The sequence below is a fragment of the Niveispirillum fermenti genome (genome assembly GCF_048066175.1).
GTDB lineage: Bacteria > Pseudomonadota > Alphaproteobacteria > Azospirillales > Azospirillaceae > Niveispirillum > Niveispirillum fermenti.
In genome coordinates this window covers 166337-224007 of record NZ_JBLTXA010000008.1, presented here as the reverse complement: position 1 = coordinate 224007, position 57671 = coordinate 166337, and the positions used below count along the sequence as shown (strand labels likewise).

Sequence of the window (57671 nt, the reverse complement as noted above, 5' to 3'; positions counted from 1 at the left end):
GGGTAATGAACCGATACATCTGGAGTTGGTGACAATGCGTTTTGCGCGTCGTTTCGCGCCGGCCGCCCTGGCGGCTTTCGCCACCTTTTCACTGGCCTTCACCGCCACCGTCGCCCCGGCGGCCGCGGAGATGGTCCTGAACCGCGGCAATCAGGCGGAGCCAACCTCGCTCGACCCGCACAAGGGCACCGATGTCCAGTCGGCCCGCATCGGCTATGACCTTTACGAAGGATTGCTGACCTTCGGCCCCGATGGCGAGGTCGTGCCGGGTGCTGCGGAGAAATGGGCGATCAGCGACGACGGGCTGACCTATACCTTCACACTGCGTGCCGATGGCAGATGGTCCGACGGCACGCCCGTGACGGCGGACGATTTCGTCTTTTCCTGGCGGCGTCTGGTCGACCCCCGGACCGCATCCGACTACGCCTATTTCCTGTGGCCCGTGAAGAATGGCGAGGCCATCAGCAACGGGCAGAAGGAGCCCGGCACGCTGGGGGTCGAGGCGGTGGACGCCCGCACCCTGAAGGTGACGCTGGAACGGCCCACCGGCTATTTCCTGGGCTCGCTGGTCCACCGCATGACCTACCCCATCTCCAAGGCCAATGCGGAGAAGTTCGGCAGCAATTTCCTGCGGCCGGGCAATCTGGTCTCCAACGGGGCGTACCAGTTGGTGGAGTACCGGCCGCAGGCCTATGTCAAGGCCGTCAAGAACCCGCATTTCCGCGAGGCGGCCTCCGTCAAGATCGACACGGTGATCTTCCATCACACCGACAGCCCGGAAACCGAGCTGCGCCGGTTCCGCGCCGGTGAACTGGACATCGTGCAGATGGCGCCCGTGACGCAGATCGACTGGCTGCGCCAGAACATGCCCGACGCGATGCGCTTCTATCCGGTGCTGGGCACGCAATATGCCGCCGTCAACATGACCAAGGAGCCGCTGGCCTCCAACCCCGCGCTGCGCCGCGCCCTGTCACTGGCCGTGGACCGGGACATCATCGTGGAGCGCATCACGAAGTCGGGTGACATCCCGGCCTTCACGCTGACCGCCCCGGGCGTGAAGGGCTATACGCTGCCGGTCGCCAACATGTCGGACACCACGCAGGCCGCCCGCGACGCGGAGGCCAGGCGGCTGCTGGCCGAGGCCGGGTATGGCCCCGGTGGCAAGCCGCTGGTGGTGGAGATCCTTCACAACACCAGTGAGAGCACGCGCAAGATCGCCGTGGCGGTCGCCTCGATGTGGCAGCAGAAGCTGGGAGCCCGCGTCACGCTGAACAACCAGGAATGGAAGGTGCTGCTGCAGAATGCCGGCGAGAAATCCTATGCCAATACGGTCATGCTGGGCTGGATCGCCGACTTCGCCGACCCTTACACCTTCCTGAAGCTGTTCCTGTCGGACGTGGGCAAGATGAACCGGGCCGGCTATGCCAGCGCGGAATATGATGCCAAGCTGGCGGAAGCCAACCTGTCCACCGACCCCGCCCGGCGCATGGCCCTTCTGGCCGAGGCGGAAGCCATCATGCTGGCCGATGCGCCCATGATCCCGATTTTCCACCAGGCCTATCGCAACCTGGTCAGCCCGCGGGTGAAGGGCTGGCTGGAAAGCCCGATGGGCGTACAGCCCACGCGCTATCTGGAAGTAACGGGCAAATAACGGACAAAAGGCGCGGCCCCCAGTCAAGAAGGGGCCGGAACCCGGCAACGGGCCGGAAACAGGCCCGGACCAGGGTGGAAGAGCAACCCATACACGAGAACGAAAACAGGAGAAAATCGGGCATGTCATCATTCTGGAAATCCGTTCGCGGCCTGACCGCCGCCGCGGCGCTTGTGGTCGCCGGGCTGGGCGTGGCGGCCGCCCCGGCGCAGGCACAGAAGGTCCTGCATCGCGGCAACGGCGCCGAGCCGGAAACGCTGGACCCCGCCAAATCCAGCGGCGTGCCTGAAAGCTGGATCCAGTATGATCTGTTCGACGGCCTGCTGGTCCCCGACGGCAAGGGCAATTTCATTCCCGGTGCCGCGGAGCGCTGGGACGTCAGCGCCGATGCCCGCGTCTATACCTTCCATCTGCGCCGCGATGCCAAATGGTCGGACGGCACGCCCGTGACGGCGCATGACTGGGTTTTCTCATGGCGCCGCGTCGTGGACCCCAAGACGGCCGCCGACTACGCCTATTTCCTGTGGCCCGTGAAAGGCGCGCAGGACGTCACCTTCGGGCGCAAGCCGCCGGAAGCGCTGGCCGTGCGCGCCGTGGACGACCACACGTTCGAGGTGACGCTGGAAACGCCCACGCCCTATTTCCTGTCCATGCTGCACCACCATGCCACCTACGCCATTTCCAGGGCGAATGTGGAGAAGTTCGGGAACGATTTCATCAAGGCGGGAAACCTGGTCACCAACGGCGCCTACATGCTGGACCAGGCTGTGCCGCAAAGCCATATCCGGCTGGTGAAGAACCCCCACCATTACGCCGCGGCCACCACCCCGATCGATACGGTCATCTTCTATCCCACGGAAAACCAGGAAGCCGAGCTGAAGCGCTATCGCGCCGGCGAGCTGCACGTGACCTATGAACTGCCGGTGACACAGATGCAGTGGCTGCGGCAGAACCTGCCCAGCGAACTGCGCATGGCGCCCTATTTCGGCACCTACTTCTACGCCCCGAACCTGACCCGGGAACCGTGGAAGTCGGACAAGGACCTGCGGCTGGCCCTGAACCTGGCGATCGACCGTGACATCATCGTGGAAAGGATCAACCAGCGCGGTGAAATTCCGGCCTACAGTTTCGTGCCGCCGAACACCACGAACTATACCCAGCAAATCCCCGACTATGCCAACTGGACGCAGGCACAGCGCGATGCCAAGGCCAAGGAGCTGATCGCCGCGGCCGGCTATGGCCCCGGCGGCAAGCCGCTGGCCATCGAAATCCTGTACAACACCCAGGAAAACCATCGCAAGGTGGCCATCGCCGTCGCCTCCATGTGGCAGCAGAAGCTGGGCGTGCGTGTGACGCTGAACAACCAGGAATGGAAGGTGTTCCTGAGCACCCGCGACGAAAAGCAGTTCAAGGACGTGACCCGTCACGGCTGGATCGGCGATTACAATGACGCCAACAATTTCCTGGAACTGGTTCGCGGCGACATCGGCAAACAGAACCCGTCGGCCTTCGCCGACCCGCAATATGACCTGCTGATGTCCGAGGCGAACACAACGACGGATGTGGCCCGGCGCGCCGACCTTCTCCAGCAGGCCGAACGGCTGATGCTGGAGGAAGTGGCCGTGTTCCCCATCCATTTCTACAGCTCCCGGCATATGGTCAGCCCCAAGGTCGTGGGCTGGACCGACAACCTGATGGACCTGCATCCGTCCCGCTTCCTGGACCTGAAGTAACAACCGCCCTTATACTATTTTGCAGTGATCAGAACCTATTGGTTCTGATCACTGCCCTCAATCGCCGGCGGACCAACTTGCGATGAGTTCTACTCATCGCAAGTTGGTATTAGTTCCCCACCCTGGCCGGGATGGGTCATCGGGCGCATTCCAACCCCAGTCCCCTGGCCAACCCCAGTCCCCTGGCCAACCCCCGGTCCCCTGGGCCGGGGGTTTTTCATTGCCCGGCACGGACTGGCCATTATCCTTGGGGGCAGGATCACATGAATCTGAAAGGTTGGGCGCGTGCGGCACCTGCTGGTCAAATTCCTGTCCGTTCTGCTGGCCCTGTCCTGGCTTGGCGTCGCGGCGACCCCCGCGGAAACGGCACTTCACCGGGGCAACGGGTCGGAGCCGGAAACGCTGGACCCGCACAAATCGACGGGTGAGGCCGAAAGCTGGATCGAGATGGACCTGTTCGAGGGGCTGGTGACGGCCGATGCGCAGGGCCAGGTCATCCCCGGCGCGGCCCTGGCCTGGACCATCAGCCCCGACCGGCTGACCTGCACGTTCACGCTGCGGCCCGACGGCAAATGGTCCGACGGCACGCCCGTGACGGCGGGGGATTTCGTTTTCTCCTGGCGCCGGCTGGTGTCGCCGGACACGCGATCACGCTATGCCTTCTTCCTGTGGCCCGTGAAGAATGCGGAAGCCATCTCCAAGGGCCGGATGCCCGCCACCGCCCTGGGCGCGGAAGCGGTCGACGACCTGACCCTGCGCGTGACGCTGGAGGCGCCGACCTCCTATTTCATCGCGTCGCTGCAGCATCACGCCACCTATGCCGTGTCACAGGCCAACGTGAAGCGGTTCGGCGATGATTTCATCAGGCCGGGCAATCTCGTCTCCAACGGCGCCTTCATGCTGGCCGAAGCCGTGCCCCAGGGCCATGTGAAGCTGGTGCGCAACCCGCATTTCCACGCGGCCGGTGACGTGGCACTCGACGCCGTCTATTTCTACCCGACCGAAAACCGGGATGCCGAACTGAAACGGTTCCGGGCCGGCGAACTGGACATCACCTATGACATACCGGACGGGCAGATCGCCTGGACACGGCAGAACATGCCCGGACAGATGCGGCTGGCCCCGTTCTTCTCCACCTACTGGTTCGTCTATAACCTGCGCAACGAGCCGTGGAAATCCTCCCCCCAGTTGCGCGCCGCCCTGTCCATGGCCATCGACCGGCAATTGATCGTGGACAAGATCACCCAGGCGGGCGAGATCGCGGCCTATACCGTGACGCCGCCCGGAACGGACAATTACAAGGCCCCCCTGCCCGACTGGGCCAGCCTGACCCAGGCCGAACGCGACGACCGCGCCCGCGCCCTGCTGGCGGAGGCCGGGTACGGCCCTGGTGGCCGCCCGCTGGAGGTGGAGCTTCTGTACAACACGTCGGAGAACCACCGGAAGATCGCCATCGCCATCGACAGCATGTGGCGGCAGAAGCTGGGCGTGCGCGCCCGGCTGGTGAACCAGGAATGGAAGGTGCTGCTTCAGAACCGGGCGGAGGGGCGGTTCCGTGACGTGGTGCGCGGCGGCTGGATCGGGGATTACAACGACGCCTACAGCTTCCTGTCCCTGTTCCTGTCCGACGTGAAGGGCCAGAACCATGCCGGCTACGCCAGTCCCGACTTTGACCGGCTGGTCAAGGCCGCCGCATCGGAGATCGACCCCCGCGCCCGCCGTTCCCTGATGGAACGGGCCGAGGCACAGTTGCTGGCCGACCATGTCGTCATCCCGGTCTATGTGCATGTCACCACGCACATGGTGTCCGACCGGGTGCGGGGCTGGCATGACAATGTCCGCAACCTGCACCTGTCACGCTATCTGTCGGTGGAACGATAGCGGCCGCGTCCGGTCACCGGCTTCAAGCGGCGCCGGCATCCGATGGCCGGGCCAGGGGCGCGTCAGCGTCCGTCAGGCCCAGTTCGGCCATTATCTCCGCCCGGTCACCGTCCAGCACGGGCGGCGGTCGGTCGGGCAGCACCTGTGCGGTATCGCTGGCAAAGGGCGGTGCGGCATACATCAGCCCGCCTTCGACCGGATGGGTCATGGTGCGGAAATGGCCCGTGCCGGCCAGATGCGGTTCCGCCGGCAAATCCTCCAGCCGGTTGACGGGCGCGCAGGGAATATCCGCCGCGCGCAGCAGATCCAGCCATTCCGCCGCCGTTCGCGACGGTGCAGCCTGGGCGATCACTTCATAAAGCCGGTCGATCTGCCGCGACCGCTCCTCGTCATTGGTGATGGCAGACGAGGCCGCCAGGTCCGCCTGCCCGATCAGCCGCAGGAAGCGCTGCCACTGCGCCGCCGTGTAGGGCATGATGGCGACATGGCCGTCGCGCGTGCGATAGGGACGCCGTCCCGGCGCGTTCAGCCGGGCATAGCCCCGGTCGGGCAGCGGCGGCACGAAGCTCTGCCCGGAAAGCTGTTCGATCATCAGGAAGGAGGCCATGGCCTCGTACATCGGCGTTTCGATGTGGCAGCCCTGGCCCGTCCGCGCGCGCGACGCCACGCCGGCAGCGATGGCGAAGGCCAGGTGCAGCCCCGCCACCTTGTCGCACATCACGGTGCGCACGAAGCGCGGCTCCCCCTGTGCATCGGCATTCAGCCAGGCCAGTCCGGAGGCGGCCTGGATGCAATCATCATAGGCCGGCTCGTCACCATAAAGCCCCCGGCCGAAGCCGCGGGCCGAGCAATAGACGATATCCGGCTTCAGCGCGCGGATGGCGGCATGGTCCAGGCCCAGCTTGCGGGCGCCATTCTCCCGCATATTGTGGACGAAGACATCCGCCGTGGCGACCAGCCTGTCCAGGATGCGCTTGTCATCGGCCCGCGTCAGGTCCAGCGCGATGGACCGCTTGTTGCGGTTCAGGTTCAGGAACCCCGCGCCATCACCGCCGGGGCGCCCCGGCCGCGCGGCACGGAACACGTCGCCGGCCCTGGTCTCCACCTTGATGACATCGGCCCCCATGTCGGCGACCAGTTGCGTGGCATAGGGGCCGAGCACGACCGTGCTCAGGTCGATGACGCGCAGCCCCTTCAACAGATCGAACATCGCCTGCTTCCCGTTTCCCGTCTGCTCACCGCGGCTGGGACAATTCCCGCGACCGCCGGGCCGCCGCGCGCACCACCTGTCCCGCCAGGGCGTCGATGGCCCCGTCGGCCTCCATCACGGCCAGCCCGGCGGCCGTTGTCCCGCCGGGGCTGGTGACCTGCCGGCGCAGCTCAACCAGCGGCACGCCGTCCACCTCGGCCAGCCGGGCGGCCCCGATGAAGGTCTGCCGCGCCAGCCGCGTGGCGGTCTCCGCGTCAAGCCCCCGCTCCATGCCCGCCTGGATCAGCGCCTCGGCAAAGCGGTAGAAATAGGCAGGACCACTGCCGGACAGGGCCGTGACGGCATCCAGGTCCCCCTCATCCTCCAGCCACAGCACCTGTCCCGTGGCTTCCAGCGTCCGCGTGACGGCGGCACGCTGCCGCGCTGTCACGGCGGGGGATGCCACGGCGGCCGTGATGCCGCAGCCGATGGCGGCCGGCGTGTTGGGCATGGCGCGCACCAGGGCGGCCCCCGTCCCCGCCGCCGCCGACAGCCGTTCCAGCGTGATGCCGGCCATGATGGACAGGATCACGCTGCCCGGCCCGGCCAGCGAAGCCAGCGCCGGGGCGATCGCATCGAAACCCTGAGGCTTCACGGCCAGGACCACGACCGCGCATGCGCCGGCGCCCGACAGGCTTTCCAGCCTTTCCACCCCAGCCGGCAGGTGGTCGGCATGGGGGTCGAAGGCCAGCACCCGGCAGGCCGGTGCCAAGGCCTGCGCGATGGCCCCGCCCATGCGGCCGCAGCCGATCATCAGGATGGTGTCACTCATCGTTCCCATCCCCCAGCCGGTCCGGATTGAAACGGCGCATCCAATCCGCCAGGCCACCATCGGGCAGGCCACCATCGGGCAGGGTGGAAAGGATGTTGCGCAACGTGTCCGGGCGCTCATCCTGGCCCAGCTTGAATTTTGCCTTCTGCCGCGTGACGCGCGCCCGGAACCCCACGATATGCGGGATCAGCAGGTCATAGCGCGGCCCCAGTTCAGCGGCACGCCAGGGCTGCGGCCGGTCACGCTCCACCTGATCGATCAGCATGTCCAGGGCGGCGGGCGTCAGGGCGGGATCGACCGTGATATCGGCCCAGACGCGCAGTTGCACATAGTTCCAGGTCGGCCCCCAGTCACGCCGCCCCGCCTGCGAGGGGGAGATATAATCGTCCGGCCCCTTGAACAGGATGACGGCCCGTGGATCGGTGGCAAAGACCGCGGCCAGCGGGTTGGACCGGGCGAAATGGCCGATCAGTTCGATCAGACCCCCCCCGGCATCATAAACACCCACCAGCGGCAGCAGGCTTGCCTCCTCCCCGTCCGGGCTGGACACCCAGGCCAGGGGATATTGCTCGATCAACCGGCGGACATCGTCCGCCCCATAGGTTTCAAAAACGCTGCCCATCGTGCCGTTTACCCGATCAGACCCTGTGGTTTACCCGTCGCCATCCCTTGATGCTGTGCCGGCACTGGACCATAAGAAACCGCCAAGATCATGAATTCGAGGGGTCCAATGGTACGCACCTGGCAGGTCGGCCTCAGCGAACGGATCGATGCCTCGCGCCCGGCCCCGCTCTACATGCAGATCATCCAGGCCGTGATCCATGATGTGGAAAGCGGCCGCCTGACCTCCGGCACCTACCTGCCCAGCAGCCGGGAACTGGCCCGGATGCTGGGCGTCAACCGCAAGACCGTCGTCCTGGCCTATGAGGATCTGATTGCGCAGGGGTGGCTGTCCACCACGGCCACGCGCGGCACCATGGTGTCCGCCACCCTGCCGGAACAGGGCGCCGGCCGGCGGGGTGGTGCGGGTGGTGCGGGTGGTGCCATCAGGCCGGCGGCCCCGGGCTATCGGTTCAACCGGCCGCCCGACCGGCCATTGGCCCTGCCTGCCGGGCGGGGATTGAAGCTGGATGAGGGCGCGCCCGATGGACGGCTGTTCCCGCCGGAACTGCTGGCCCGCGCCTATCGCACCGCCACGCACCGGGTTTCCCGCAGCAACGGCCTGCAGTATCGCGATCCGCGCGGCACGCCGGAACTGCGCGATGCCATCGCCGGCATGCTGAAGGCCCAGCGTGGCCTGCCCGTGGGCAGGGAGAATATCTGCATCACGCGCGGCAGCCAGAACGGCATCTTCCTGGCGGCCATGGCGCTGCTGCGGCCCGGCGACGCCGTGATCATGGAGGCCTTGACCTACGAACCCGCCATGGCGGCGTTCCAGGCCCTGGGTGCGCGCATCGTGCCCGTCGGCCTGGACGAGGGGGGAATGGATGTGGATGCCGTGGAGGAGGCGTGCCGCCGTCATCCCGTGCGCGCCGTTTTCGTAACACCGCACCACCAGTTCCCGACCACCGTCGCGCTGCGGCCGGACCGGCGCCTGCGGCTGGTGGAAATGGCGCGCCAGTACGGTTTTGCCCTGATCGAGGATGATTATGACCACGAATTCCATTTCCAGTCGCAACCCCTGTTGCCCATCGCAGCCTATGCGCCGGAACAGGTCATCCATGTCGGTTCGCTGTCCAAGCTGCTGCTGCCGGCGCTGCGCATCGGCTATGTCGCGGCACCGGCGCCCATGATCGACGCACTGGCCCACATGATCTCGCTCAGTGACGGCATGGGAAACGGGGTGACGGAGAATGCCGTCGCCACCCTGATCGCCGACGGGGAACTGCGACGCCATGCCCGCAAGGCGCGGCAGGTCTATGCCGGCCGGCGGGAAGGCTTCGCCCGGGAACTGCGCAGGGTGCTGGGCGACCGCGTCGATTTCCGCATTCCCGACGGCGGGCTGGCCTTCTGGCTGCGATTCCCGGGGGACATGGACAGGATGGAGGAGCGGGCCGCCGCCGCCGGCCTGCGCTTCGCCCCGTCGCGCTCCTTCATGGCGTCCGCCGATGCGCCGCGCGGCCTGCGCGTCGGCTTCGCCTCCCTGGATGATGAGGAAGCCCGGATCGCCATCGCGGGGCTGGGCCAGGCCGCGGGTTGAGGTTTGGCTCCCTCCATTTGGCACAAACTGGAGGTTCCAGGGACCGGGCGGACACGGGACGTTCGTAACGGCAGGGGAAGCAGGCCCCGGGGGAAAAGATCATGACCAAATCGACGGGCCGGCGCGGCCTGCTCATCCGGCTGCATCGCTGGCTGGGGCTGGGGGCGGCACTGTTCTGGCTGGTGCAGGCCGTCACGGGTACCCTTCTCAGCTTCCATTTCGAACTCGACGATGCGCTGGTCTCCACGCAAACCCGACCGACCGACCTGGATGCGATCGGGCATCGCCTGGATCAGTTGGGAACGGCGGGGCCGGGGGCCGGCGTGACCTGGATCTGGACCACGGCGGGTCTGCCCGACCGCTATGTCGTCGCCTACCGCGACGAAGCCGGCGCGGCACGGCGGGCGCGGATCGATGGCGCCGGTGCCGTGCTGCGCGACCGCGCGGCGGGTGAGCACAGCTTCCTGGAACTGATGCGCGCCGTCCATATCGACCTGCTGGCGGGTCGCGTCGGGCACTGGATACTGGCCGGCTCGGGCATGCTGCTGGTCACCAACCTGGTCTTCGGCCTGGTGGTCGCCTGGCCGCGCCGCGGGGGCTGGCGGCAGGCGCTGCTGCCGCGCGGGGCCGGCGGACGCACGGCCCGCCTCTATGGGCTGCATCGTGCGGTGGGGCTTTGGGTGGCGGTGCCGGCCCTGTTCCTGGCCGTGACCGGCACCCTGCTGCTGTTCGAGCATGAAATGCGCCACCTGCTGGATGTGGAGGATGTGGCCCTGCCCCCCAACCCGCCGGCGGGGACCCGCCCCGTGGGATTGGCCACCGCGGTCCGGGCCGGCACATCGGCCATTCCCGGCAGCCGCTTCGTGGGCACCACGCTGCCCAGCACCACCGATGCCAGCTATTACATGTGGGTCCGCGCCCCCGGCGAACTGTATCGCGGCGGGTACGGCCGCAGCCTGGTCGTGATCGACGCCAACGATGCCGGCATCCGCGGCACCTACCCCATCCACGACGCCCCACCGGCCGACATCCTGGTTTCCGCCCTGTATCCCCTGCACACGGGCGAGGCCGGCGGCACCCCCGGCCGCGCTCTGGGCCTGCTGACAGGCATCGGACTGCTCGTCGCAACGATCTACGGCCTGCAACTCTGGCTCCGCCGCCGGTCACGACGCTGAGGCGGGAAGAGGCGCCGTACCGGACAGGTTGGCGTCGCCAGTGTGGCGACGCCAACCCCTTGATAAAATTGGTGGGCCCAGAGAGTCGCCCCCCAGCCAGACCGTTGTGAGCGGCATTTGTTGAAATTTTGGACGAACGGCAGCGAACGCGCAAGAACGCCAGAAACCTTAATAACTTCAGATATATATGTGACTTGTCAGCCAACCACGATCTTCGACGGACATCAGCACAGAACGCCGTTCAAAATCAGCATTGCACTTACGGCAGGCTCGGGCCGTTGCCCTTGGGGGAGTGTTTCCACCCGCGTCAGGGTGCCGGCTGGGTGATGAAACGGAAATCCACCCCCTGACGCCAGTCCAGCCCGGCCGGATAAACGCCCAGATCGATCATCTGCCGCGCGAAACGGTCCCAGCGATCGGCCGACATCGTGCCGATGCCATGGGTCAGCGCGTCACCGCTTTCCACCAGCCCATAATCACGCATGCGCGCCCGTGCATAGGCCAGCGTCTCGTCATCCATTTCCGGATTGTCGCGCTTGATCAGGGCGTCGGCAGCAGCGGGGTCGCCATGCAGATATTGCTTCCAGCCCTCAACCGACGCCTCCACAAAGGCGCGGACCGCATCGGGTTTGCGCTCCATCAGGTCCCGGCGGACCATGATGGTGGCGGCATAGGACAGATAGCCGTCATCGGCCAGCAGGAACACCTTGGGCCGGATGCCCGCCTTTTCGGCGGTATGGGGCTCGGACGTGGCATAGCCCTGTTGGATCGCCTGCCGGTTGACCAGGAAGGGGGCGATGTTGAAGGTGTATTTGCGGATCTGCGCATCCTCGAACCCGTAGCGGGACTTCAGGTAGCGCCAGATGGTATGCACCGTCGGATCGCCGATGGCGATGGGCTTGCCCTTCATGTCGGCCAGGCTGTTCACGTCATCCCGGTCGTGGCTCATCAGGATCACGGGATCCTTCTGGAAGAGGGCGGCCACCGTCACGACGGGCGCCCCCGCCTCCACCAGATTGAGCGTGAAGAAACCGCTGGAGCCCATGGCGGCATCGATGGCGCCGGCCGCCAGCAATTGCTGCGGGTCCATGCCGACACCGCCCTGGCGCAGCACGACATCCAGCCCGCGCGCCTTGTAAAGGCCGGCCGCCATGGCCTGATAGAAGCCGCCATGTTCCGCCTGGGCCCGCCAGTCCGTGGCGAAGACGATGCGTTCCTGCGCCGCAGCCGGCAGGGCCAGAAACAACAGGGCCAGGCAGAGCAGGCCGAAACGGCGATGGGACATCTTGCCTCCGGTCAGCGGAATACCTGTCCCTTTGTAAGGGAGGGGGCGCGCCCTGCCAAGCCGCCTGCCGTGTCATCCGGGGCGGCCCCTTCAGGAGGTGGCCGCCCCGTCCCCCACCACGCGCATCCGCCAATGCATCGGGGCGGCGGGAAGCTCGGGCATGGGTGTGGGGCGCGGCGCCATGCGGCGGAAACGGGTTTCCTGCTGGTCGGCCGGCCGGTCCACGATGCGCAGCACCGACGACCCCACCTCCCCACAACCCTGGCAGACGAAACGGCGGCTGAATTCGGCCACGGGCCAGCCATGGCCATGGCGGCGGACCAGCAGGTCCGATCGCCAGCGGCTTTCCTCCCCGCAGCACACACAATGCATGTCGAAATCATGGCCCTTGAAATTGGCGCAGCCCACGCTGCCCACCAGGGCGCTATGCCGGATCGCCGGTCGCATATGCCTGCCTCCTTGGCCGATGGCGGCACGCCGGCCGCCCTTTCTCCATCCTCTGTTCCTTTTCTATAATGTTCTTGTTTTGTTCTCAAGCAGAAAATGGACGGGACATGCCGGGGCATCGGCCCCGGCCGTCGAGCAACAGGGCCCGTCATATCAGATATCGGCAATCGCAACGGACCATCGACCCCGTTGCCGGCGCCGCCACCCGGCAGCTTGGCGACGCGGCATGTGCCGCGCGGCGGCAATCGCCGCCGAACCAGCACCCGCCAGGTCCAACTCACCGGGTGCCGGTATCAATCCTTCTGGCAGGTGGCCTTGTCATCGTTCAGGGCACGGCAGACCAGGCCCTTGCTGGTCTTGAACGACCCGTCCGGATTGCGGCGGATGGAGATCTTGTTGGAAAACTGCACCCAGCCGGCGCTGCCCCAATGGGAGCGGATGCCATTGGTGAAGGTCAATGTGCCGTCGGGGAATTTCACCACACCGATATCGTTCTTGAAGGTGATGCGGTCATGGTCCAGATGGGCCACCTGCCCATTGGTACACAAGACCATCTCCTCCGTCCCGTCCTGCCGCGTGCAGACCAGCGGGTCGCCATTGGCCAGCACCATGGCAAAGATGGTCACTTCCAGCACATTCAACGCCATTCCCGCACCCGGATCGAAGGTGAGCCCCGCGCCATTATCCTAAATCCGCGCGACGATGAAAAGCCGCCGGAAGGGGAAGAGCGTCCGGCCATCCCCTTCGGCCGGATAGGCCAGGCGTAGACGGTTGGCATAGGCCTCGCGGAAGGCGGCGGCCTGATCGGCGGGCAGCCGGGCCATGACCGGCAGCAGGGCCGTGCCGGCGGTCCATTCCAGCACGGGATCGGCGCCTTCCAGCACATGCAGATAGTCGCTGGACCAGATATCCACACTGCCGCAATGGGGCCGCAGCAAGCGCCAGTAATCGGCGGGCGACAGCAGCGCATGATGATGATCCATCGCCGTGCGCAGGGCCGGCGCCCAGGGGCCATCGGCCGCCGTTTCCCGCAACAGAAGGTGGGAGGGGGCGTCGAAATTATCCGGCATCTGCACGGCCAGCACCCCACCGTCGGTCAGACATCCGGCCAGGCAGGGGAACAGCACATCATGGCCGGGCAGCCATTGCAGGGCGGCGTTGGAGAAGATCAGGTCCTGCGGCGCGTCCGGCACCCACGTCGCGATATCCCCCTGCCGCCACCGCACGCGCGAGGCGATGGCGGCCGCCCGGGCCAGCATGGCGGGATCGCTGTCCAGCCCCGTGACGGCCGCGTCGGGGAACCGGTCGGCGAGTTGCCGTGTCAGATAACCCGTGCCGCAACCCAGATCCGTGACCATCCCGGGCCGCAGGGGCGGCAGTGCCGCCAGCAGGTCCCGCCCCGGCCGCTCACGCGGGGCACGGAAACGCTCATACTGGCTCGGGTTCCATTGCATGGGCATTTCCCTCCACGCCGGACGGGACGACGGCGCAAGCCAGTCTGGCACGAGGATGCCCCTGCCGGAAACGACAACGCCGCCCTTTTGGGGCGGCGTTGCAGGAAAAGCGGTGATCAATCCTCGAACGGGTCCTTCATCAGGATCGTGTCGTCACGCTCCGGACTGGTGGAAAGCAATGTCACGGGCGCCTCGATCAGTTCCTCGATACGGCGCACATACTTGATGGCGGCGGCCGGAAGCTGGCCCCAGGACCGCGCGCCCTGGGTGCTTTCGCTCCAGCCCTCGAACGTCTCATAGACCGGTTCCACCTGCGCCTGGGCCGTCTGGCCGGCGGGCAGGTGCTGGATCACCTCGCCGTTCAGCTTGTAGCCCGTGCAGACCTTCAGTTCATCGAACCCGTCCAGCACATCCAGCTTGGTCAGCGCGATGCCGGTGATGCCACCCGTGCGGATGGCCTGGCGCACCATGACGGCGTCGAACCAGCCGCAGCGGCGCTTGCGGCCCGTGACGGTACCGAACTCATGCCCGCGCTCGCCGATCCGGTCGCCGGTCGCGTCATGCAGTTCCGTGGGGAACGGGCCGGAGCCAACGCGGGTCGTATAGGCCTTGGTGATGCCCAGCACATAGCCGACCGAACCCGGCCCCATGCCCGACCCGGCGGCAGCATTGCCCGCCACCGTGTTGGAGGAGGTGACGAACGGATAGGTGCCGTGATCCACGTCCAGCATGGCCCCCTGCGCGCCCTCGAACAGGATGCGCTTGCCCTGGCGGCGCGCCTCGTCCAGGCGCTTCCACACGACGGCGGCATAGGGCAGCAGGCGCGGCGCGATCTCGCGCAACTGGGCCAGCACCTCGTCCTGGTGCAGTTCGGGCGCACCCAGGCCGCGCAGCAGGGCGTTGTGGTGGAACAGCAACTGTTCCACCTTGCTTTCCAGCACGGCCTCGTCCGCCAGGTCGCAGACGCGGATGGCGCGGCGGGCCACCTTGTCCTCATAGGCGGGGCCGATGCCACGGCCCGTCGTGCCGATCTTGTTGACGCCGCGCGCTTCCTCGCGCGCCTTGTCGACGGCGCTGTGCAGCGGCAGGATCAGGGCGCAGTTCTCGGCCACCAGCAGGGTGTCGGGCGTGATCTCCACCCCCTTGCCGCGGATGCTGTCGATCTCCTTCAGCAGGGCCCAGGGATCGACGACGACGCCATTGCCGATGACCGACAGCTTGCCCGGACGCACCACGCCCGACGGCAGCAGCGACAGCTTGTAGACCACGCCGTTGATCACCAGCGTGTGGCCGGCATTGTGGCCACCCTGGAAGCGCACCACGACATCGGCGCGGCTGGACAGCCAGTCGACGATCTTGCCCTTGCCCTCGTCGCCCCACTGGGAACCGACGACCGCCACATTGGCCATGATATTCCTCGCTTCTAGCAGAATTAAGGGGGGCGGCCCGCAAAGGCGCCACCCCGACAGGTTTCAATCCGGATGTCAGACGGGCACGGGCCCGTCCGGGGTCAGCAGATGCGAACAGCCCAGGCGCCGCGCCTCGCCGACGGGGTCGTCGGTGGCATCCATGGCGGCCACCGTGTACCAGCCCTGGGCGCGCAAGGCCTGCGCCTCGGCATAATCGGTGCCCGGCGGCAGCAGAACGCGCCGGGCGGGACGCGGACCCGGCAGGGCGCGCAGCACCGTGTCGGTGTAAAGGGTGAAGCCCGTCGCGGGCTCCCCCACCGGATCGGCGCCGCCCGTGCGGTAACGGCCGCCGCGCCCCAGTTCGCCCCGCACCCCGCGGGCGAAGATCGTGAAGCTGACGCCGGTCTGATACTCAAAACCCCGCATTTCCACGGGATCGATGGTGACGGACAGGCCGGGCGCCGCCTTTTCGATCAGGCGGACGACATCGGTCAGTTCGGCGCGCGCCTTGCGCGCCACGGCCGGCAGATCGATGGCGGCCAGCCGCTGCACGGCCGCCGGGGCGGGGCCGCTGGCCTCCAGGATCGCCAGGAACAGCGGTGCGTGGGGTCCCATGGCGTCGGCCACGGCCTTGGCATCGCGGTGGTCGAGTGCGGCGCGCAGGCGGGCGTAATCCTCTTCCGTCAGGGAGAGGGCCTGCGCCACGGCCGGCACCAGCGTCGGCACGGTCAGGTCGATCGAAATGCCCTTGGCCCCGACGCTGCCCAGCGCACTGGCCGCCAGCAGGATGATCTCGGCATCCGCCTCGGCCCGGTCGGGACCGATCAGTTCGACGCCGACCTGGCCGAACTGGCGTTCCTGGCGCAGGCCCGTGCCCTTCACGCGCAGCACCTGGCCGGCATAGGACAGGCGCAGCGGGCGGGGCGCCTTGCGCAGCCGGGTGGTGGCGATGCGGGCCACCTGCGGCGTCATGTCGGACCGCACGCCCATCATGCGCTGGGACACCGGATCCATGATGCGGAAGGTCTGGTTGGCCAGCGTCGCGGCGGAACCGGACAGCAGCCCCTCCTCGAACTCCACCAGCGGCGGTTTCACCCGTTCATAGCCGTGGCGATGGAATTCCTTCAGCAGCCGGCCGACGACCTGCGCCTCATGTTCCGCATCGGGCGGAAGCAGGTCACGCAATCCGGTCGGCAGCAACGCCTTGGCCGCCAGGGCCTTGGTGGGCTTATCGCTCATGGGGCAGAACCGATGTCGCTCAAGATGCACGAAGGGCCGGGGGCTGGTCCCCCACACCGGTAACCGGTCTTAGCCCAGGCCCGCCCGTCACGCAAACGCAAAGGCGGCGGCCGGCAAGCGCGGCTGCCTTGCGCGAAGACGGGGGAGACCCGGCCGGCGCCGGCGGGGAACCGGCGTCAGAACATCATTTCCAGCACGCGGTCGCGCGGCTGGTGGCCATCCACAAAGGTCTTGATATTGACGATGACCTTCTCGCCCATGTCGATGCGGCCTTCCAGCGTGGCGGAGCCCATGTGCGGCAGCAGCACGACATTGTCCAGTTTCAGCAGCTTGGGATCGACATTGGGCTCGTCCTCGTACACATCCAGGCCGGCGCCGCCGATCTCCCGCCGCTGAAGCATGCGGGCCAGGGTCGCCTCGTCCACCACCTGGCCGCGGCTGATATTGACCAGGATGGCCGTCGGCTTCAGCAGGGCAAGGCGGCGGGCGTTCAACAGGTGGTAGGTGGCGGGCGTGCGCGGACAGGTGATGGCCACGATATCCATGCGCGCCAGCATCTGGTCCAGGCTTTCCCAATAGGCGGCATCCAGTTCGGCTTCCACCTCCGGATGCACGGGCTTGCGGTTGTGGTAATGGATGGACAGGCCGAAGGCGCGGGCACGCCGCGCCAGCGCCTGGCCGATGCGGCCCATGCCGATGATGCCCAGCCGCTTGCCCGCCATGCGCGCACCCAGCATCACGGTCGGGGCCCAGCCCGTCCACTGGCCGGACCGGACCAGCCGTTCCCCTTCCGACAGGCGCCGCGCCGTGGCCAGGATCAGGGCCATGGTCATGTCGGCCGTATCCTCCGTCAGCACGCCCGGCGTGTTGGTGACGATGATGCCCCTGGCCCGCGCCACGCGCAGGTCGATATGGTCGACGCCATTGCCGAAATTGGCGATCAGCTTCAATTGCGGCCCCGCCTGGTTCAGCAGCGCCTCGTCGATCGTGTCGGTGACGGTGGGAACCAGCACATCGGCGGTCTTCACCGCCTCCTCCAGTTCCGCGCGCGCCATGGGATGGTCGTCCAGGTTGAGGCGCGTGTTGAACAGCTCCATCATCCGGGTCTCGATGGCGTCGGGCAGCTTGCGCGTCACGATGACCAGGGGTTTCCTGCGTTCAGCCATCTCCACCATCCTCCCATGGATTGTCATGGCCTGTAGCAGTAGCAAGGCCCATGGCGCATTGTCCATCCCGCGCGGCCGGCATGACGGCTGACCTCATCGCGCCCGACCTGATCGGGTCCGGTCGCCGACCGTGAAAGGCTTCCCCCTTCCCCGCAATCTCTCATGCGACAGGCACGGAATCCTGCTGTCCGGAGGCTTGGCGGGGGAGAGGTTCGTCCCGCATGGCTTCATTGACGCCCCCGTCCACCACGATAAAGACGCGCGTCGCCCCGGCGATGGCGGCGGGGCGGTGGGCGACCACGATGCGGGTGACAGGCAGGTGGCGCACCACCTCCATCACGGCATGTTCCGCCTGTGCGTCCAGGTTGGCCGTCCCCTCGTCCAGGAACAGGATCGACGGCCGGCGATAAAGCGCGCGCGCCCAGCCACAGGACCAGCAGGGCTTCGGCCAGGTTGAACAGGCCGTTGGCCGTGCCGCCGAACAGGCCAAATCTCTGTGAGCGCAGGCTGTTATTGATGCTGTCGGCCCAGGCGTTCTGCCAGAGGGAATGGCGTTCGGCCTCCCGGCCGAACAGCTTGAAGGCGCGGGCGCCGCGAACCGTCTCCAGGAAGATCGAATTCTCCTTGGCAGCCAATTGTATGCCCTCATCCGTCAGCCGCCGCTGATAGGGGTAGGAAAGCGCGCGCACGCCGAAATAGAGGACAAGGCCGACCAGGACGATGGCCGTCAGGACCGGTGCATAGACCAGCATCACGGCAAGGGTCGCTATCGCCATCACCCCGTCCAGCACGACGGCGATCAATCCACCCGTGAAATGTTTCGACACCTCCGCCCAGAAAAGGCGCCGCTTGCCGATGGCGGGGTCGTTGATATTTATTTATTTTTTATATAATCTCCTATCTCTTATACCAACTTTCGATTAGTAGAACTCATCGCAAGTTGGTCCGGCGGCGACTGCCACAGCACCGCTCGTGCGGCGCAGCCAAGCCAACGAATGTTGGCGCCGGCAATTGAGGGCGGTGACCAGAACCTATAGGTTCTGGTCACCGCAAAATAGTATTATTACAACAAGATCGGTGAAGGTTGTGATAAAAATAAATAGAAAGGCGAAAGGTGTAGCAATATTCCTCAGTCCCGCATTCTCTCCATTCATAAATGATATGGTTAGATCATCTAATGAAGGATTCTTAATTGGAGCAATTTCTATGATTCTTGCAAATCTTGGTTTTATGTTTTTAATCGCGCTATTTTTGGGCTTTTTAAAAATCAACAAAGATGCAAATGAAAAATAAAGGATTTCTAACATTATCACAAAAAAGGCGATCTTCCGCCAGGAAGCCATTGATCATCGTCGCCAGCGTCTCTATGGCGAAGTGGTGATCAGCCAGCCGGTGCGCCATGTCGTTCTGACGGTGGCGCTGGCGGTTACCGCCATGGCGGGTCTGGCCTGGCTTACCGTCGGCAGCTACGCCCGGACGTAGATGGTGCCGGGGTACCTGGCCCCCATCGGCGGGCTGGCGCAATTTGCGCCGTACGCTGGCCGAGCTTGAACTGGCCCAGGGCTATGTGCTGGTCGCCCCGGTCGCCGGACGGGTGGCCGCGCTGCAGGCCGAGACGGGACAGGCCGCCGCCCCCGAGGTGCCCCTGGTTGCCATCGTGCCGGAAGATGCGGGCATGGAGGTGCAGTTGCTGCTGCCGTCGCGCGCTTCCGGGCTGGTGGAGGTGGGGCAGGCGGTGCGCCTGCGCATCGATGCCTTTCCCTTCCAGCGCTTCGGATCGGTGAATGGCACGGTAGCCCAGGTCGGCCGCGCAACCTATCGCCCCGGCGATCTGCTGACCCCCATCGTCTTCGCCGAAGCCGTCTACCGCGTCACCGTGATGCCGGAACGCCTGTCGGTCAGTGCCTATGGCGAGGAAAGGCGGCTTCAGGCCGGCATGACATTGTCGGCCGATATCGTGGTGGATCGCCGCCGCTTCATCGATGTGCTGCTCGACCCGCTGCGCGCCATCCGGGGGCCGGCAGCCTGAACACCCCGCGCAACAGCCTCAGCCGACCCGGCCGGCGATGAAGCCGGCGCCGTCGGCAATGGCGCGGCGGGCCAGGGGGGAAATGGACATGGCTTCCAGGAAACTATGGACTGCACCGGGATAGACCCGGCATTCCACGGCGACGCCGGCCTGTATCAGCCGTTCATGCATGGCCAGGCTGTCGGCCGCCACAAGGTCCAGTTCGGCCACGACGAGGAAAACCGGCGGGAACCCGCGCAGGTCGGCCAGCAGGGGGCAGGCCTGGGGGTTGGCCTCGTCCGCGGCGTCGCGCAGGTAATTGGCCCAATAGCCCCGCGCCTCCTCCCGGTTCAGGATGGCCCCCGGCCCGCCGAAACGCGCCTCCGCCGCGTCGGAGATGATGTTCGTGAAGCCGCCATAGTTGGACAGGATGGCCTTCACCAGATCCGGTTCCCCCCGGTCCCGCAGGCGCAGGCAGGTGGCGAAGGAAAGGTTCCCGCCGGCTGAATCGCCCCCCATGGCCAGCCGCGCCGGGTCGATCCCCCATTGCCCGGCATTGTCCTTCAGCCACAGCATCAGCGCCTCGATCCGGTCCAGCGCCGTCGGGAACTTCGCTTCCGGCGCCAGAGGGTAATCGACCCCGATCACGGCAAAGCCGCCCTGGGCCGCATATTCGCGCATCAGCCGGTCATGCGTGTCGATGCTGAATAGGGTGAACCCCCCGCCATGCACATAGACCAGGGCCGGCAGCGCGCCGCCCCCCGCCACAGGCCGGTACACCCTGATCCGCAATTCCCCGGCACCGGGATCGAAGGTGCGTTCCAGCGTCTCCGCCATCACCGGCCCGCCGACGGTCCAGGGGGCCCGCACCTGTTCGGCCGCGATCCGCTGGTCCGGGAAATCCATGCTCTCCAGCGGCGGGAACCGCTGCCAATCCTCCCGCATCCGCAGGATGAAGCGGTGAATGTCGGGATCGATGCCATCCATGGCCATGGTGTCTTCCACCCTTGCAAGCGCAGGCCGGACGGGACCGATCCCGAACGGTCTAATCACCGGCCAGCCTGTGCCCCACCCGTCCCGCCCTGCAACAGGATGGATGGGTAAGTGCTTGGTCAGGCGGGTAAATGCCGGCCGTGCCGCCGGCCCGGAAGCCCCATGGGCGGCCCCACCCGGCGCGCCCGTCCCCAGCCTTACCCGTCTTTACCCGCCTTTACCCTGAAAAGCCCATCCCTCCGAAGCGGGGTTGCGCCAAGCTGAATGCACCGCGACAGATGCACGAACGATGGTTCGTCAATGATCGCCACGCAATTCAAAAATCAATGGCACCGGGAAAGCACAACGGGGAAGGTAAGGGGAATTACAATGGTATCGATGCTTAACGAACCCAACACTCTATTCTCGAAGAAGGCGGCCCTGCGCCGCGGGTTTTTCTGCACCCTGTCGGCTGGCTGCCTGCTGGCCGCCACCGGCGGTGCGCTGGCCCAGGAAGGCAGCGGCACGGACCTGGAAGAGATCGTGGTGACGGCCGACCGCGCCATCGTCGGCACGAAGACCAATGCCGCCCTGATCGAGACGCCGCAGGCGATCAGCGTCATCACCGACCAGGAATTCCGGGACCGCACCGCGGTCGACCTGCAGGACATCTACCGCTACAGCGCCGGCGTTTCCGGAGCCCCCAGCGTCGATTCCCGCGGCGACTTCGTCACGGCGCGCGGCTTCGACGCGGCGCAGTACCTGGACGGGCTGAAGCGCATGCCCGATTTCATCTATGGCGCGCGGCTGGAAACCTACACGCTGGAACGCGCCGAGGTACTGCGCGGACCGTCATCCGTGCTGTATGGCGCGGGGGGGCCGGGCGGCATTCTGAACGGCGCCAGCAAGATGCCGAAATTCCAGACCGGCGGTGAGGTCGGGATCGTGCTGGGCACCGACAAGCGCAAGCAGATCCAGGGCGATGTCACGGGCGCCCTGTCCGACACGGTGGCCGCCCGCCTGGTGGCGGTGGGGCGCGACGGTGAATCCCAGTGGGGCACGCCCGATGACCGCCTGCTGATCAATCCGTCGCTGACCTGGGAGGCCACGCCGGACACCGAGGTGACGCTGATCGGCCTTTACCAGGACGACAAGCAGGGGTCGCTGGGCTATGTGCCCCTGTCGAAATCACTGCTGGCCCCCAACCGGAACGAGCGGATTGCCTTCAATTTCTACCAGGGTGAACCCGGCTTCGGCGGCATGGACACGCAGTACACGTCGGGCAGCCTGCTGCTGACCCACCGTTTCGCCCCCAGCATCGTGTTCAGCAGCCGCACCCGCTATTCCCACATGGATACCGATTACCGGGAGGTCTACAGCGACCTGTCCGACGGCGGCTATGCCGTCTATGTCAGCCCGTTCGCGGACGCGGAGGAAACGCTGCTGCGCCGCGAATTCTATGTGAACCGGGAAAAGAGCAAGGTGCTGAACACCGACAACAACCTGTCGGTCGGGTTCACCACGGGGCCGCTGAAGCATAATGTCCTGTTCGGCGTCGATTATACCTGGTTCGACCAGAGCAAGGATGAAGGCTTCTCCTGCAGCGGCTGGCTGGAGGCGCCCTGCTTCGCCGGCGGCAGCCCGCCGCCCATCAACATCTACAACCCGCAATATGGCGCGCCGTTCGATTTCGGCTACACCAATTTCCTGGAATATAAAAGCACGCAGCTCGGCGTCTATGTCCAGGACCAGATCAGCTATGACGACCGGGTGCATGTGCTGCTGGGCCTGCGCCGCGACCGCGCCACCTCCGAACGCAACGGGGTGCGGGAGCTGAAGCAGAATGCCTGGTCCTTCCGCGGCGGCATCATCGCCGAGCTGGTGGCCGGCATCTCCCCCTATTTCAGCTATTCGGAATCCTTCCTGCCCGTGCCGGGCGGCGACTTCGCCGGCAATTCCTTCAGCCCGCGCACGGCCCGGCAGTATGAAGGCGGCGCCAAATGGGAACCGATGCGGGGCGCCCTGCTGACCGTGGCCTATTTCGACATCAAGGAAAGCAACTACGTCTCCCAGGACCCGAACAATATCCAGAACTTCATCCAGGGCGGGTCCGTCGGGTCCAAGGGCGTGGAGGTGGAAGCCACCATCCGCCTGCCGGGTGATTTCGACTTCGCCGCCGCCTACAGCTACACCGACGCGGAGGTCCTGACCTCCAGCCAGACCCTGACCGCCGGGGACCGGATCATCGACATCCCGAAGGAAATGGCCTCCCTCTGGGGAAGCAAGACCTTCCAGGTGGGAGCCGACTGGACCCTGCGGGCCGGTGCCGGCGTGCGCCATATCGGCAACAAGATCGACACTTCGCAAAGCTTCCTGACGCCGTCGGTGACGCTGGTGGATGCCATGGTGTCGGCCAGCTATGGTGACTGGTCGGCCTCGGTCAATGCCAGCAACCTGTTCGACAAGAAATATTACGCCACCTGCGGCCTGTCCTCCCCGCCGGAGGGCTATTGCGTCGCCGCCAAGGATCGCACGATCCTGGCGTCGGTGACCCGCAAGTTCTGATCATCGGGCGGCCGGTGCGGATGGTGGCCCCAGTCGCCATCCGCATCGGTCGCCACGGGAGGGAGAGCCCCTGATGTCTTCACGTTCACGCCGCCTCATCCCGGCGCTGGCCCTGCTGCTGGGAACCACCGGCCTCGTTTCCTGTGGCGGGGAGGGCGGGACAGCCGGCGACAAGGCCCCGGCCGCCGCCCTGCTGCTGACCAATGCCCGTGTCTATACGGTGGAGGCGGCGCAGCCCTGGGCGGAAGCCGTGGCCGTGGACGGGGGCCGCATCCTGGCGGTCGGTTCCGCCGCCGAGCTTGCCCGATACAAGGGTGACGCCACGCGGGTGGTGGACCTGGGCGGGCGGCTGGTGATGCCATCCTTCGGCGATGCGCATGTGCATCCGGTGTTCGGCGGCCTGTCCTATTCCCGCTGCTCCCTGCATGCCGGGCGCACGGTGGAGGATTACCAGCGGATCATCAGGGGCTGCATCGACAGCCATCCCGGTGACGATGCGGTGTTCGGCGTGGGGTGGCAGGACGCGCTGTTCCCGCCCAACGGCATCCCGCGCAAGGAGGTGCTGGACGCGCTGTCCAGCGACCGGGCGCTGATCTTCTCCAATGTCGGGGGACACAGCTACTGGGTCAATTCCAGGGCGCTGGCACTGGCCGGCATCACCCGCGACACGCCCGACCCCGAGAACGGCACCATCGACCGCGACCCGGCGACGGGGGAGCCGGTCGGCGGCCTGCAGGAAAGCGCCATGGCGCTGGTGGAAAAGCTGGTGCCCAAGCCCACGCAGGAGGAGCTGGAGCAATCCATCCTCTATACCTCCCGGCTGTTCAACAGCCTGGGCATCACCAACTGGCACGACGCGCTGGTGGATGTGGCCGCCGACGGGTCCAGCGAGGTGGTGGAGGCCTATGGCGCCGTCAAGCAGCGGGGAGAACTGACCAACCATGTCGCCCTTGCCCTGAAATGGGACAATGGCCAGGGACTGGAGCAGATCCCGGCCCTGCGCACGGCGGCCGGCCGGGCCGAAACGCTGGGTTTCCGCGCCCGCGCCGTGAAATTCTTCGCCGATGGCGTCATCCCCCAGCATACCGCGGCCATGATCGAGCCCTATGCCGACGATCCCCATAATCACGGCACCCTGCAGATCGCGCCGGACATGTTCAAGGCGGCGGTCACGCAACTGGCGGCCGATGGCGTGCAGCCCTATGTCCATGCCATCGGCGACATGGCGACCCGGGCGGCACTGGATGCGTTCGAGGCCGCCAAGGCACAGAACGGCACGCTCTACCGCCCGGTGATCACGCATATGAACGTGGTGGACCCGGCCGACCAGCCGCGTTTCGGGTCGCTGGGCGTCATCGCGCAGTTCCAGGCCACCTGGTCCAGCAACTATCCCTATATGGATCTGACCAAGCAGGTCATCGGGCCGGAACGGTCGCAATGGATCTATCCGGCCAACAGCCTGCTGAAGGGCGGGGCCGTCATCGCCTATGGCGCCGACTGGCCCGTGGCCACGGCCGATCCGCTGGCCGGCCTTCAGGTGGCCGTCACGCGCGTGAATTACGAGGATACGACCTCGCCCCCGCTGCTGCCGGATGAGGCGATCAGCCTGGAACAGGCGGTGAAGGCCCATACGATCAACGTCGCCTATGCCAACAGCATGGAGGATGTCACCGGCTCGCTGGCCCGGGGCAAGAGCGCGGACCTGATCGTGCTGGATACCGATATCTTCAAGGTCGATCCCCTGCGCATATCGGATGCCAAGGTCCTGCTGACCCTGTTCGAAGGCAAGCCCGTGCATGGGACCCTGGAGCAGTTCGGGGACGAGGCGGCCCCCTGACGGGCCGCCGGGATGGGCGCCTGCACCGGTGCCGAAAAGAAGAAGGCCGGAACGGGCACCCCCCGTTCCGGCCTTCTTCTTTCCCTCACAATTTCCTGCGAGAACCCGGCCCCGCAAGAACCCGGCCGGCGGCCCCTCAAGGCCATTGCATGGCGGCGCGCAGGGCGGTGGTGACCGATCGGCTGGGCACGGTGATATGGGTTTCGCCGTCCAGCACCATATGGCTGCTGCGCAGCCCCAGCGCCGATAACGGCTCCAGCCGTTTCCCAAGGGCGATGCTGTCGGTCAGACTGACCGGCGTCTCCTCCCGCTCTCCCGCCAGGATCAGGAGCCGGCTGCCGCTTGCCAGCGCCGGCTCCTTTTCCAGCCGGGCACGGAAGGCCCGTTCCTCCGCCAGGATGGCCTGATCGTCCCACCAGATGGACGGGCTGGCCGCGATGATCGTATGGAAGGCACCGGGCCGGGAATAGAGCACATGCAGGGCGAACAGCCCGCCCAGGGAATGGCCGTAGAGCGACTGGCGCAGCGGGTTCACGCCATAGCGCCGGGCGATTTCCGGCCGTACCCGGTCCATCAGGAACGACAGGAAACGGTCCCGTCCGCCGGACGGATGGTCCTTGTACAGCGCCTTCAGCACGGGATGGGCGATGGGTGCGGTGAAATCACCCATGCGCCGCGGATCATAGGGCAGATCGTTGGGATAGCCGATGGCCACCACGATCATCTTGTCCAGCCCCTGGCTGTACACGCCCTGGATGCGCCGCGCCTCCGCGAAGCCGGCGAACATGGCGTTGCCATCCAGCACGTACAGCACGGGATAGCCGCCCTCCGGCACCTCCCCCGCGGGGCGGGAGACATAGATCCGGTAGGTCTGGCCATGGGCCGCAGGCATGTCCCAGACCTCGGTATCCGGCATGACATAGGGGGTGGCGACCGGGGCGGCGTCCTGTGCCAGCACCGGCAGGACCGGTGCGGCCAGAACACCCGCCCCCAGCAGAAGCAGCGGTCCCAGGATGGCGTTCTTCATGACGGCAATCTCCCCCTCTTGTTCACCCCGGCCGGTCCCAGGCTGGTTTCCCTGTCAGGCCAGGGGCGGGCGGCGATGGGCCCAGGGCCGCGCCTCCTCCAGCGCCGCGCCCAGGGCCAGCAGCAGGTCGTCACCGCCATGGCGGGTCCAGAACATGGCCCCCGCCGGCAGGCCGCCCTCCCCTTCGAACAGCGGCAGGGACAGGCCCGGATAGCCGGCCATGTTCTGAAGCTGCGTGTGGTTCACATGCCGGAAATGGTCGCGCCACAATTCATCGAACGCCCGGTCGGGCGCCAGCACGCCCAGCGACGGGGCCGTGCTGGCCGCCACAGGGCTCAGCACCAGGTCGAACCGTTCCCAGAAGGTGGCCAGGTGCAGGTCGATGCGCCCGATGGCCGACAGGGCGGCGGCCAGGTCGTCGGGCGTCACGGCCTGGCGCCGGTCGGCCAGCCCCAGGGTCCAGGGTTCCAGCACCGCGTCCGCCGCCGCCCCCAGCCGGGACCGGGTCAGGTCCACGACCTCTCCCGCCCCATAGCTCCACAGGATATCGAAGGCGCGGTTCAGCGCCCCCAGGTCCAGCGGCAATTCCCGCGGCTCCACCGCATGGCCCAGGTCGGCGCACAGGGTGGCCGTCCGGCCGATCATCTCCACGATGTCCGGCGCCGGCAATTGCCCGTCCAGCCCCTGCAGGCTCACCGCGATGCGCAGGGGCCGGCCGGGCGCGGCCGGGCCGGGCGGCTGGCTGCGCAGGGCGCGGGCGGCCCAGGCCGTGTCGCGCATGGACCGGCCATAAAGCCCGTCGGAGGCCAGCAGGTCGTCGATCAGGCTGACGGCGCGGGCCCGCAGGTTCCAGTTGCGGCTGGGTTTGAACCCGATGATGCCGCAATGCGACGCCGGGATGCGGATGGACCCGCCCCCGTCGCTGCCCGTGGCCAGTGGCACCATGCAGGCCGCCACCGCCGCGGCCGCCCCGCTGCTGGACCCGCCCGCCCCATGTTCAAGGTTCCAGGGGTTGCGCGTCGGACCATAGAGCAGCGCCTCGCCGGAGCCGATCAGGCCGAATTCCGGCATGGTCGACAGGCCGCAGGGCACCAGCCCCAGCGCATCCATCCGCCGGGCGAACGGGTATTTCCGGCGCCCCACCGTGCCCTGCCGGCTGCGCGAACCCGACAGCCAGGGAAAGCCCGGATATTCCATCGAGGCCTTCAGCAGATAGGGCACACCGGCCATGGGGGCCGACCGGTCCAGCCCGGCCAAGGCCGCATGCGCCTGTGCCGCCGCGACATGGGCGACGGCGTTCAGCGCCGGGTTCAGCGCGTCGATCCGCGCCAGGGCCGCATCGAGCAGAGCGGTGGGCGGCACGTCCCCGCGCCGGACCAGATCGGCCTGCCCGTGGGCATCCAGGGCGCAGATGGCATCGATATCGCCGCTCATATTCTTCCCCGGAAGCGCAGAACGATCAGATAGGCGCCGGCCGCCAGCAGCGTGGCGTCCAGCGCCGGCACGGTGGTCAGGGTGAGGCCGGCGGCCATGGCCGGCATGGTGATGGCCAGCGATCCCAGCCAGACGGCGATGGCTTCCCAGCGGACCGGTGGCACCGCCGCTGCTGACCCCGCCGCTGTGCCGGCCGCTGCCCGGTCGCGGAAGACCAGGAAGCCGTCGATCACATAGATGGCGGCGATGGGCGGAATGATCAGGCCCAGCGTGACCAGGAAGGGGATGAAACTGTCGATGATGCCCATCAGGGCGAAGGCGCAGCCCACCGCCCCGCCGCCCAGGATGATATGGACCTGCCGCAGACGGGGAAAGGTCGCCGCCAGGGACAGGCCCGCCGAGTAGAGGTTCAGCGCGTTGATGGTCCAGACCGACAGCAGCAGCATGAGCAGGGCCGGCACGCCCAGCCCCATGCCGACGACGATCTGCATGATGTCCGTCTGGCCCGTGGACAGCGCGATCAGGGCGGAGACGACCATCAGAACGGGCGCCGCGAAGGGAAAGGACAGCACCATGCCCGCCAGCGCCCCCCGTTCTGTACGGATGAAACGCGACAGGTCCGGCATGGCGGCCACGGTCAGCATATTGCCGCCGACCAGGGCGGACAGGGCGATGCCGAAGCTCATGGCCACGGGCGGATCAGCCACGGGGGCCAGATCCACCGGCCCCGTCCCCAGCGCCTTGACGCAGACCACCAGCAGGATCACGCCCACCAGCGGCACGGCCACCATGGCCAGCCGGTCCAGCGTTCGGAAACCGAAGATGGTGGAAATGGTGATCAGCACGCTGCCGATGATGACAAAGGTGCTGAAATTGCCGGGAATGCCGAAGCCCTGCGACGCGGCGGCCACCATGGCGCTGCCGAAGAAGGAGACATTCACCCCGAACCAGCAGAAATGCACGATGGCGATGACGATATTGACCAGCGCCGCCCCCCGCACCCCGAAGGAGCGCTGGACCAGCATGTAGGTGGTCAGCCGCGTGCGCACGCTGATGATGGATGTCAGGCAGGCGCCCGCACACAGGATCAGCCCGGCCGCCAGGGCCGCCGTCACCGCCTGGGAGAAGCCCAGCGCCATGCCCGTCTGCGCCCCGTTCAGGAACCCGGGCAGGGCGAAGGTGAAGCTGGCGATGATCAGCGCCACCCGCCATCCCGGCACCGTCAGGTGTTCGGGCAGGGGACCGCTGGCAAAACCTTCGCTGCCGCTGTTGCTGTGGCTCATGCACCCTCGCCCTGGTTCAGGATCTCGATCGGCGTGAAATCGGGCCCCAGCCCGAAGGCGGCCGGTCCCACCAGGGACAGCGCCGCCGGTTCGCGTAGCATGGACGGGGCCGATGCCGCGATCACCTTGACCCGCTGGCCGTATTTCAGCCGCTCCGTCGTGATCGTGTCGGCCGTCTCCCGGTCCATGATGGTGATCAGGTCGGGCACCATGGCCCGGACGCGGCCATCCTGACGGGCCACCAGATTCTCGTTCTGGAACAGCACCTCCATCCGGCTCCCGCCATCGCCGAACCCGTCGATGGTGACCCGCCCGACGGAGAAGCCGCCGCGCGTCTCGCGCTCCAGGTCGGTGATCTTGCCGTCGAACAGGGTCAGGCAATGGGGATAGAGGCCCGAGTCCCCCAAAGCCGCGGCCAGGGCCTGGAACGGGTCACGCCGTTCGGTCCGGGCCGTGCGGATGGCCTTGCCGATGGCGATGGCCGTGCTGACGCTGCCGGGAATGGAATGCTGCCGGGCCTGCGCGCCGGTCAGCGGATATTCCACCATATGCGCGATGCCGCCCAGCGCCACCGACAGGCCGCGGGCCACGCGCTCATGCGTCAGGTTGTTGTCCGTCTCGATGACCGCCAGCGAGCCGCAGGCCGCTGTCAGCACCGACGGACAGGCCGACAGGCCGCGGATGTTGAAGATCACCATCTGGGATTCCGGGAAAGCGCGGCCCATCCCGTCGCAATCCACGACCGGCACGCCCAGTTCGGCCGCCGCCACGAAGGGCGCCAGCCCGTTGCCGCCGCCGATCTCCACGGGCAGCACGGCATCGATCCTGCGGCCCATCAACGCTTCCAGGCGCCGCAGGCCGGCCACGGTCTCCCCGCCATTGGGCAGCTTTTCCACCGACACGGTGGGCGCGCCGATCCAGCCGCAGGGAGCGACCAGCGCATCGTCGGCAAGATCGGCCGGCGCGATCAGGTCGAAGCCGCCGCAGCGCGCGATGGCCGCCTCGGCCAGCAGCAGCCCGTAATAGGGATCGCCGCCGCCGCCCGAACCCAGAAAGGCGGCGCCACGGGCGAGATCGGCCAGGGCCGCGCGATCAATGCGCATGCTGTACCTCCGTGAAGCGGGGGGCCGGGGTGCCGCCGGCCAGATCGCCGACCGCCTTGATGCGCACCTGGGCCGACCGGCCCGGCAGATAGCTGAGGAACACTTCTTCCATATCCACGATCTCGACTGTCTCGGCCTCCCCGCCGGCCGTCACGACGCGGGCCACGGCCTCCTCACGCAGGCGGGCCAGGGCCGTTTCGCGCGGGATGGCCGCGTAATCCACGACCTGTTCGATCTGTGCCCCGATCTGGGCGATGGCGGCCCCCACGGCATTGGCCACGTCGGCATGGGGCGGGCGGATCACCCTGGCCGCCCCTTTCAGGTCATCGTCCACCAGGAAATGCCCGCCCCCCACAGCGATGATGGTGGCATCGCCGCGTGCCGTCTTCATGCGGTCCACCCCGTCGGCCAGCATGGACTGGATACGGGTCCAGACAGCGTCCCGCACGGCGGGGGCGAGCGCGGGGATGCGCGCGGCATCGCCGAAGGCCGCCCTGCCCGTGGAAACGGCGATGTCGCTGGCCGTCAGGGTCGTGCCGCCGAACAGACAGCCTTCCTGCGTGATGCGATAGCCCACCGAATCCGGCCCGACACGCAGGTCCGTCCCGGCCAGGGTGTCGGCCCGGTACAGGCCGGGGTCCAGATGGATGCGCGTGCCGCCGCCCAGGCCGATGGCCAGGATGTCGGGCATGCGGAAATTGGTGCGCACCCCGCCGATATCGACGGCGATGGAGCTTTCACGGGGAAAGCCGTTGGCCAGCACGCCGATATCGCAGGTCGTGCCGCCGACATCCATGACGATCCCGTCATCCACCCCCGTCAGGAACGCAGCCCCCCGCATGCTGTTGGTGGGGCCGGACCCGATCGTCATGACGGGGTAGCGCGCGGCATGCGCGGCGGAAATCAGCGTGCCGTCATTCTGCGAGATGTAAAGCGGGGCATCCAGGCCCAGTTCCCGCAGCGCCCGCTGGAAGGAGGCGATGACATGGCGGGCCAGGCTGGTCAGGGCGGCGTTCAGGATCACGCCGTTTTCCCGCTCGATCAGGCCCAGCCGGCCGATGGCATGCGACAGGCTGATCGCGGCCTGCGGATATTCATCGCGCAGGATGGCGGCGGCCCGTTCCTCCATGGCGGGGTTGATGGGGGCGAAGGCGCTGCTGACCGCGATGCTGGCGATACCGCGCTGGCGGCAGGCGCGGGCGGCGGCGCGCACCTTGTCCTCGTCGAAGGGGGCGATCTCGCGGCCATCCACCTCGTACCCGCCGGGCAGCAGGAAGATGGCATCCCCCACCTGCCCGGCCAGCGCCTCCGGCCAGCCGGTCAGCGGCGGCAGCGCCTCGCCCGACGGGCTGGCCAGCCGGATGATGCCCACCTTGTCCAGGTGCGCGCGTTCCACCAGGGCGTTGGTGAAATGGGTGGTCCCGATCATCACCGACGTGACGATGGCGGGCGGCAACCGCGCCTCGGCCAGAACCCGCGTGATCGCCGCGGCGACACCGGAGCTGACATCCGCCGTCGTGGGCTGCTTGGTCGAGGCAACAACCCGCATGCCGTCGATCAGGACCGCATCCGTGTTTGTTCCGCCCACATCGACACCAATGCGCACTCCTCAACCCTCCAGATCACCTTCACATGCACTGGATTAGAGGGAAGGCACCCCCGGCGCGGCAATTTGTAAAACGGGTGTAGGCGGGGCCGAACGGGTAAGCGGCCCGTTCGGCGCGGGTAACGTGTTGAAAGCCCCGCGCACTGTCCGTACCCTGATCCGTGCCAGGTGCCTGGACGACCACACGGAAGCGAAGGAAGGTTCCATGGAGGACGTGATCGCCGCCAAATTCGGCCCCCCCGTCTGGATGGGCGACCAGATCCGGCGCGATCCCCTGCTGGACCGGCTGGACGCCGCGCTGATGCACCGGCTGACCCTGGTGCAGGCGCCGGCCGGCTATGGCAAGACCAGCATCCTGGCCCAATGGCGCGGACGGCTGGCCCAGCGGTCGGTGCGGGCCGTCTGGCTGGCGCTGGAACGCGACGATTGCGACCTGAAGCGGCTGGTGCGCTATCTGCTGCGGGCCGTGCGGGGGGAAGGCGGGGCGGCGGATGCCCCGGCGCTGGCCGCCGACCTGCCGCCGCGTGCCGCCCTGTCGGCCGTCGTCAACGAACTGGCGGGGGAGGAAGGACCCCTGGTCCTGATCCTGGACGACCTGCACCACGCCCAGGGCGAGGGGGTGGCCGATTTCCTGCAAGCACTGATCCGGCTGGCCCCGCCCAACTGCCATTTCGTTCTGGCGTCGCGCGATTACCCCCGGCTGGGGCAATCGGTGCTGGCGGCAGAGGAACAGTTGCTGGAGATCACGGCCCATGACCTGCGTTTCTCGCTGCGTGAGGCTGAAAGCCTGCTGGCCCGCGCCGGCCGGCCGCTGGCCGCCGATGACGTGGACCGCATCCTGCACCGCACGGAGGGCTGGCCCATCGCCCTGCAACTGACCTCGCTGTCGCTGAAGCGCGGGATCGGCCAGGAGCGGCTGATCGCGCAATCCGGCGGGTCCGGCACCGATCTGGCCCGCTATCTGTCCGAACAGGTGCTGATGGCCCTGCCGGACGAGGTGCGGGAGGTGGTGATCCGCACGGCCCTGCTGGACCGGCTGACGGGTGACCTCGTCAATCTGCTGTGCGACCGGCATGATGGCTGGCTGGTGCTGGAACGGCTGGAACAGCAGGGCGTGTTCCTGACCTCCATGGGGCCGGACCGGCGGGAATATCGCTACCACCAGCTTTTCGCCGAATATCTGCGCGACCGGCTGGAACGGTCGGACGGCCGCCTGTTCGCGGCCCTGCAAAGCCGCGCGGCCGACTGGTTCTCCCAGCGCGGCCAGGTGGCGGAGGCCGTGGCCCACGCCATCCCGGCCGGCGACGACACGCGCCTGGCCGAGATCCTGGAGGAAGCGGGCGGCTGGCGGCTGATCCCGCTGGGCCTGCAAGGCGTGCTGGAACGCGGGCTGGCCCGGCTGTCGGGCGCCCTGGTGCATACGCGCCCCCGGCTGGTGCTGGCGCATGTTTATCTGCTGATGAAGCAGGGGGAATTGGGGGCCGCGCGCGTGGCCTTTGACGCCTTTGCCCAACGGGCCGACGAAACAGCCCTGTCGGCCGACCTGCGCACGGAAATCAGGGTCGTGGGCGACACGCTGACCGATTACGAGAACCAGCCCGTCACCTTCGACGACCTTCTGGCGCGCGAGGCGCTGCTGCGCAAGCTGCCGGCCAACGATCATCTGATCCTGGCCAACATCAACGAGACTTTGGCCGCCAAATATTTCGAGGGTGGTTGGCTGGAGCGCGCCCTGCAGCCCACCCTGACGGCGCGGGAGCATTATCGGGCCTTCGGTTCGCTCTACAGCGACATCTTCACCCGCTTCCTGGAAGCGCGGATCAAGCGGGCGCAGGGCCGGCTGAAGGAGGCGGAGGCCATCCTGAAGGCGGCCCGGCAGGACATCGTGGAGAATTTCGGCGACCATTCCGATCTGGCGGCCAATTGCAACGCCTTCCTGGCCGAGCTTCTCTATGAGCAGGATCGGGTGTCGGAGGCCCGCGAACTGCTGGCCTGGGCACTGCCGCACATGGAACAGTCCGATGGCTGGGTCGATGTCTATGCCGTCGCCTATTTTACCGAGGCCCGCGCCCTGGCCGGGGATGGTGCCTTCGACGAGGCCTGGAACACCATCGCCCGCGCCCGGCGGACGGCGGCCCGGCGGCGCCTGCGGCAATTGGAACTGCTGGCCGACATCAGCGAGGTGGAACTGCACCTGATCCACGGCACGGGGCTGGACGCGGCCGCCATGGCGGCGGAAGCGGCGGGCATCGATGCGCTGGCCGACATGATGATGGCGGATTCCCCCTTCTACCGTCCCGTCGCCGTGGCGGCGTCGCTGTGCCGCGTGAAGCTGCGGCTGCTGGACGGGGCCACCGGTGCGGCGATGGCCGAACTGGCCCGGCTGCGCACCTGGGCCGACCAGCGCGGCGCCGGCCGGCTGCTGATCGATGTCAACATCCTGGCCGCCTTCGGCCACCGCGCCACCGGTTCCCCGGAAGAGGCGCGGACCTGCTTCGACGAGGCCGTGGGCATCGCCATGTTCCAGAACATCGTGCGCCCCTTCGTGGAGGCGCGGCGCTTCGTGCAGGCCGGCCTGGACGCGGCCATGGCCGACGGGGCAGAGGTCGACCGTTTCCGCGGGCAGTTCCTGAAGTCACTCGCAAAATCACTTGCAGCCTGCCGCAACAACATCACCGCCCCCGGCCTGTTCAACGAGGCGGAGGCCGAGGTACTGTTCCTGCTGTGCCAGGGCCACTCCAACAAGGAAATCGCCCGCCTGATCGGCATGTCGCCCGATACGGTCAAGTACCGGCTGAAATCCCTGTTCCGGAAGATCGGCGTCAGCAAGCGCCGTGACGCCGTGCGGGTGTCGGCCGAACGCGGGCTGATACCCACCCGCGGCGCCTGGCCCGCCCGCAACGCCGTGGCCGAGGAGGCGCACAGCGACTGATCCTTACTCCCGATGAACCGTTTTGTCCGGACATTCACCCGTTGGCACGGAGGTGGATTCGCCCCATAATGATATCTTAATATATCATTATGGGTTTAACCAGGGAGGGATACAGTGCCGAATACCGTCATGCCGCGCGTGCCCGTGGAGCAGATGAGCACCCCCATCGCCGAGGCGTTCCATCGCTGTGTCAAGAAGACGGGCGACGGGACCATCATCGAGGTGATGGCCCACAATCCGGAGATCATGCGCTGGTACTTCGACGAGTTCTATGGCGGCGTCTTCTACAACAGGCTGCCAGGCATGCGCCTGGATGTCCGCAGCAAGGAATTGCTGCGCATCAAGCTGTCCAAGCAGCATGGCTGCCGGCTGTGCAACCGGTCCAACACGCTGGACGCGGTGGCGGCGGGCATCACCGAGGAAATGATCGATGTCATCGACAATCCCGCCTCCCCCTTGTGGACCGACAAGGACCGGGCCGTGATCGCACTGGCCGACGAGATGGCCCTGCAGAACATGGACGGCCACCTGTCCGCCGACCTCTATGCCCGGCTGCGGGCCCATTACGACGATGCGCAGATCGTGGAGCTGGGCTTTGTCGCCGCGATCCTGACCGGCATCGCCAAGTGGATATTCACCTTCGACATCGTGGACCGGGAAGAGACCTGCCCCATCAGAAATCCCGCCGCCACGGCGTGACGGCGACGGTCCGGGGGCATTCCGGCACCCCCGGACCCGCAACCGGCGGCGCGCCCTTCATTCCCGGCGCGGCAGCAGCAGCAGCATGGCCGCGGCAACCAGGCCGCCCGCCCCCATCACCAGCGAGACGGGCAGCAGGCCGCTGCCGCCTGCGAACAGGGCCCCGGCCAGCACCGGCCCGATGGCGGACCCGCCGCGTCCCACCCCGATCACGAAGCCGATGCCGCTGGCCCGCAGATGGGCCGGGAAGGTGGTGGCCAGGATCGGATACATGCCGACCACGCCGGCATTGATGAAGAAGGCGGCCAGCGCCACGACCAGCGACAGCCAGAACAGGTCCGTCAGGCCGGAGCCGAACAGGCCGATGGCCAGGAACGAACAAAGCATGGCGCCGACCACCAGGGGCCGCAGCCGCAGCTTCTGCGAGGCAAGCCCGATCAGCACCGCGCTGGCCAGGGAGCCGACATTGGCGGCGACCAGCACCCGGCCGGCACTGGCGGCATCGTGCCCCATGTCCACGACGATCTTGGGCACCCATTTCTGCACGAAATAGAACAGCATGATCTGGGTGAAATAGGCGATGGTCAGCAGAATGGTGACGCGGGCATAGCCCCCCGTGAACAGGGACAGCAGCGAGCGCTGCGACCCGCCGGCCAGGGGGGCCGGCAAGGCGGCCAGCAAGGGCTGGCCCAACCGGGCCAGGGTCCGGTTGACCCTTTCCAGGGCATCGGCCGGACGACGCGCCAGCAGGCTGTCGATGGATTCCGGCAGCAGGAACCAGGCCAGCGGCAGCACGGCCAGCGTTGCGACGCCCCCGAACAGGAAGACGCTACGCCAGTCGCCGCTGCCTTCCAGCAGGGCCGCAGCCACCAGCCCGCCCAGGATGGCCCCGCTGGAATAGCCGGCGATGTTCAGCACGACATTCAGGCTGCGGCGCCGGGCGTTGGAATATTCGGCCACCATGGCGCTGGTCGATGACAGCATGCCGCCGATGCCCAGCCCCGTGGCCAGCCGCGTGGCGGACAGGAAGGCCACGTCGCGCGCCAGGGCCGACAGCAACATGCCGGCCGCCATCACCACCAGACAGGCCAGGATGGTGGGGCGCCGTCCGATCCGGTCGGCCAGGTTGCCGATCAGCACCGAGCCGGTGGCCATGCCGATCAGTTCCATGGACAGCACGATGCCCAGCATGGCCCGGTCGATGCCCCATTCGGCGGCAATGCCGGGGGCGGCGAAGCTGATGGCCAGCACGTCGAACCCGTCCAGGGCGTTCAGGGCGATGCACAGGCAGACCACCACCCATTGCCGCCAATGCATGGGGGCGGCGTCCAGCAGGCCGCTGCCAGCGTCGGTATTGTTGGAAGCCATATCCTTGTCATCCCTCCCGCCATGGCAGGAAGGTGGCGATCAGGCCCCGTCCTGCTTCAGTTTATCGAGCTGTTCCGCCATCACGCCCGCGATTGCCGGCCGCCTGTCCAGGCAGCGGGAGACGGGGCCGACGACGACGATGGAAAGCCGCCGGTGGCCGAAGGGCAGGGCAAGCGCCACGCCGGCCAGATCGGGGATGTATTCCGCATTGCTCTGGTGGAAGCCACGCACCCGCGCGGCCTCCAGTTCCGCCTCCACCATGGCCGGGGTCAGCGGCGTGGTGGGGGAGAACCCGTCGAAGCGGATGCGGCGGTAAAGCTGCTCCCGCTCCCGCACCGGCATCTGGGCCAGCAGGGCCCGGCCGGCCGAACTGGCATGGATGGGCACCAGGCTGCCGGGGCTGGCGAAATAGCGCACGGGCTGGCGCGACTCCTCCACCTCCAGAAAGATGGCCTGTTCCCCGGCGGGGGCGGCGACCAGCACCGTTTCCCCCGTCGCCCGCGCCAGATCGCGGACCAGCCGCCGCACGGCATCGGGCAGGGGGTCGGCGCGCGTCACCCGTTCCGCCAGGTCCAGCCAGCGGGGGCTGGGGTAATAGCCGCCGCGCGGCTGGGGTTCGTAGAGGAACCCCATCTCAGCCAGCGTGCCCAGCATCTTGAAGGTGCTGGAACGTGGCCAGTCCAGATCCTCCGCGATCTCCGCCGCCGTGGCCGGCCGCAGCCGCCGGGCGAAATATTCAAGGAGCTGGAGCGCGTTCGCGGCCTGCCGCACAACAACCATGCCTGGCCTCTGCCAAACGGGGGAAAAGGGACGCCGACGATAGGGGGCCAGGCCCGTTCCGGCAAAGCCCGATCTGCACAGCCCCGTCCCGCCCTTACCGCGCCGTGAAGCCGCCATCCACGGGCAGGGCCACGCCCGTGACGAAACTGGCCTCGTCGGACACCAGCCACAGCACAGCGTCGGCCACCTCTCCCGGTTTCACCAGCCGGCCCATGGGAACCGCGCCGACCACCTTGGCCTCGTTGGCGGCCGCTTCGGCCGGATCGCCGCTGCGGCCCGTGAAGCCCGCCTTCATGGGCGTGTCGGCCAGGCCGGGGCAGACGACATTGACGCGGATATTGTCTCCGGCCAGGGCCAGGGCCAGCGACTTGGTCAGCCCCACCACGGCCCATTTCGCGGCCGAATAGATCGGGCTCATCATCGAACCGACAAGGCCGGAAATGGAAGAGGTGAAGACGATGGCCCCGCCGCCGCGTGCCCGCATGTGCGCCGCCACCTGCCCCGCCCCCAGCGTGGCCGAGGTGACGTTCAGGTCGATCGCCTTGCGATAGGCGTCGATATCCAGGTTTTCCACCGAGGCCGGACCGGGCATGCCGGCATGGGCCCACAGGATGTCGGCCCCGCCCAGGGCCGCCACGGCCTGATCGATGCTGTCGCGCGCGCCGTCCGGTGTCGACAGGTCGGCCACGATGGGCACGACCTTGCCGGCGCCGAAATCGGCCACCAGCCGGTCCAGGGCCTCGGCACTGATATCGATGGCCGCCACGCGCGCACCCTCGCGCACGAACCGTTCCACGCCGGCCCGGCCCATGCCGGACGCGGCGGCCGTGACGATGGCCAGCTTGCCTTGAAGACGCATTGCCTTCCTCCCTCAGCTTGCGAACGGGTCAGCGAAGCGCCCGGTCGTCGATATGATCGTGGTGCGGGTCTCAAGATAGCTGTCCAGCGCCTCGATCCCGTTCTCCCGGCCCCAGCCGCTGGTCTTGAAGCCGCCATAGGGCGTGGACCAGCGGATGTAGCGGTAGGTGTTGACCCAGACGATCCCGGCCTCGATCCGGTTGGCCACGCGGTGGGCGCGGCCCGTGTCCGACGTCCACAGCCCGGCCGCCAGCCCATAGGGCGTGCCGTTGGCGATGGACACCGCCTCCTCTTCCCCGTCGAAGGGAATGATGGCGGCGACGGGTCCGAATATCTCCTCCTGCGCGATGCGCATGTCGGGGCGCACGCCGGCGAACACCGTGGGTTCCACGAAATAGCCGCCGGCCAGGTCCGGGCTGTCGATGCGCGACCCGCCCGCCACCAGATCGGCCCCTTCACGGCGCCCGATATCGATATAGGACAGGGTCTTGTCCAGTTGCTGATGGTGCGCCTGCGGGCCCATATGGGTGGCGGGGTCCAGCGGCATGCCCACCCGCACACGCGCCGCCCGTTCACGGAACGCCGCGACCACCCTGTCATAGACGGGCCGTTCGACCAGGATGCGCGATCCCAGGGCACAGCTTTGCCCGCACAGCGCCCAGGCCGATCCCGTGGCGGCGTTCAGCGCCTGCTCGATATCGGCATCGGCGAAGATGATGTGCGGCGCCTTGCCGCCCAGCTCGAAGCTGAACCGCTTCAGCGTGTCGGCGCCGGTCTTCAGGATGGTCTTGGCCGTGGCGCCCTCGCCCGTGAAGGCGATCTTGTCCACGCCCGGATGGGCAACCAGATGCGCGCCGGCCGCCGGCCCGTCGCCGGGCACGACATTGACCACGCCGGGCGGAAACCCCGCCTCCTGGAACAGCCGGGCCAGCGCCAGGGAGGAGGCCGGCGTCTGTTCCGCCGGCTTCAGCACCACGGTGCAACCCGCCGCCAGCGCCGGCCCCAGCTTCCAGGTGGCCGCCATCAGCGGCACGTTCCAGGGCGTGATGGTGCCCACCACCCCCACCGGCAGGCGGGAGGTGAAGGCATGCACGCTGTCATCCATGGGGATGGTGCGGCCCGACAGCTTGTCGGCCAGGGAGGCGAACCAGTGCCAATATTGCGGGTGCAGCCCGATATCCCCGCGCGATTCCCGTACCGCCCGGCCATTATCCTGTGTCTCGATGCGCGCCAGGGCGTCGATCTGCGTGGCATAGAGATCGGCGAAGCGGCGCAGGATGGCTGCGCGCTCCCATCCCGGCATGCGACGCCACGGGCCCTCGAACGCCGCGCGGGCGGCCGCCACGGCCCGGTCGATATCCTTGATGCCGCCATAGGCCACATCGCCCCAGACCTTGCCCGTGGCAGGGTCGATGCTGCCACGCACGCCGCCATCCAGCGGCACCGTCCATTCGCCATCGATGAAAAGCCGGTCGAACCGGAAACTGTCCAGCATCGCCCTCCCCCTGACAATTTATCTCTGTATAGGGATAAATTTGTCCATATATGGGGATCGGTCAATCATCCAAGCTTCCTGATTCGGTGGGGACCAAGCGCCGCCACCCGTCAATGTCCGGTCCCCTCCATGCCCGGCCCCGTCACCAGCCCCGTCACCAGCCCCGTCAGTGGAAATTGCGCCCTTCCCCGAACACCCGGGCGGGCAGGGCATCGGGCAGGGCCGCGTCATTGGCCGACAGGCCACCCGGCTGCAGGCTGCGCAGGTGGGATGACAGGTCGATCAGCTTTTCGGCCACGATATGGATCACCTCCCCTTCCCGCTGCAGCCGCCCGCGCACGCCCATCAGCGCCGCCGTCATCAGGGTGCGGCGGTGGCGTTCCATGACGGATGGCCAGACGACAAGGTTGGCGATGCCCAGTTCATCCTCCAGCGTCACGAAGATGACGCCCGATGCCGTGCCCGGCCGCTGGCGCACCAGGGTCAGGCCCGCGACATCGACGCGCGACCCCGGCCGGGCATGGCGCAGCGCCTCCGTCGTGCCCATGCCCAGCCCCGTCATGACGGGACGCAGCAAGCCCATCGGATGGGCCCGCAGCGACAGGGACAGGGTGCGGTAGTCGGTCCAGACCTGCTCGCCCAGCGACAGGCTGGGCAATCCGGCCTCCGGCTCGTCCCCCATATCCACGGGCCCCATATCCACCGGCGGGCGGTTATCGCCGATGCGCCGGGCGCCGTCGGCCGCCTGAAACAGCGGCAGCGGCCTGCCCCCCAGTCGTTTCACCTCCCACAGCGCCTGACGACGGTCCTGGCCCAGAGGGGCGAAGGCATCGGCATCGGCCAGCCGTTCCAGCACGGCCACGGGCAGGTCCGTCCGCCGCCACAGGTCGCGGATCGTGTCATAACCGGTGCCGCGGTCGCAGGCGATCCGGATGGCCGCCTCCTCCCGCAGTCCCTTCACCTGCCGGAAGCCCAGGCGCAGGGCCGGGCCGCCACGCCCTTCCTCCAGCGTGCAGTCCCATTCCGACCGGTTGATATCCACGGGCCGCACCTCCACCTTGTGTTCGGCCGCGTCGCGCACGATCTGGGCCGGCTGGTAGAAGCCCATGGGCTGGCTGTTCAGAAGGGCGCAGGCGAAGATGGCCGGGTGGTGGCATTTCAGCCAGGAAGAGGCATAGGCCAGCTGCGCGAAACTGACGGCATGGCTTTCCGGGAAACCATAGCTGCCGAACCCCTGTATCTGCCGGAAACAGCGGTCGGCATAGGCGGGGTCATAGCCGCGGGCGATCATGCCCTGGATGAATTCCGTCTCGAAGGCGCCGACCCCGCCCGTCTTCTTGAAGGTGGCCATGGCGCGGCGCAACTGGTCGGCCCGGCCCGGGGTGAAGCCGGCGGCCACGATGGCCATGCGCATGGCCTGTTCCTGGAACAGGGGGACACCCAGCGTGCGCTTCAGCACCGCCTCCAGTTCCGGCTTGGGGAAGCCGACAGGCTCCAGCCCGTTGCGCCGGCGCAGATAGGGATGCACCATGTCCCCCTGGATGGGGCCGGGGCGGACGATGGCGACCTCGATCACCAGGTCGTAGAATTCGCGCGGACGCAGGCGGGGCAGCATGGACATCTGCGCCCGGCTTTCAATCTGGAAGACGCCGACCGTATCGGCCCTGCAGATCATGTCGTAGGTGTCCTTGTCCCCCTGCGGTATGTCGGTCAGGGCCAGCGGCCGGCCCAGGCGCTGGGACAGCATCTCCAGCCCCCGGCGCATGCAGGACAGCATGCCCAGCGCCAGCACATCGATCTTCAGCAGACCCAGCGCCTCCACATCATCCTTGTCCCATTCCACGACGGTGCGATCCTCCATGGCCGCATTCTCGATGGGAACCAGTTCGTCCAGGCGGGAACGGGAGATGACGAAGCCGCCCACATGCTGCGACAGGTGGCGCGGAAAGCCCCGCAGGTCATAGGCCAGGTCCATGCAGAGCGCCAGCGTGGGGTCGGACGGGTCCAGCCCGGCTTCCCGCGCCACCCCCTCATGCGTGATGCCATGCCGGTTCCAGCCCAGCCGGACCAGGGCGCCGATGACATCGTCGGACAGGCCCAGCACCTTGCCCACCTCCCGGATGGCCATGCGGGAACGGTAGCAGATGACGGTGGCCACCAGCCCGGCATGGGCGCGACCATATTTGTCATAGATGTACTGCATCACCTCTTCCCGCCGCTCATGCTCGAAATCGACGTCGATGTCGGGCGGCTCCCCCCGCTCGGCAGAGATGAAGCGTTCGATCAGCAACTCGTTGACCGTGGGATCAACCGAGGTGATGCCCAGACAGAAGCACACGGCCGAATTGGCCGCCGATCCCCGTCCCTGGCACAGGATGTCCCGCGACCGGGCAAAGCGCACAATGTCATGCACCGTCAGGAAATAGGGCGCGTAGTCCAGCCTGCCGATCAGGTCGAATTCATATTTCAGCAGGCCGGACACCTTTTCGGGCACACCTTGCGGGTAAAGACGTGTCGCCCCCTCCCAGGCCAGCCTTTCCATCTCCTGCTGCGGGGTCAGGCCGGACGGGATGGGATCGATGGGATAGTCGTAGCGCAATTCATCCATGGCGAAGGTGCAACGGGCGGCGATGGCCGCGCTGGCGGCCAGCGCGTCGGGCCGGGCGGCGAACAGGGCCGCCATGGCTCCGGCCGGCTTTGCGTAATGTTCGGCATGCGGGGACAGGCAGCGGCCGGCGGTGGCCAATGTCCGGCCATGACGGATGCAGGTCAGGATATCATGCAGCCGCTGCCGGTCGGGATGGTGGTAGCGCACGTCATGCGTGGCCAGCAGCCCCACCCCCAGGGCGTCGGCCAGCTCCCCCAGCCGCAGCAGCCGCGACCGGTCATATCCCTGGTAAAGCGGCGCGACAGCCAGATGGAGCCCGGCCGACGGCAGGGCCGCGAACCGGTGCAGTTGGGCCGCCAGAACGGCCAGCCGGTCCGGCGTGGCCCTGCCGTCCGGCGCCAGAACGGCCAGGATCAGCCCTTCCGCCCCGGCGGCCAGATCGGCCAGGGCCAGATGGCATTCCCCCTTGCCACCACGCCGCTTGCCCAGGGTCAGCAGCCGCGTCAGCCGGCCATAGGCCGCGCGGTCGGTGGGATAGCACAGAACCGGCGGCGCATCGGCCAGGGTCAGGCGGCACCCGACCACCAGCCGCAGACGATGCTGCCGGCAGGCCACATGCATGCGCACGGCCCCGGCCAGCGTGTCATGATCGGTGATGGCGATGGTCCGCCGTCCCAGGCCGGCAGCGGCCAGGGCCAGTTCATGGGGATGCGAGCCGCCGCGCAGGAAGCTGAAATTGCTGGTGACCTGCAGGTCGACATAATTGCCGTCCGTCATGCGCATAATCCATGCAGGTACCAGTGCCCCCGGTCGTCGGCCGTGCGGAACAGCCAGAGCCGGCGGCCATCGGCCAGTTGCGCGCGGTAATAATCCCGCGTGGGGCCCAGCCGCGCCCGCCACCAGTCCGGGCGGATGCGCTCCGGCCCTTCCAGCCAGTCCAGCCGCCAGCAGCGGCCACGCCACAGCATCTCCGCCGGTTCCGCCACCTCCACCCGCTCGGGCGGGTGCAAAAGCAGCAGCGGCCGCGGCCCTTCCACCCGCCAGGTGCGGGGGCGCGCGGGCGGCGGGCGGCGGGGCTGGGCCTTGGGCCAGGGCCGGTCACCATCATCCCCCATTGCCACCGGGGTGGAGGCCGGGACCGGGTCGGGAAATCGCATGCCGGAAGGCGCGACCGGGCCTTGCGAACCGCCGCCCGCCGGCAGGAAGGCAGGGTCGGCAAGACCCGCCTCCATCTCCCCGGCCAGATCGGTGGCGGCCTCCGGCCGGTGCGTGTCGCGCGGCAGGGGACGGCCGACCCGTTCCTCTCCCAGCCGGTTGACCAACCGGTCCAGCAGGGACAGCAGCGCCAGGGCGCCGCCCCCGCCCACGGCCAGCCCCGCCTGCTCGGCCGTGAACAGGTCAGTCGAAACGGCCGTCAGTTCCATCATCTCGATCCCGAAACCGGGTTCGATCGTGTCGAACCGTTCCCGGAACAGCTTCAGCAGCGCTGCGGGATCGCGGGCGGGGCGGGCGGCACCGATGGACAGGTCCTGCACCGTGGCATCCGTGCGAAAGCAGGTCAGCTTCAGGCGCCGCACCCCGCGCCCGGCCTGTTCCAGCCGCCGGGCCAGATCCCGCAGCAGGGCCAGCACGGCGGCCTCGATCGCCTCGCGCGTGGCGATGGGTTCCAGGAAGGAACGGCGGACCTGCCAGACCGGGGCCGGGGCCTGCGGGGCCACGGGCTCGGCCGACAGGCCCAGCATGCGGTCCAGCCGCCGGCCGATACCCGGGCCATAGCGGGCCGTCAGCGGCGCGCGCGGCTGGCGATGGACATCGCCCACCCGCACCAGCCCCACCCGCGCCAGATCGGCCACCTGTTCCCCATCCAGGCGCAGGGCCGGCATGGGCAGGGGCAGCAGCAGCGGCCAGGCCCCCCGCCCTTCCGGCAGGACAGGGTCGCTGACGGAAGGGCGGTGCCGGGCCCAGCCCCAGGCCGCGGCCGGCGAATCGCCCAGCCCCAACCGGTGGGTGAAACCGGCCCGGTCCAGCCGGGCACCCAGATCGGCCAGCAGCCCCGCCTCCCCCCCATGCAGATGGGCGGCCCCCGCGATGTCCAGGATCAGGCCGTCCGGCCCGTCGGTCGCTGTTTGCGGCGTATAACGCTGCGCCCACAGCGCCAGCCGGACCAGGGCCGCGCGGTCGCCCGCCGGATCGGCGGGCATGGCCGTCAGCGACGGTGCCAGGGCGCGGGCGTCGGCCAGCAGCAATCCTGCCCGCAGCCCGTCCGCCTCGGCCAGCCCGTCGACGGCATGCAGCCGGATGCCGCCCTGCCCCGCCAGGGTCAGGGCCAGGGGACCGGCAGGCCCGTCCTGCCTATTCCGCCGCCGCCACTGGTCCGTCGGCCAGCGGCTGAGCCAGACGGAGACGAAACGCCGCGTCATCCCACGCAACCTCCCACGAACCCGATCCGCCGCCGCGTGCCCGCAGCAGCGATACCTGCCAGCGCGGCCAGCCCCCTTCCGCCTCATGCAGGGGGCGGCCGCGCGCCGACACCACGCGCCAGCGCGTCAATGCCGTGGAAGGCGGGGGGCGGGCCACCGGCGGCAGGATCAGCAGGGCCATCATCCCCCCTTCTTCCGCCGCAAGCTGCAGGCGGCGGCCGGCCACACTGCCGGGCAGCACGCCGTCGCCGACCACAGCCGCCAGCGACGGGCAGCGCAGCGCCTCCTCCAGCACCCACAGCGCATCCTCCACCCCGGCCGGGCGCGCCAGGATCAGGCGTGAGGCGTCCAGCCCCACACCGGCCAGCCCCGGCCCATAAGGCATGTCGGCCAGCCCCAGCGGGTCCGATCGGTCGCGATGGCGGCACCAGAGGATGGGGCCGGGTGGCAGGCCCGACAGCAGGGCCGCAACAAACCCATGCGCCGCCGCATCCCCCGGCCCCGGCCAGAACTCATGCAACCCGCCCCGCACCAGCCCACCCCCCGGCAGGGCCGCATCCAGCGCGCCCAGCCCCAGCGACAGGGCCGCGCGCCCCTTGGGGGGGCGCACCCTGTCCATGATGGACAGCCGCTCCCGCAGGGCGGCGATGGTGGGGATCCTGTCGGCCATGGGGCAATTGTTCGTGTTTTGTTCCTGTTTGCAAGCGTTGAATCCGGTGGGCGGGGATGGGGAAGTGGCAATAGACACGGGCGTCCATGCCCCAGATCGGTGCCGTTACCCTGCGGGTCCGCGATTATTGCGCGGCTTGGCTACGCGGCCTATGCCGCGCGGCAGCAGTTGCCGGCGGGGCGGCTTTCCAGTCAGAGGAAAACCGCTCCAGCATGGAGAATGTCCCCTGGTATCCGCGCCGACGGGCACGGCGGCGGCACGAATGAAGGCGGGACCTGTTTGCCGGCGATGCCGACAGGCCCCGGCGCCGGTCAGCCCAGCCCCTTCTGCCCCATGTCCAGGAATTTCTGCCGGCGGTTCAGGCGCAGGGTGGGGCCGTCCTGGCCGCGCACGCTTTCCAGCGCATCCTCGATCGCGTTGCCCAGGGCCGTGATCGTCTCGTCCCGCCGGCGATGGGCGCCGCCGATGGGCTCCATCACCACGCGGTCGATGACGCCCAGTTCCTTCAGGTCCTGGGCCGTCAGCCGCAGGGCCTGGGCCGCGTCGGCAGCATTGGTTGCCGAGCGCCAGAGGATGGACGCGCAGCCTTCCGGCGAGATCACCGAATAGATGGAATGTTCCAGCATCAGCACGCGATCGGCCGCGGCGATGGCGATGGCCCCGCCGGACCCGCCCTCGCCGATGATGGTGGACACCATGGGCACGGTCAGGCGCAGACAGCTTTCGATCGACTTGGCGATGGCCTCCGCCTGGCCACGTTCCTCCGCCGACACGCCGGGGAAGGCGCCGGCCGTATCGACCAGCGAAATGACGGGCAGGCCGAACCGGTCGGCCATGGCCATCAGGCGCTGGGCCTTGCGATAGCCTTCGGGCTTGGCCATGCCGAAATTATGCTTCACGCGGCTTTCGGTATCGTTGCCCTTCTCCTGCCCGATCACCACCACGGACCGGCCGCGGAAACGGCCCAGCCCGCCGATGACGGCCCGATCCTCCCCGAACAGCCGGTCGCCGGCCAGCGGGGTGAAGTCGGTGATCAGCGCCTCGACATAGTCCAGGCAGTGCGGCCGATTCGGATGGCGCGCCACCTGAACCTTCTGGGCCGGTGTCAGCTTGGCGTAGGTGGAGCGCAGCAGCTTGTCCACCTTGTCCTGCAGCTTCTTCACCTCGTCGGCGATGTTCAGATCGCCGCCATCGGCAAGATGGCGCAGTTCCTCGATCTTGGCTTCCAGCTCCGCGATCGGCTTTTCGAATTCCAGGAAATGCATCGAATTGATGGTTCCGCCCTTGGCACTGAAGCGGGCTGATTAGCACGAGATGGGCGGGAGGGCCATAGTGTGCATGAGTGTGCATGCGCAAGGGTGGGCTGAAGGGGGAGCCCGAGCGGCCCCGAAAGCCACCGCCACCGGCCTTTCCCCGTCAGTCCAGCAGCCGCACCGGATCACCGGCCCGGATCGCCCCGCCGGCTTCAACCCTGGCATAGACACCGCAGACCACATGGTCGAACCCGCTTTTCAGCGCCTTCAACAGGGCCATGTCGCGCTCGCCCGTGGTGGGGTTGACCTCCACCGCGGCACAGCGCGTCGTGGTCTTGAAGACGGACAGCACCGTATCACCGACGGCGATGCGCCGGCCCACCCAGCCCATCTCTGCCCAGGGTGCCAGGCCCGACAGGTGCAGGTTGGCGCGGAAGCGCAGCGGATCGACAGGGCGCTGCGTCACCCGCCCGATATCCTTCACCGATGCCAGATTCAGCAGCGACACGGCCTTGTCCGGGATGTCGGTGAAATTGTGGCCGGGGCTTTCCACCAGCTTGTACGGGCCGGGCACGGCCGCACCGGCCATGTAGGCCGACAGGAACTGGTCGATCAGCAGCCGGCCCGTGGCCGTGTCGATGCGGCCGCGCGCCACGCGCTTGCCCCCGCGCCGCAGTTCGAGGACACAGGTTTCCGGATCGAACACGGCCTGCAGCGTCGCCAGCTTCTCGTCCCGCAGCAGCACCAGGAAATTGGTCTTGGGTTTCCAGGCCGGTTCCAGCGGATCGAACTGCGTCGCCCGGTGCAGGATGGCGAAACGCCGGTCATGCGGCAGGCAGCCGCCCGGCGTCAGGGTGGCATGGTCCAGCGTCTGGGCCGTCAGGCCCTTGACCGGGAAATAATGGATGGCATCGAGCGTCGCGGACATGATGGGACGAAGGATAATCCGCCCGGCGGTCACGGCGCAACCATCACAATGGGTCCGAACCGGTAATTCGGTTTCATGAAACGGCCGATCGCCCGGTAATCTCAGAACAGACCCAACTGTTCGGCCGGCAACACGGCCCCTTCGATCCGCAGCAGGGCCAGCTTCGTCGCCACCCCGCCGGGGGCCGAGAAGCCACCCGCACCGCCGGCCGCCGCCATCACCCGGTGACAGGGCACCACGATGGGCCAGGGGTTGCGCCCCAGCGACTGTCCGACCGCGCGCGGCACCGTGTGCGGCGGCATACCGCCCAGGACCGCCGCCGGCATGCGCCGGCCCACCTCGCCATAGGTCAGGGTGCGGCCCGGCGGGATGGCGCGGGCGATGGCATAGACGGCGCGGTCGAAGGGGCTGGTTTGCGCCATGTCCAGGCCTATTTCCAGCAGGTCCCGGCGCTCCCCCGCCAGCAGGGCGCGGATGCCGGCGATGGCCGCCGCCGCCGTCTCGTCCGGCTGCCCCGCGACGGCACCGGGCACGGCCTTGCGCAGGCGGCCCGCCAGATCGCCCCCTTCCACGGCCGGCAGGCGCACACCCAGCAGCCCATACGGCCCCCAGGCAATGGCACAGGTGCCGACAGGCGTGTCGAACAGGTGAAGGAAACGGCCGGTCATGGGGGGCAAGCATAACCGCTGCAACTTTCCGCGTCACCGGGCCTTGCGCCCCTTCAGGCCATCTCCCACATCCATATCGATCCTCCCGGATCGCACTTTGACGTGGATCATCGCATTCATCGGGCCCAGCGGGGACGATGGGGCAATGTTGGGGAGCATGCAGGATTATGGATTTCAAGAACTACACCGAACGCGCCCAGGGTTTCATCCAGGCCGCCCAGGGGGCCGCCCTGCGCACCGGCCATCAGCAACTGACGCCTGAACATCTGCTGAAGGCGTTGCTGGAGGACCAGGAAGGCATGGCCGCCAACCTGATCGCCAGCGCCGGCGGCGACCCGGCCAAGGCCAATGCGGCCATCGACGCCGCCCTGCGCAAGCTGCCCAAGGTGGAAGGCGGCGGCGGGGCGCAGCTTTACGTGACGCGCGAGCTGGCCCGCACCTTCGACCAGGCGACCGAACTGGCCAAGAAGGCCGGCGACAGTTTCGTGACGGTGGAGCGGCTGCTGCTGGCCCTGGCGCTTTCGGCCGGCACCGACGCCGCCAAGGCGCTGGCCGATGCCGGCGTGACACCGCAGAAGCTGAACGAGGCCGTGAACGCGCTGCGCAAGGGCCGCACGGCCGACAGCGCGTCGGCCGAACAGGGCTATGATGCGCTGAAGAAATATGCCCGCGACCTGACCCAGGCCGCGCGCGACGGCAAGCTGGACCCCGTCATCGGCCGTGACGAGGAAATCCGCCGCACCATCCAGGTGCTGGCGCGGCGCACCAAGAACAATCCCGTGCTGATCGGTGAGCCCGGCGTGGGCAAGACCGCCATCGTGGAAGGGCTGGCGCTGCGCATCGTCAATGGCGATGTGCCGGAGGGGCTGAAATCCAAGCAGCTTCTGTCGCTGGACCTGGGCGCGCTGGTGGCCGGGGCCAAGTTCCGCGGCGAGTTCGAGGAGCGGCTGAAGGCCGTGCTGTCGGAGATCCAGTCGGCGGCCGGCGAGGTCATCGTCTTCATCGACGAGTTGCACACCCTGGTCGGGGCCGGCAAGGCCGATGGCGCCATGGATGCGTCCAACATGCTGAAGCCCGCACTTTCCCGCGGTGAACTGCATTGCGTGGGCGCCACGACGCTGGACGAATACCGCAAGTATATCGAGAAGGACGCGGCCCTGGCCCGCCGGTTCCAGCCCGTCTTCGTGGCCGAGCCGACGGTGGAGGACACCATCTCCATCCTGCGCGGCCTGAAGGAGAAGTACGAGCTTCACCATGGCGTGCGCATCACCGACAGCGCCATCGTGTCGGCCGCCACCCTTTCCAACCGCTACATCACCGACCGGTTCCTGCCCGACAAGGCCATCGACCTGATCGACGAGGCGGCAAGCCGCCTGCGCATGGTGGTGGATAGCAAGCCCGAAGCCATCGACGAACTGGACCGCCGCATCATCCAGTTGAAGATCGAGCGCGAGGCCCTTCGCCGGGAGACCGACCAGGGGTCGAAGGACCGGCTGGAGAAGCTGGAGGTCGAACTGGCGGAACTGGAGCAGAAGTCCGGCACCCTGACGGCCCAGTGGCAGGCGGAGAAGGACACGCTGACCGGCGCCCAGAAGCTGAAGGAGGAACTGGACCGTGCCCGGGCCGAACTGGAACAGGCGCAGCGGTCCGGCGACTGGGCGCGGGCGGGTGAGATCACCTATGGCCGCATTCCCGACCTGGAAAAGCGCCTGACCGCCGCGGCGGAGGCCAGCCAGCACCGCATGCTGAACGAGGAGGTGCGCGACCAGGACATCGCCGCGGTGGTCAGCCGCTGGACCGGCATCCCCGTCGACAAGATGCTGACGGGCGAGCGGGAGAAGCTGCTGCGGATGGAGGAGAAGCTGGCCGGGCGCGTCATCGGGCAGCAGGAGGCGGTGGTTGCCGTCGCCAATGCCGTCCGCCGGTCGCGCGCCGGGTTGCAGGATCCCAACCGCCCCATCGGCAGCTTCCTGTTCTTAGGTCCGACGGGCGTCGGCAAGACGGAACTGACCAAGGCGCTGGCCGAATTCCTGTTCGATGACGAGACGGCGATGGTCCGGCTCGACATGTCCGAATATATGGAAAAGCACGCGGTCAGCCGCATGATCGGCGCGCCGCCAGGCTATGTCGGCTATGACGAGGGCGGGGCGTTGACGGAGGCCGTGCGCCGCCGGCCCTATCAGGTCGTGCTGTTCGACGAGGTGGAGAAGGCCCATCCGGATGTCTTCAACATCCTGCTTCAGGTGCTGGACGACGGGCGCCTGACCGATGGCCAGGGCCGGACGGTGGATTTCCGCAACACGCTGATCATCATGACGTCCAACCTGGGGTCGGAATTCCTGGCCAACCTGCCGGACGGGGAGGATAGCGGTGCCGCGCGGGCCCAGGTGATGGAGGTGGTGCGCGGTGCCTTCCGGCCGGAATTCCTGAACCGGTTGGATGAGATCCTGATCTTCCACCGGCTGTCGCGCGCCAACATGTCGGGCATCGTGGAGGTGCAGCTGGCCCGGCTGACAAAGATGCTGGCCGACCGCGACCTGGGGCTGGACCTGACCCCGGCCGCCAAGGAATGGCTGGCCGACAAGGGATACGACCCCGTCTATGGCGCCCGCCCCCTGAAGCGCGTGATCCAGCGGGAACTGCAGAACCCCCTGGCCAGCCGCATCCTGGAAGGCAAGGTGCTGCCCGGCACGCCCGTGCAGGTGGATGCCGGCCCCGACGGGCTGACCATCCAGGGCGAGCCGGTCCATGGCCCCATGCCGGCACCGGGCGAATCCGCCTGGGGTCAGTCACGGCCAGGCACACTGCATTGACGGCTGCGGGCCAACCCGTGGCGCGCTGACAGCCTCGGGCTGAAACGGCCCTGGCCGGTCAGGCTGTCTGACATCAACGGTCGAAATATTTGACCGTTGATGTCGGCGGCGACTGCCGCCGCGCGGTACGTGCCGCGCAAGGCCCCGGTGATCCGCGTGATCACCGGGGCCTTTTGCTGTCCGTATCGCCTCAGCGCGCGGGGAAATCGGCCTCTGCATGCGGATTTACAAAATTTACAACATCACACGAATTGGCATTACAACATGTGACAGCAATACTATTTTACGTTTCTGGCCATATTGATCATTTTCTGTCGCGGGCTCATGTTCATCTCAACAGCGCTGCACTGCACACCAAGCCCGGCCCCCGGCCCCCAAGGTGGCAGACAAGGACAAGCAGCCGTTCAGAAACCAATTGAGAGCCCCACCAGGCCAGGAGTTACCTTCCATGTCCCCGCTTGATCAGACCCAGAGCATCGATCTCGCCGCCGTCCACGCCAAGCGCTATGAAGGCATCAAGCGCGATTTCACGGCCGAGGATGTGCGCCGCCTGTCCGGCTCCGTGAAGATCGAATATACCCTGGCTGAAATGGGCGCCCGCCGCCTGTGGGAACTGCTGCACACGCGGCCCTATGTCCACACGCTGGGCGCCTTCACGGGCAATCAGGCTCTCCAGCACGTCAAGGCCGGCCTGGAAGCCATCTATCTGTCGGGCTGGCAGGTCGCGGCCGACGCCAACCTGGCCGGCCAGATGTATCCCGACCAGTCGCTGTATCCCGCCAACTCCGTCCCGGCCGTCGTGAAGCGCATCAACAATGCCTTCCAGCGCGCCGACCAGATCCAGACGGCCGAGGGCAAGGGCGACACCTACTGGTTCGCACCGATCATCGCCGATGCCGAGGCCGGTTTCGGTGGCCCGCTGAACGCCTTTGAACTGATGAAGGGCATGATCGAGGCCGGTGCCGCCGCCGTTCACTTCGAGGACCAGCTGGCTTCCGAGAAGAAGTGCGGCCATCTGGGCGGCAAGGTGCTGATCCCGATCCAGCAATTCATCCGCACGCTGAATGCCGGCCGCCTGGCCGCCGATGTCTGCGGCACCTCCACCCTGGTCGTTGCCCGCACGGATGCCGAGTCGGCCCAGCTGATCACCAGCGACATCGACGAGCGTGATCATCCGTTCATCGACCGCAACGACCGCACGCCGGAAGGCTTCTTCCGCATCAAGAAGGGTGTCGGCGTCGATTACTGCATCGCCCGTGCCCTGGAATACGCCCCCTATTCCGACCTGATGTGGTGGGAAACCAGCAAGCCGAACCTGGACGATGCCCGCCGCTTCGCCGAGGCCGTCCACAAGAAGTTCCCCGGCAAGATGCTGGCCTATAATTGCTCGCCCTCCTTCAACTGGAAGGCCAACCTGGACGACGCGACCATCGCCAAGTACCAGGCAGAGCTGGGCGCCATGGGCTACAAGTACCAGTTCGTGACCCTGGCGGGCTTCCACAGCCTGAACCTGGCCACCTTCGAACTGGCCAAGGGCTACAAGGAACGCGGCATGGCCGCCTATTCGGAGATGCAGCAGCGGGAATTCGCCGCCGCCGACCAGGGCTTCACCGCCGTGAAGCATCAGCGCGAGGTGGGCACCGGCTATTTCGACGCGGTGGCCGTGGCCATCTCCGGTGGCACGTCCTCCACGACCGCCATGAAGGACAGCACCGAGACCGACCAGTTCCATTGATCGGTCCCCGGATCCCTCGGTGACCGGGGGGTCCGGACCAGCACTTCGATCCGCCAACCTTCCTGAACGGGGTGGCGGGTCTGCCGGGGGTGGGGGCTGCATCCTTCCCACGGCGCTTGGCCCCAGGGCCGGAACCTTTCCGCCTTCCTTCGCGCTGGATGGGAGGAGGCGGCGGAAAGCCGGCGGACGGCGCGATGGATCGCCGACACCGTCCGGATCGTCCCGGCCAGGGGGCCCTTTCAGGCTGCTCTCTTTCAGACTGATGACATGGCAACGGCACCGCTTCTCCCGCGCGACAAGGGAGAGGCGGTGCCGTTGCCATGTCCGGTGTCATGTCCTGTCCGCCAAGTCTGCCCCATCGCCCTTTCCGGCCTGTCGCATATCTTCAAGAATGCCCGCCGCCCTTCTGGCATCAAGGGGGTTCCCATGACAGGAGCCCCCCGATGATCTTCCGCTACACCATCCTTTATGTCGATGACGTCGCCGCCAGCATCGATTTCTTCACCCGTGCCTTCAGCCTGGAGAAGGGGTTCGTGCATGAAGGCGGGGATTATGGCGAGTTGGCGACGGGTCACACCAAGCTCGCCTTCTCCTCCACAAGCCTGATGCGGCAACTGGGCAAGGACCCGGCCCGCCCCTCCCGTCGTCAGCCCTGTTTCGAAATCGCGCTGGAAACTGATGACGTGGCCGGCGCCCTGCGGCGTGCCCTGGCGGCCGGTGCCGTGCTGGAAAAGGATGTGCAGGAGATGCCCTGGGGGCAGACGCTGGCCTATGTCAGCGACCCCAACGGCTACCTCATCGAAATCTGCTCCCCGGTCCAGTTGCCCAGCCCCGGTTGAGCCAGAAGGCCCAGTTCGGCCCGGCGACGGCTCAGGCGGGCCGGCGTCAGGCCGAACCAGCGGGTGAATTCCCGGGTCATGTGGGCCTGATCGCTGTAACCAAAGGCACAGGCGATATCGGCCAATGACCGGTCGGGACCCAGACTGGCCGCCGCCCGGCGCGCCCGGCCCAGCAGACGCCAGAAATCCGGCGGCGGCAGGCCCAGCCCGGCCAGTCGCCGCTGCAGGGTACGCGGCACGACACCGGCCTGGCGCGCCACCTCCGCCCCCGTGCCGCATGACTGCGCCAGGGCATCGATCACCTGTTCCATCTCCCGGTCGGCCGCGACACCGCTTTCCAGCAAGGCGCCGATCCCGGCCGCCTCCCCCCGCGTTTGGGCCGCCGCCACCACCCGCCGGAGAAGCAGCGGGTCCGGGACCATGCCGGGCCGCAGGCGGAACCCGGCCATCTGCGTGCCGGCCGCGACGCGCACAGCCCGCGGCCCCGTGTCCCAGTCGGTCAGGGATACCCGCTGCCGTCCGTCCGGCCCGGTCGTGACCAGCAGGTCCCGGCACCCGTCGGGCAGGATGATGGCGGCCCCTTCCGCCTCCCAGCAATGCGACCAGCCGACATGATGCATTTGCGCGCGCCTTCCCCTTCCCCGCAACCGTCCGGGGACCGATCTCCCCTCTTGACGGAGTTCCATATTTGAGATTAATTCCCATTTATGGAACAGAACATCGATACGATCGACAGCCGGCTGGCCGCGCGGCTGTCGCAACTGCGCCGGGACGCGGGCTGGACGCTGGACGATCTGGCCGGCCGCAGCGGCGTGCCCAAGGCGACATTGTCGCGCCTGGAACGGGGGGAGACAAGCCCCACGGCCAGCCTGCTGGGCCGGCTCTGCGCCGCCTATGGCCGGCCCATGTCGCGCCTGCTGGCGGAGGTGGAGGCGGAGCCGGCGCTGCTGGTGCGCGCGGCCGACCAGCCGGTCTGGACCGACCCGTCGACAGGCTTCGTGCGCCGGTCCCTGTCACCCCCGGCGGCCGGGATGGAAACGGAGATGATCCACGGCACCCTGCCGCCCGGCACCGTCATCGATTACGACGCCCCGCCCGTGCCCGGCCTGGAACAGCATATCTGGCTGCTGGAAGGCCGCCTGGAATACCGGCTGGACCAGACGGCCTGGCGGCTGGAACCGGGGGATTGCCTGCGGTTCCGGCTGTATGGCGCCTCCCGCTTCACCAGTCTGGGCGAAGGGCCCGCCCGTTACATCATCGCCATCACCCGCCCCTGAGGGGACATCCCATGTCGTTCGACATCATCCAGGCGGACCGCACATCCTTTGCGGCCGCGATACCCGAACTCGCCCTGATCCTGCGGGATTGCGTCATGAACGGCGCCGCGGTCGGCTTCATCCCGCCGCTGGACCTGGATGCCGCCGCCGCCTTCTGGCAGGCGCAGGCGTCCCAGGTGGCAGCGGGGGAGAAGCTGATCCTGCTGGCCGTGACGCGGCAGGAAGCACGCACCGTCGGCACGGTCACCCTGGCCCTGGCACCGCAGGTCAATGGCAGCCACCGGGCGGAGATCGCCAAGATGCTGGTCCATCCCGATGCCCGCCGGCAGGGCATCGCCTCTGCCCTGCTGCGGCGTGCGGAGGAGGTGGCGCGCGGGGCGGGCAGGCGCCTGCTGGTGCTGGACACGCGCCAGGGCGACGATGCCGGGCGGCTCTATGCCCGCCTGGGCTGGCAGAGCTGCGGCATCATCCCGGATTATGCCCTGAATGGCGATGGGACCAGCCATGCCACGCATGTCATGTACCGCCAACTGCCGGGGCCCGTACCGGGCCTGACGGTTGAAGCGACCGACCCGGCCCAGCCAGAGGCCGCCGGCCTGCTGGACGCCCTGTCGGCCGACCTGGGCCGGCGCTTCGGCAGCGACGGGCGGGCCGGCTTCGCCGGCTAATACTATTTTGCGGTGACCAGAACCTATTGGTTCTGGTCACCGCCCTCAATTGCCGGCGCCAACATTCGTTGGCTTGGCTACGCCGCACGAGCGGCGCGGCGGCGGTCGCCGCCGGACCAACTTGCGATGAGTTCTACTCATCGCAAGTTGGTATTAGGCATCGGCCCTGCCGGCCCGGCGCCTGTTCGCCCTGGCCCACCTGGAGGGCCGGGCCGTGGGCTGCGGGGCGCTGCTGCCCTTCGCGGACGATACGGGGGAGATCAAGCGGATGTATGCCGAGCCCGGCAGCACCGGGGTGGGGGCCGCCCTGCTGGCCTTCCTGGAGGATGGCGCGCGCGCCATGGGCCTTCGCCGGCTGGTGCTGGAAACGCGCTGGGCCAACGACCGGGCCGTCGGCTTCTACCGCCGGCATGGCTATCACCTGACCGACAATTACGGCCCTTATGCCGGGCGCCCCTGGTCGGCCTGCTTCGCCAAGCCCCTGCAGCAGGCGCCGGCCGGCGCTATCCGTTGACGCCGGCCGGCGTGCGCGGTCAGGATGGCGGCTTGCATCCACCGCGGGGAAAGGGTTGGCGATGGCACGGTTGAAGGATCGGGTGGCCCTGATCACAGGGGCCGGAAATGTGATCGGCCGGGCCGTGGCGATGGCCTTCGCACAAGAAGGGGCCCATCTGGTCCTGCATTACGACGAGGAAGGACAGCGGACCGCCGTCGGGGACCTAGCACGGGAGGCCGAGCGGGCCGGTGCCCGCGTGCTGGCCCTGCAGGCCGACATCACGGGAACCAACGGCGCCTATGAACTGGTGGAAGGGGCCGTCACGGGCCTGGGCCGTGTGGATATCCTGATCAACAATGCCGGCCTGCGCCCGGCCGTCACCTTCATCGACACGACGGCCGAGCAGTTCGACACGGTGATGGCCGCCAATGTCCGGTCGGCCTTCATGGTGACGCGCATGGTGCTGCCATTGATGTTCGCCCAGAATTACGGCCGCATCGTCACCACGGTGTCGGATGTGGCCTATCACGGGGCGCCGGGCTATACGCTGTATGGTGCCGCGGCCGGCGCGCTGCTGGGCTTCACCCGCAGCCTGGTGCATGATATCGGCCCCCGCGACGTCACGGCCAATTGCGTGGCGCCGGGCGCCATCGATCCCAAGCCGACCTCTGGCACCGCGCTGGCAGGGGTGGAGGCGGTGCGTCGCGCCCTGCCCAGCCAGCGGCTGGGCCAGCCTGCCGATGTGGCGCCGGCCTATCTTTTCCTGGCATCGGACGAGGCACGGCACATGATCGGCCAGTGCATCAGCCCCTGCGGCGGCGCCGTCATGCTGTGATGCCCTTCCCCCGCCGGCGAAACCCGCCGGGGAATGTTGAAAAGCCGAAGGGCCGCCCCGTCACCGGATGCGGCCCTTCGTCATGCCAGATGGCGGGGGAGCCGGTCGCCCGGTCCCCCCCCCCCAACCGGGGATCAGTGCAGGTTCGCCCACACGCGGCGCTTGGCCGCGTACATGATGCCCGCGAAGATCACCAGGAAGATCATCACCATCATCCCGACGCGGCGGCGCTCCTCCAGCTTGGGCTCGGCGGCCCAGGCCAGGAAGGTCGTCACGTCATGTGCCTGCTGGGCCGCCGTAGCCGGCGTCCCATCGGTATAGGTGATGCCATTGTCGTACAGCGGCTGTGCCATGGCGATGGCATGGCCGGGGAAGTACTGGTTGTAGGCCAGACCGGACGGCAGGTCGAAGCCGGCGGGGGCATCGGTGTAACCGGTCAGCAGGCCATAGATGTAATCTTCGTGATGGGCACGGGCCTTCACGATCAGCGACAGGTCCGGCGGGGCCTTGCCGCCATTGGCGAAGGCTGCGGCCTGCTTGTTGGGGAACGGGTTCTTGAACCGGTCGGCCGGCAGGCCGGGCCGGGCGAACATCTCGCCCTCGTCATTCGGGCCGTCGGTGATTTCCACCGACGCCGCGATGGCCTTCACCTCTTCCTCGGTGAAGCCGACTTCCTGAAGGTTGCGATAGGCCACCAGATGCAGGGAATGACAGGCCGCACAGACTTCCTTGTAGACCTGCAGACCGCGCTGCACGGACGCATAATCATAGCCCTTGAAGAAGGACAGGAAGCTGTTGACCCCGCCATGGCCCCAGTTCTGGGCCGGCGGCAC

General features: G+C 67.7%; 46 protein-coding genes (1 of these 46 cut by a window edge). 17 read left to right on the top strand and 29 right to left on the bottom strand.

Annotated features, from left to right (window positions below; all coding sequences use genetic code 11):
* Nucleotides 1–34: 34 nt before the first annotated feature.
* The 3 genes from ACM9LZ_RS11160 to ACM9LZ_RS11150 all read left to right on the top strand — a co-directional run bounded on the left by ACM9LZ_RS11160 (nucleotide 35) and on the right by ACM9LZ_RS11150 (nucleotide 5265).
* Entirely contained in the window at nucleotides 35–1651 is a 1617-nt protein-coding gene (locus ACM9LZ_RS11160; RefSeq protein WP_416619530.1) for a peptide ABC transporter substrate-binding protein, read from the top strand.
* Between the two features lie 122 nt (nucleotides 1652–1773).
* The gene (locus tag ACM9LZ_RS11155) at nucleotides 1774–3384 is read left to right on the top strand and encodes a peptide ABC transporter substrate-binding protein (protein ID WP_416619527.1); all 1611 of its coding nucleotides are present in this window, start codon (nucleotides 1774–1776) and stop codon (nucleotides 3382–3384) included.
* Nucleotides 3385–3669: 285 nt separating this feature from the next.
* Nucleotides 3670–5265: a peptide ABC transporter substrate-binding protein gene (locus tag ACM9LZ_RS11150; protein ID WP_416619525.1), complete on the top strand. Its 1596-nt coding sequence runs from the start codon at nucleotides 3670–3672 to the stop codon at nucleotides 5263–5265.
* Nucleotides 5266–5287: 22 nt separating this feature from the next.
* On the opposite strand, the gene ACM9LZ_RS11145 is transcribed toward ACM9LZ_RS11150, so the two are convergent.
* The 3 genes from ACM9LZ_RS11145 to ACM9LZ_RS11135 are packed head-to-tail and all read right to left on the bottom strand — an operon-like array spanning nucleotide 5288 to nucleotide 7908.
* Nucleotides 5288–6475, bottom strand: coding sequence for a CaiB/BaiF CoA transferase family protein (locus tag ACM9LZ_RS11145; RefSeq protein ID WP_416619523.1), 1188 nt, complete (start codon nucleotides 6473–6475; stop codon nucleotides 5288–5290).
* A gap of 25 nt (nucleotides 6476–6500) precedes the next feature.
* Nucleotides 6501–7286 carry a pyrroline-5-carboxylate reductase gene (proC, locus tag ACM9LZ_RS11140; RefSeq protein ID WP_416619521.1) on the bottom strand — a complete coding sequence of 262 codons (786 nt, stop codon included), beginning with the start codon at nucleotides 7284–7286 and terminating at the stop codon, nucleotides 6501–6503.
* The gene (locus tag ACM9LZ_RS11135; protein WP_416619519.1) at nucleotides 7279–7908 is read right to left on the bottom strand and encodes an FMN-binding negative transcriptional regulator; all 630 of its coding nucleotides are present in this window, start codon (nucleotides 7906–7908) and stop codon (nucleotides 7279–7281) included. The genes proC and ACM9LZ_RS11135 overlap by 8 nt, the downstream gene beginning before the upstream one ends.
* Before the next feature lie 108 nt (nucleotides 7909–8016).
* Between ACM9LZ_RS11135 and pdxR the strand changes: the two genes are divergently transcribed.
* Both pdxR and ACM9LZ_RS11125 read left to right on the top strand, forming a co-directional pair.
* The gene (gene pdxR, locus ACM9LZ_RS11130; RefSeq protein ID WP_416619517.1) at nucleotides 8017–9486 is read left to right on the top strand and encodes a MocR-like pyridoxine biosynthesis transcription factor PdxR; all 1470 of its coding nucleotides are present in this window, start codon (nucleotides 8017–8019) and stop codon (nucleotides 9484–9486) included.
* 101 nt (nucleotides 9487–9587) lie between these two features.
* A complete protein-coding gene (locus tag ACM9LZ_RS11125; RefSeq protein ID WP_416619515.1) occupies nucleotides 9588–10661 on the top strand; it encodes a PepSY-associated TM helix domain-containing protein in 1074 nt (357 codons plus the stop codon).
* Between the two features lie 307 nt (nucleotides 10662–10968).
* Here the strand turns inward: ACM9LZ_RS11125 and ACM9LZ_RS11120 are convergent, their stop codons facing one another.
* The 8 genes from ACM9LZ_RS11120 to ACM9LZ_RS11085 all read right to left on the bottom strand — a co-directional run bounded on the left by ACM9LZ_RS11120 (nucleotide 10969) and on the right by ACM9LZ_RS11085 (nucleotide 18488).
* On the bottom strand, nucleotides 10969–11946 hold the full coding sequence (locus ACM9LZ_RS11120) for an ABC transporter substrate-binding protein (protein WP_416619513.1): 978 nt from the start codon (nucleotides 11944–11946) through the stop codon (nucleotides 10969–10971).
* A gap of 90 nt (nucleotides 11947–12036) precedes the next feature.
* A complete protein-coding gene (locus tag ACM9LZ_RS11115; protein ID WP_416619511.1) occupies nucleotides 12037–12393 on the bottom strand; it encodes a hypothetical protein in 357 nt (118 codons plus the stop codon).
* Between the two features lie 293 nt (nucleotides 12394–12686).
* The gene (locus ACM9LZ_RS11110) at nucleotides 12687–13040 is read right to left on the bottom strand and encodes a hypothetical protein (protein ID WP_416619509.1); all 354 of its coding nucleotides are present in this window, start codon (nucleotides 13038–13040) and stop codon (nucleotides 12687–12689) included.
* Nucleotides 13041–13079: 39 nt separating this feature from the next.
* Nucleotides 13080–13847 (bottom strand): methyltransferase domain-containing protein, encoded by a 768-nt coding sequence (locus ACM9LZ_RS11105; RefSeq protein WP_416619507.1) that lies wholly within the window; start codon nucleotides 13845–13847, stop codon nucleotides 13080–13082.
* Nucleotides 13848–13963: 116 nt separating this feature from the next.
* On the bottom strand, nucleotides 13964–15256 hold the full coding sequence (locus ACM9LZ_RS11100; RefSeq protein ID WP_416619505.1) for an adenylosuccinate synthase: 1293 nt from the start codon (nucleotides 15254–15256) through the stop codon (nucleotides 13964–13966).
* Nucleotides 15257–15331: 75 nt separating this feature from the next.
* On the bottom strand, nucleotides 15332–16495 hold the full coding sequence (locus tag ACM9LZ_RS11095) for an ATP phosphoribosyltransferase regulatory subunit (protein WP_416619503.1): 1164 nt from the start codon (nucleotides 16493–16495) through the stop codon (nucleotides 15332–15334).
* Between the two features lie 176 nt (nucleotides 16496–16671).
* Complete coding sequence (locus tag ACM9LZ_RS11090) at nucleotides 16672–17661, bottom strand: 2-hydroxyacid dehydrogenase (RefSeq protein ID WP_416619501.1); 990 nt, start codon at nucleotides 17659–17661, stop codon at nucleotides 16672–16674.
* A 227-nt stretch (nucleotides 17662–17888) separates the two neighbouring features.
* The gene (locus tag ACM9LZ_RS11085) at nucleotides 17889–18488 is read right to left on the bottom strand and encodes an ABC transporter transmembrane domain-containing protein (protein WP_416619499.1); all 600 of its coding nucleotides are present in this window, start codon (nucleotides 18486–18488) and stop codon (nucleotides 17889–17891) included.
* A gap of 698 nt (nucleotides 18489–19186) precedes the next feature.
* Here ACM9LZ_RS11085 and ACM9LZ_RS11080 point away from each other — a divergent pair.
* Nucleotides 19187–19690 carry an HlyD family efflux transporter periplasmic adaptor subunit gene (locus ACM9LZ_RS11080; protein ID WP_416619497.1) on the top strand — a complete coding sequence of 168 codons (504 nt, stop codon included), beginning with the start codon at nucleotides 19187–19189 and terminating at the stop codon, nucleotides 19688–19690.
* Between the two features lie 18 nt (nucleotides 19691–19708).
* Here the strand turns inward: ACM9LZ_RS11080 and ACM9LZ_RS11075 are convergent, their stop codons facing one another.
* Nucleotides 19709–20662, bottom strand: coding sequence for an alpha/beta hydrolase fold domain-containing protein (locus tag ACM9LZ_RS11075; protein ID WP_416619495.1), 954 nt, complete (start codon nucleotides 20660–20662; stop codon nucleotides 19709–19711).
* Between the two features lie 369 nt (nucleotides 20663–21031).
* Here ACM9LZ_RS11075 and ACM9LZ_RS11070 point away from each other — a divergent pair, with 369 nt between their 5' ends.
* A complete protein-coding gene (locus ACM9LZ_RS11070; RefSeq protein WP_416619493.1) occupies nucleotides 21032–23206 on the top strand; it encodes a TonB-dependent siderophore receptor in 2175 nt (724 codons plus the stop codon).
* A 73-nt stretch (nucleotides 23207–23279) separates the two neighbouring features.
* Nucleotides 23280–25043, top strand: coding sequence for an amidohydrolase (locus ACM9LZ_RS11065; protein ID WP_416619491.1), 1764 nt, complete (start codon nucleotides 23280–23282; stop codon nucleotides 25041–25043).
* Nucleotides 25044–25179: 136 nt separating this feature from the next.
* Here ACM9LZ_RS11065 and ACM9LZ_RS11060 read toward each other — a convergent pair whose 3' ends face one another.
* From ACM9LZ_RS11060 to ACM9LZ_RS11040, 5 genes are read right to left on the bottom strand one after another with little or no spacing between them, the layout of a single operon-like run.
* The gene (locus ACM9LZ_RS11060; RefSeq protein ID WP_416619489.1) at nucleotides 25180–26070 is read right to left on the bottom strand and encodes an alpha/beta hydrolase; all 891 of its coding nucleotides are present in this window, start codon (nucleotides 26068–26070) and stop codon (nucleotides 25180–25182) included.
* A 54-nt stretch (nucleotides 26071–26124) separates the two neighbouring features.
* Nucleotides 26125–27504, bottom strand: a complete 1380-nt coding sequence (locus ACM9LZ_RS11055) for an amidase family protein (RefSeq protein WP_416619487.1) — start codon at nucleotides 27502–27504, stop codon at nucleotides 26125–26127.
* The gene (locus tag ACM9LZ_RS11050) at nucleotides 27501–28787 is read right to left on the bottom strand and encodes a purine-cytosine permease family protein (protein ID WP_416619485.1); all 1287 of its coding nucleotides are present in this window, start codon (nucleotides 28785–28787) and stop codon (nucleotides 27501–27503) included. Before ACM9LZ_RS11050 ends, ACM9LZ_RS11055 begins: the two co-directional genes overlap by 4 nt.
* Nucleotides 28784–29890 (bottom strand): DUF917 domain-containing protein, encoded by a 1107-nt coding sequence (locus ACM9LZ_RS11045; protein ID WP_416619483.1) that lies wholly within the window; start codon nucleotides 29888–29890, stop codon nucleotides 28784–28786. The genes ACM9LZ_RS11050 and ACM9LZ_RS11045 overlap by 4 nt, the downstream gene beginning before the upstream one ends.
* Nucleotides 29880–31496 (bottom strand): hydantoinase/oxoprolinase N-terminal domain-containing protein, encoded by a 1617-nt coding sequence (locus tag ACM9LZ_RS11040; RefSeq protein ID WP_416619481.1) that lies wholly within the window; start codon nucleotides 31494–31496, stop codon nucleotides 29880–29882. The genes ACM9LZ_RS11045 and ACM9LZ_RS11040 overlap by 11 nt, the downstream gene beginning before the upstream one ends.
* 205 nt (nucleotides 31497–31701) lie before the next feature.
* Between ACM9LZ_RS11040 and ACM9LZ_RS11035 the strand changes: the two genes are divergently transcribed.
* Together ACM9LZ_RS11035 and ACM9LZ_RS11030 are read left to right on the top strand one after the other, a co-directional pair.
* Entirely contained in the window at nucleotides 31702–34428 is a 2727-nt protein-coding gene (locus tag ACM9LZ_RS11035; RefSeq protein ID WP_416619479.1) for a helix-turn-helix transcriptional regulator, read from the top strand.
* A gap of 114 nt (nucleotides 34429–34542) precedes the next feature.
* Nucleotides 34543–35127, top strand: coding sequence for a carboxymuconolactone decarboxylase family protein (locus ACM9LZ_RS11030; protein ID WP_416619477.1), 585 nt, complete (start codon nucleotides 34543–34545; stop codon nucleotides 35125–35127).
* 57 nt (nucleotides 35128–35184) lie between these two features.
* On the opposite strand, the gene ACM9LZ_RS11025 is transcribed toward ACM9LZ_RS11030, so the two are convergent.
* The 10 genes from ACM9LZ_RS11025 to ACM9LZ_RS10980 form a co-directional block, all read right to left on the bottom strand.
* Complete coding sequence (locus tag ACM9LZ_RS11025; RefSeq protein ID WP_416619475.1) at nucleotides 35185–36495, bottom strand: MFS transporter; 1311 nt, start codon at nucleotides 36493–36495, stop codon at nucleotides 35185–35187.
* A 39-nt stretch (nucleotides 36496–36534) separates the two neighbouring features.
* Nucleotides 36535–37275 (bottom strand): IclR family transcriptional regulator, encoded by a 741-nt coding sequence (locus tag ACM9LZ_RS11020; protein ID WP_416619473.1) that lies wholly within the window; start codon nucleotides 37273–37275, stop codon nucleotides 36535–36537.
* A 94-nt stretch (nucleotides 37276–37369) separates the two neighbouring features.
* Entirely contained in the window at nucleotides 37370–38134 is a 765-nt protein-coding gene (locus tag ACM9LZ_RS11015) for an SDR family NAD(P)-dependent oxidoreductase (RefSeq protein ID WP_416619471.1), read from the bottom strand.
* Nucleotides 38135–38146: 12 nt separating this feature from the next.
* A complete protein-coding gene (locus ACM9LZ_RS11010) occupies nucleotides 38147–39628 on the bottom strand; it encodes an aldehyde dehydrogenase (protein ID WP_416619469.1) in 1482 nt (493 codons plus the stop codon).
* Nucleotides 39629–39794: 166 nt separating this feature from the next.
* Nucleotides 39795–43013, bottom strand: a complete 3219-nt coding sequence (locus tag ACM9LZ_RS11005) for an error-prone DNA polymerase (RefSeq protein WP_416619467.1) — start codon at nucleotides 43011–43013, stop codon at nucleotides 39795–39797.
* Nucleotides 43010–44656 (bottom strand): Y-family DNA polymerase, encoded by a 1647-nt coding sequence (locus ACM9LZ_RS11000; RefSeq protein ID WP_416619465.1) that lies wholly within the window; start codon nucleotides 44654–44656, stop codon nucleotides 43010–43012. Before ACM9LZ_RS11000 ends, ACM9LZ_RS11005 begins: the two co-directional genes overlap by 4 nt.
* Complete coding sequence (locus ACM9LZ_RS10995; RefSeq protein WP_416619463.1) at nucleotides 44589–45326, bottom strand: ImuA family protein; 738 nt, start codon at nucleotides 45324–45326, stop codon at nucleotides 44589–44591. Before ACM9LZ_RS10995 ends, ACM9LZ_RS11000 begins: the two co-directional genes overlap by 68 nt.
* 311 nt (nucleotides 45327–45637) lie before the next feature.
* On the bottom strand, nucleotides 45638–46591 hold the full coding sequence (locus tag ACM9LZ_RS10990; RefSeq protein ID WP_416619461.1) for an acetyl-CoA carboxylase carboxyltransferase subunit alpha: 954 nt from the start codon (nucleotides 46589–46591) through the stop codon (nucleotides 45638–45640).
* Between the two features lie 151 nt (nucleotides 46592–46742).
* Nucleotides 46743–47507 (bottom strand): MOSC domain-containing protein, encoded by a 765-nt coding sequence (locus ACM9LZ_RS10985; RefSeq protein WP_416619459.1) that lies wholly within the window; start codon nucleotides 47505–47507, stop codon nucleotides 46743–46745.
* A gap of 101 nt (nucleotides 47508–47608) precedes the next feature.
* On the bottom strand, nucleotides 47609–48175 hold the full coding sequence (locus ACM9LZ_RS10980) for a methylated-DNA--[protein]-cysteine S-methyltransferase (protein WP_416619457.1): 567 nt from the start codon (nucleotides 48173–48175) through the stop codon (nucleotides 47609–47611).
* A 167-nt stretch (nucleotides 48176–48342) separates the two neighbouring features.
* On the opposite strand from ACM9LZ_RS10980, the gene clpB reads away from it, so the two are divergent.
* The 3 genes from clpB to ACM9LZ_RS10965 all read left to right on the top strand — a co-directional run bounded on the left by clpB (nucleotide 48343) and on the right by ACM9LZ_RS10965 (nucleotide 53562).
* Nucleotides 48343–50988, top strand: coding sequence for an ATP-dependent chaperone ClpB (clpB, locus tag ACM9LZ_RS10975; RefSeq protein WP_416619455.1), 2646 nt, complete (start codon nucleotides 48343–48345; stop codon nucleotides 50986–50988).
* Nucleotides 50989–51436: 448 nt separating this feature from the next.
* Nucleotides 51437–52723 (top strand): isocitrate lyase, encoded by a 1287-nt coding sequence (gene aceA, locus ACM9LZ_RS10970; RefSeq protein ID WP_416619453.1) that lies wholly within the window; start codon nucleotides 51437–51439, stop codon nucleotides 52721–52723.
* 443 nt (nucleotides 52724–53166) lie between these two features.
* Nucleotides 53167–53562: a VOC family protein gene (locus ACM9LZ_RS10965; protein WP_416619451.1), complete on the top strand. Its 396-nt coding sequence runs from the start codon at nucleotides 53167–53169 to the stop codon at nucleotides 53560–53562.
* Here ACM9LZ_RS10965 and ACM9LZ_RS10960 read toward each other — a convergent pair.
* Nucleotides 53514–54182 carry a helix-turn-helix domain-containing protein gene (locus ACM9LZ_RS10960; protein ID WP_416619449.1) on the bottom strand — a complete coding sequence of 223 codons (669 nt, stop codon included), beginning with the start codon at nucleotides 54180–54182 and terminating at the stop codon, nucleotides 53514–53516. The two genes, ACM9LZ_RS10965 and ACM9LZ_RS10960, sit on opposite strands and share 49 nt — an antisense overlap.
* Before the next feature lie 87 nt (nucleotides 54183–54269).
* Here ACM9LZ_RS10960 and ACM9LZ_RS10955 point away from each other — a divergent pair, with 87 nt between their 5' ends.
* From ACM9LZ_RS10955 to ACM9LZ_RS10940, 4 genes are all read left to right on the top strand, one after another.
* Nucleotides 54270–54839, top strand: coding sequence for a helix-turn-helix domain-containing protein (locus ACM9LZ_RS10955; RefSeq protein ID WP_416619447.1), 570 nt, complete (start codon nucleotides 54270–54272; stop codon nucleotides 54837–54839).
* An 11-nt stretch (nucleotides 54840–54850) separates the two neighbouring features.
* Nucleotides 54851–55507, top strand: a complete 657-nt coding sequence (locus ACM9LZ_RS10950; RefSeq protein ID WP_416619445.1) for a GNAT family N-acetyltransferase — start codon at nucleotides 54851–54853, stop codon at nucleotides 55505–55507.
* Between the two features lie 166 nt (nucleotides 55508–55673).
* Nucleotides 55674–56021 (top strand): GNAT family N-acetyltransferase, encoded by a 348-nt coding sequence (locus ACM9LZ_RS10945; RefSeq protein WP_416619561.1) that lies wholly within the window; start codon nucleotides 55674–55676, stop codon nucleotides 56019–56021.
* A gap of 61 nt (nucleotides 56022–56082) precedes the next feature.
* A complete protein-coding gene (locus tag ACM9LZ_RS10940; protein WP_416619443.1) occupies nucleotides 56083–56838 on the top strand; it encodes an SDR family NAD(P)-dependent oxidoreductase in 756 nt (251 codons plus the stop codon).
* Between the two features lie 134 nt (nucleotides 56839–56972).
* Here ACM9LZ_RS10940 and ACM9LZ_RS10935 read toward each other — a convergent pair whose 3' ends face one another.
* A protein-coding gene (locus ACM9LZ_RS10935) for a cytochrome c1 (protein WP_416619441.1) crosses the window boundary here: on the bottom strand, nucleotides 56973–57671 show its 3' portion. It continues 87 nt past the right edge of the window; the window shows 699 of its 786 coding nt (coding positions 88–786); its start codon lies off the right edge, out of view — the gene reads right to left on this strand; the stop codon is at nucleotides 56973–56975.

Excerpts from the sequence above, each read along its gene's own strand:
- ACM9LZ_RS11145 (WP_416619523.1), bottom strand. The coding sequence starts at position 6,475 with ATGTTCGATCTGTTGAAGGGGCTGCGCGTCATCGACCTGAGCACGGTC.
- ACM9LZ_RS10995 (WP_416619463.1), bottom strand. The coding sequence starts at position 45,326 with ATGGCCGACAGGATCCCCACCATCGCCGCCCTGCGGGAGCGGCTGTCC.
- ACM9LZ_RS11120 (WP_416619513.1), bottom strand. The coding sequence starts at position 11,946 with ATGTCCCATCGCCGTTTCGGCCTGCTCTGCCTGGCCCTGTTGTTTCTG.
- ACM9LZ_RS11095 (WP_416619503.1), bottom strand. The coding sequence starts at position 16,495 with ATGAGCGATAAGCCCACCAAGGCCCTGGCGGCCAAGGCGTTGCTGCCG.
- ACM9LZ_RS10985 (WP_416619459.1), bottom strand. The coding sequence starts at position 47,507 with ATGTCCGCGACGCTCGATGCCATCCATTATTTCCCGGTCAAGGGCCTG.
- ACM9LZ_RS11025 (WP_416619475.1), bottom strand. The coding sequence starts at position 36,495 with ATGGCTTCCAACAATACCGACGCTGGCAGCGGCCTGCTGGACGCCGCC.
- ACM9LZ_RS11115 (WP_416619511.1), bottom strand. The coding sequence starts at position 12,393 with ATGCGACCGGCGATCCGGCATAGCGCCCTGGTGGGCAGCGTGGGCTGC.
- ACM9LZ_RS11100 (WP_416619505.1), bottom strand. The coding sequence starts at position 15,256 with ATGGCCAATGTGGCGGTCGTCGGTTCCCAGTGGGGCGACGAGGGCAAG.
- ACM9LZ_RS11065 (WP_416619491.1), top strand. The coding sequence starts at position 23,280 with ATGTCTTCACGTTCACGCCGCCTCATCCCGGCGCTGGCCCTGCTGCTG.
- ACM9LZ_RS11070 (WP_416619493.1), top strand. The coding sequence starts at position 21,032 with ATGGTATCGATGCTTAACGAACCCAACACTCTATTCTCGAAGAAGGCG.
- ACM9LZ_RS11005 (WP_416619467.1), bottom strand. The coding sequence starts at position 43,013 with ATGACGGACGGCAATTATGTCGACCTGCAGGTCACCAGCAATTTCAGC.
- ACM9LZ_RS11020 (WP_416619473.1), bottom strand. The coding sequence starts at position 37,275 with ATGGTTGTTGTGCGGCAGGCCGCGAACGCGCTCCAGCTCCTTGAATAT.
- ACM9LZ_RS11075 (WP_416619495.1), bottom strand. The coding sequence starts at position 20,662 with ATGGCCATGGATGGCATCGATCCCGACATTCACCGCTTCATCCTGCGG.
- ACM9LZ_RS10940 (WP_416619443.1), top strand. The coding sequence starts at position 56,083 with ATGGCACGGTTGAAGGATCGGGTGGCCCTGATCACAGGGGCCGGAAAT.
- ACM9LZ_RS11090 (WP_416619501.1), bottom strand. The coding sequence starts at position 17,661 with ATGGCTGAACGCAGGAAACCCCTGGTCATCGTGACGCGCAAGCTGCCC.
- ACM9LZ_RS11110 (WP_416619509.1), bottom strand. The coding sequence starts at position 13,040 with ATGGCGTTGAATGTGCTGGAAGTGACCATCTTTGCCATGGTGCTGGCC.
- ACM9LZ_RS10955 (WP_416619447.1), top strand. The coding sequence starts at position 54,270 with ATGGAACAGAACATCGATACGATCGACAGCCGGCTGGCCGCGCGGCTG.
- ACM9LZ_RS11000 (WP_416619465.1), bottom strand. The coding sequence starts at position 44,656 with ATGACGCGGCGTTTCGTCTCCGTCTGGCTCAGCCGCTGGCCGACGGAC.
- ACM9LZ_RS10990 (WP_416619461.1), bottom strand. The coding sequence starts at position 46,591 with ATGCATTTCCTGGAATTCGAAAAGCCGATCGCGGAGCTGGAAGCCAAG.
- ACM9LZ_RS11155 (WP_416619527.1), top strand. The coding sequence starts at position 1,774 with ATGTCATCATTCTGGAAATCCGTTCGCGGCCTGACCGCCGCCGCGGCG.
- ACM9LZ_RS10980 (WP_416619457.1), bottom strand. The coding sequence starts at position 48,175 with ATGACCGGCCGTTTCCTTCACCTGTTCGACACGCCTGTCGGCACCTGT.
- ACM9LZ_RS11015 (WP_416619471.1), bottom strand. The coding sequence starts at position 38,134 with ATGCGTCTTCAAGGCAAGCTGGCCATCGTCACGGCCGCCGCGTCCGGC.
- proC (WP_416619521.1), bottom strand. The coding sequence starts at position 7,286 with ATGAGTGACACCATCCTGATGATCGGCTGCGGCCGCATGGGCGGGGCC.
- ACM9LZ_RS11045 (WP_416619483.1), bottom strand. The coding sequence starts at position 29,890 with ATGCGCATTGATCGCGCGGCCCTGGCCGATCTCGCCCGTGGCGCCGCC.
- ACM9LZ_RS11135 (WP_416619519.1), bottom strand. The coding sequence starts at position 7,908 with ATGGGCAGCGTTTTTGAAACCTATGGGGCGGACGATGTCCGCCGGTTG.
- ACM9LZ_RS10960 (WP_416619449.1), bottom strand. The coding sequence starts at position 54,182 with ATGCATCATGTCGGCTGGTCGCATTGCTGGGAGGCGGAAGGGGCCGCC.
- ACM9LZ_RS11125 (WP_416619515.1), top strand. The coding sequence starts at position 9,588 with ATGACCAAATCGACGGGCCGGCGCGGCCTGCTCATCCGGCTGCATCGC.
- ACM9LZ_RS11050 (WP_416619485.1), bottom strand. The coding sequence starts at position 28,787 with ATGAGCCACAGCAACAGCGGCAGCGAAGGTTTTGCCAGCGGTCCCCTG.
- ACM9LZ_RS10965 (WP_416619451.1), top strand. The coding sequence starts at position 53,167 with ATGATCTTCCGCTACACCATCCTTTATGTCGATGACGTCGCCGCCAGC.
- pdxR (WP_416619517.1), top strand. The coding sequence starts at position 8,017 with ATGGTACGCACCTGGCAGGTCGGCCTCAGCGAACGGATCGATGCCTCG.
- ACM9LZ_RS11010 (WP_416619469.1), bottom strand. The coding sequence starts at position 39,628 with ATGCTGGACAGTTTCCGGTTCGACCGGCTTTTCATCGATGGCGAATGG.
- ACM9LZ_RS10950 (WP_416619445.1), top strand. The coding sequence starts at position 54,851 with ATGTCGTTCGACATCATCCAGGCGGACCGCACATCCTTTGCGGCCGCG.
- ACM9LZ_RS11060 (WP_416619489.1), bottom strand. The coding sequence starts at position 26,070 with ATGAAGAACGCCATCCTGGGACCGCTGCTTCTGCTGGGGGCGGGTGTT.
- ACM9LZ_RS11055 (WP_416619487.1), bottom strand. The coding sequence starts at position 27,504 with ATGAGCGGCGATATCGATGCCATCTGCGCCCTGGATGCCCACGGGCAG.
- ACM9LZ_RS11105 (WP_416619507.1), bottom strand. The coding sequence starts at position 13,847 with ATGCAATGGAACCCGAGCCAGTATGAGCGTTTCCGTGCCCCGCGTGAG.
- ACM9LZ_RS11035 (WP_416619479.1), top strand. The coding sequence starts at position 31,702 with ATGGAGGACGTGATCGCCGCCAAATTCGGCCCCCCCGTCTGGATGGGC.
- clpB (WP_416619455.1), top strand. The coding sequence starts at position 48,343 with ATGGATTTCAAGAACTACACCGAACGCGCCCAGGGTTTCATCCAGGCC.
- aceA (WP_416619453.1), top strand. The coding sequence starts at position 51,437 with ATGTCCCCGCTTGATCAGACCCAGAGCATCGATCTCGCCGCCGTCCAC.
- ACM9LZ_RS11160 (WP_416619530.1), top strand. The coding sequence starts at position 35 with ATGCGTTTTGCGCGTCGTTTCGCGCCGGCCGCCCTGGCGGCTTTCGCC.